Source organism: Streptomyces sp. NPDC006309, assembly GCF_040613095.1.
Classification (GTDB): domain Bacteria; phylum Actinomycetota; class Actinomycetes; order Streptomycetales; family Streptomycetaceae; genus Streptomyces.
The window spans coordinates 1-44,212 of record NZ_JBEXRO010000038.1; the positions used below are offsets into that span (position 1 = coordinate 1).

31 protein-coding genes are annotated in these 44,212 nt (G+C 72.9%); 13 read left to right on the forward strand and 18 right to left on the reverse strand.

Annotation, left to right across the window (positions count from 1 at the left end):
- Nucleotides 1–164: 164 nt before the first annotated feature.
- Genes ABZ117_RS31960 through ABZ117_RS31980 form a run of 5 tightly spaced genes read right to left on the reverse strand, consistent with a single transcriptional unit; the run spans nucleotide 165 to nucleotide 5,808 of the window.
- The gene (locus ABZ117_RS31960; protein ID WP_356825879.1) at nucleotides 165–1,469 is read right to left on the reverse strand and encodes a DUF58 domain-containing protein; all 1,305 of its coding nucleotides are present in this window, start codon (nucleotides 1,467–1,469) and stop codon (nucleotides 165–167) included.
- Nucleotides 1,469–2,458 (reverse strand): MoxR family ATPase, encoded by a 990-nt coding sequence (locus ABZ117_RS31965; protein WP_356825881.1) that lies wholly within the window; start codon nucleotides 2,456–2,458, stop codon nucleotides 1,469–1,471. The genes ABZ117_RS31960 and ABZ117_RS31965 overlap by 1 nt, the downstream gene beginning before the upstream one ends.
- A complete protein-coding gene (locus tag ABZ117_RS31970) occupies nucleotides 2,458–3,654 on the reverse strand; it encodes a DUF4350 domain-containing protein (protein WP_356825883.1) in 1,197 nt (398 codons plus the stop codon). Before ABZ117_RS31970 ends, ABZ117_RS31965 begins: the two co-directional genes overlap by 1 nt.
- A complete protein-coding gene (locus ABZ117_RS31975) occupies nucleotides 3,651–4,427 on the reverse strand; it encodes a DUF4129 domain-containing protein (RefSeq protein ID WP_356825885.1) in 777 nt (258 codons plus the stop codon). The genes ABZ117_RS31970 and ABZ117_RS31975 overlap by 4 nt, the downstream gene beginning before the upstream one ends.
- Nucleotides 4,428–4,431: 4 nt before the next feature.
- Nucleotides 4,432–5,808, reverse strand: coding sequence for a hypothetical protein (locus ABZ117_RS31980; protein ID WP_356825887.1), 1,377 nt, complete (start codon nucleotides 5,806–5,808; stop codon nucleotides 4,432–4,434).
- Between the two features lie 140 nt (nucleotides 5,809–5,948).
- On the opposite strand from ABZ117_RS31980, the gene mtnA reads away from it, so the two are divergent.
- From mtnA to ABZ117_RS32015, 7 genes are all read left to right on the forward strand, one after another.
- Nucleotides 5,949–7,091, forward strand: a complete 1,143-nt coding sequence (gene mtnA, locus ABZ117_RS31985) for an S-methyl-5-thioribose-1-phosphate isomerase (RefSeq protein ID WP_356825889.1) — start codon at nucleotides 5,949–5,951, stop codon at nucleotides 7,089–7,091.
- Nucleotides 7,092–7,293: 202 nt separating this feature from the next.
- Nucleotides 7,294–7,983: a two-component system response regulator MtrA gene (mtrA, locus tag ABZ117_RS31990; RefSeq protein ID WP_187279108.1), complete on the forward strand. Its 690-nt coding sequence runs from the start codon at nucleotides 7,294–7,296 to the stop codon at nucleotides 7,981–7,983.
- Nucleotide 7,984: 1 nt separating this feature from the next.
- Nucleotides 7,985–10,261 carry an MtrAB system histidine kinase MtrB gene (gene mtrB / locus ABZ117_RS31995; RefSeq protein WP_356825891.1) on the forward strand — a complete coding sequence of 759 codons (2,277 nt, stop codon included), beginning with the start codon at nucleotides 7,985–7,987 and terminating at the stop codon, nucleotides 10,259–10,261.
- Nucleotides 10,251–12,089 carry an LpqB family beta-propeller domain-containing protein gene (locus tag ABZ117_RS32000; RefSeq protein WP_356825893.1) on the forward strand — a complete coding sequence of 613 codons (1,839 nt, stop codon included), beginning with the start codon at nucleotides 10,251–10,253 and terminating at the stop codon, nucleotides 12,087–12,089. The genes mtrB and ABZ117_RS32000 overlap by 11 nt, the downstream gene beginning before the upstream one ends.
- A gap of 106 nt (nucleotides 12,090–12,195) precedes the next feature.
- Nucleotides 12,196–13,065 carry a ComF family protein gene (locus tag ABZ117_RS32005; protein ID WP_356825932.1) on the forward strand — a complete coding sequence of 290 codons (870 nt, stop codon included), beginning with the start codon at nucleotides 12,196–12,198 and terminating at the stop codon, nucleotides 13,063–13,065.
- Nucleotides 13,066–13,331: 266 nt separating this feature from the next.
- A complete protein-coding gene (gene raiA / locus ABZ117_RS32010) occupies nucleotides 13,332–14,084 on the forward strand; it encodes a ribosome-associated translation inhibitor RaiA (RefSeq protein ID WP_356825895.1) in 753 nt (250 codons plus the stop codon).
- Nucleotides 14,085–14,288: 204 nt separating this feature from the next.
- Nucleotides 14,289–15,035, forward strand: coding sequence for a response regulator transcription factor (locus ABZ117_RS32015; protein ID WP_356825897.1), 747 nt, complete (start codon nucleotides 14,289–14,291; stop codon nucleotides 15,033–15,035).
- On the opposite strand, the gene ABZ117_RS32020 is transcribed toward ABZ117_RS32015, so the two are convergent.
- The gene (locus ABZ117_RS32020; RefSeq protein WP_356825899.1) at nucleotides 15,032–16,213 is read right to left on the reverse strand and encodes a crosslink repair DNA glycosylase YcaQ family protein; all 1,182 of its coding nucleotides are present in this window, start codon (nucleotides 16,211–16,213) and stop codon (nucleotides 15,032–15,034) included. The two genes, ABZ117_RS32015 and ABZ117_RS32020, sit on opposite strands and share 4 nt — an antisense overlap.
- A 52-nt stretch (nucleotides 16,214–16,265) precedes the next feature.
- Nucleotides 16,266–16,835 carry a GNAT family N-acetyltransferase gene (locus ABZ117_RS32025; protein WP_356825901.1) on the reverse strand — a complete coding sequence of 190 codons (570 nt, stop codon included), beginning with the start codon at nucleotides 16,833–16,835 and terminating at the stop codon, nucleotides 16,266–16,268.
- A gap of 252 nt (nucleotides 16,836–17,087) precedes the next feature.
- Here ABZ117_RS32025 and secA point away from each other — a divergent pair, with 252 nt between their 5' ends.
- Nucleotides 17,088–19,898, forward strand: a complete 2,811-nt coding sequence (gene secA, locus ABZ117_RS32030; protein WP_356825903.1) for a preprotein translocase subunit SecA — start codon at nucleotides 17,088–17,090, stop codon at nucleotides 19,896–19,898.
- A gap of 360 nt (nucleotides 19,899–20,258) precedes the next feature.
- On the opposite strand, the gene ABZ117_RS32035 is transcribed toward secA, so the two are convergent.
- Nucleotides 20,259–20,747, reverse strand: a complete 489-nt coding sequence (locus ABZ117_RS32035; protein ID WP_356825905.1) for an Rv3235 family protein — start codon at nucleotides 20,745–20,747, stop codon at nucleotides 20,259–20,261.
- 331 nt (nucleotides 20,748–21,078) lie between these two features.
- On the opposite strand from ABZ117_RS32035, the gene ABZ117_RS32040 reads away from it, so the two are divergent.
- Nucleotides 21,079–21,591, forward strand: a complete 513-nt coding sequence (locus tag ABZ117_RS32040; protein ID WP_356825907.1) for a hypothetical protein — start codon at nucleotides 21,079–21,081, stop codon at nucleotides 21,589–21,591.
- 48 nt (nucleotides 21,592–21,639) lie between these two features.
- Nucleotides 21,640–22,308: an HAD family hydrolase gene (locus ABZ117_RS32045; protein WP_356825909.1), complete on the forward strand. Its 669-nt coding sequence runs from the start codon at nucleotides 21,640–21,642 to the stop codon at nucleotides 22,306–22,308.
- A 61-nt stretch (nucleotides 22,309–22,369) separates the two neighbouring features.
- Here ABZ117_RS32045 and ABZ117_RS32050 read toward each other — a convergent pair whose 3' ends face one another.
- Nucleotides 22,370–22,942 carry a DJ-1/PfpI family protein gene (locus ABZ117_RS32050; protein WP_356825911.1) on the reverse strand — a complete coding sequence of 191 codons (573 nt, stop codon included), beginning with the start codon at nucleotides 22,940–22,942 and terminating at the stop codon, nucleotides 22,370–22,372.
- A gap of 577 nt (nucleotides 22,943–23,519) precedes the next feature.
- Between ABZ117_RS32050 and ABZ117_RS32055 the strand changes: the two genes are divergently transcribed.
- Complete coding sequence (locus tag ABZ117_RS32055; protein ID WP_356825913.1) at nucleotides 23,520–28,463, forward strand: NAD-glutamate dehydrogenase; 4,944 nt, start codon at nucleotides 23,520–23,522, stop codon at nucleotides 28,461–28,463.
- A gap of 80 nt (nucleotides 28,464–28,543) precedes the next feature.
- Here ABZ117_RS32055 and ABZ117_RS32060 read toward each other — a convergent pair whose 3' ends face one another.
- The 6 genes from ABZ117_RS32060 to ABZ117_RS32085 form a co-directional block, all read right to left on the reverse strand.
- Nucleotides 28,544–29,806, reverse strand: coding sequence for a hypothetical protein (locus tag ABZ117_RS32060; RefSeq protein ID WP_356825915.1), 1,263 nt, complete (start codon nucleotides 29,804–29,806; stop codon nucleotides 28,544–28,546).
- Between the two features lie 94 nt (nucleotides 29,807–29,900).
- Nucleotides 29,901–31,130: a hypothetical protein gene (locus ABZ117_RS32065; RefSeq protein WP_356825917.1), complete on the reverse strand. Its 1,230-nt coding sequence runs from the start codon at nucleotides 31,128–31,130 to the stop codon at nucleotides 29,901–29,903.
- Between the two features lie 59 nt (nucleotides 31,131–31,189).
- On the reverse strand, nucleotides 31,190–32,854 hold the full coding sequence (locus ABZ117_RS32070; protein WP_356825919.1) for a glycosyltransferase family 2 protein: 1,665 nt from the start codon (nucleotides 32,852–32,854) through the stop codon (nucleotides 31,190–31,192).
- Nucleotides 32,851–35,085 carry a CDP-glycerol glycerophosphotransferase family protein gene (locus ABZ117_RS32075; protein ID WP_356825921.1) on the reverse strand — a complete coding sequence of 745 codons (2,235 nt, stop codon included), beginning with the start codon at nucleotides 35,083–35,085 and terminating at the stop codon, nucleotides 32,851–32,853. Before ABZ117_RS32075 ends, ABZ117_RS32070 begins: the two co-directional genes overlap by 4 nt.
- A gap of 111 nt (nucleotides 35,086–35,196) precedes the next feature.
- Nucleotides 35,197–36,057, reverse strand: coding sequence for an ABC transporter ATP-binding protein (locus tag ABZ117_RS32080; RefSeq protein WP_356825934.1), 861 nt, complete (start codon nucleotides 36,055–36,057; stop codon nucleotides 35,197–35,199).
- Nucleotides 36,058–36,082: 25 nt separating this feature from the next.
- Entirely contained in the window at nucleotides 36,083–36,997 is a 915-nt protein-coding gene (locus tag ABZ117_RS32085; RefSeq protein WP_356825923.1) for an ABC transporter permease, read from the reverse strand.
- Nucleotides 36,998–37,204: 207 nt separating this feature from the next.
- Here ABZ117_RS32085 and ABZ117_RS32090 point away from each other — a divergent pair, with 207 nt between their 5' ends.
- The gene (locus tag ABZ117_RS32090; RefSeq protein WP_356825925.1) at nucleotides 37,205–37,840 is read left to right on the forward strand and encodes a TetR/AcrR family transcriptional regulator; all 636 of its coding nucleotides are present in this window, start codon (nucleotides 37,205–37,207) and stop codon (nucleotides 37,838–37,840) included.
- Nucleotides 37,841–37,883: 43 nt separating this feature from the next.
- Here ABZ117_RS32090 and galE read toward each other — a convergent pair whose 3' ends face one another.
- From galE to ABZ117_RS32105, 3 genes are read right to left on the reverse strand one after another with little or no spacing between them, the layout of a single operon-like run.
- Nucleotides 37,884–38,864 (reverse strand): UDP-glucose 4-epimerase GalE, encoded by a 981-nt coding sequence (gene galE / locus ABZ117_RS32095; protein ID WP_356825926.1) that lies wholly within the window; start codon nucleotides 38,862–38,864, stop codon nucleotides 37,884–37,886.
- A gap of 17 nt (nucleotides 38,865–38,881) precedes the next feature.
- Nucleotides 38,882–40,519 carry a glycosyltransferase family 2 protein gene (locus ABZ117_RS32100; RefSeq protein ID WP_356825928.1) on the reverse strand — a complete coding sequence of 546 codons (1,638 nt, stop codon included), beginning with the start codon at nucleotides 40,517–40,519 and terminating at the stop codon, nucleotides 38,882–38,884.
- 43 nt (nucleotides 40,520–40,562) lie between these two features.
- Nucleotides 40,563–41,834: a glycosyltransferase 87 family protein gene (locus tag ABZ117_RS32105; RefSeq protein WP_356825930.1), complete on the reverse strand. Its 1,272-nt coding sequence runs from the start codon at nucleotides 41,832–41,834 to the stop codon at nucleotides 40,563–40,565.
- A gap of 253 nt (nucleotides 41,835–42,087) precedes the next feature.
- On the opposite strand from ABZ117_RS32105, the gene ABZ117_RS32110 reads away from it, so the two are divergent.
- On the forward strand, nucleotides 42,088–43,941 hold the full coding sequence (locus tag ABZ117_RS32110; protein WP_356825936.1) for a glycosyltransferase family 39 protein: 1,854 nt from the start codon (nucleotides 42,088–42,090) through the stop codon (nucleotides 43,939–43,941).
- The last annotated feature ends 271 nt before the right edge of the window (nucleotides 43,942–44,212 follow it).

Consider the following 44,212-nt stretch of genomic DNA (forward strand, 5'->3'; position numbering starts at 1 on the left):
ATGGTACTGCAGGGGGGACCCTGTGGGAGAGTAGGACACCGCCGAACAATCTTTGGGAAAACCCCCGCATCTTCGATGCGGGGGTTTTCTGCGTTCAGGGGTGGTGATATCCGCGGATATTCCGCAGCGTAATCCGCCGCAGCGAAGGTATGGGATCGCGCGGATCAGAGTCGTCCCGCAGCCTTGAGCGCCAGATACGCGTCCGCCAGAGCCGGCGCCAGATCCTCCGGCGTCGCGTCCACCACCGTCACCCCGTGACGACGAAGGTGTTCCGCAGTACGCCGACGCTCGCTCTGAGCCTGAGCGGCTGCCGCGGCCTCGTACACCGCCTCCACACTGCCACGGGCCTGAGCCATGCGGGCGATGTGCGGATCCGCCACCGAGGCGACCAGGACAGTGTGGCGTTGGACGAGCTGCGGCAGGACCGGGAACAACCCCTGTTCCACCGCAGCCGCGTCCAGTGTCGTCAGGAGCACGATCAGCGAACGTCGCGGTGCCGTACGCAGGATCGTCCCCGTCAGACCCCGCGCGTCCGTCTCGACCAGTTCAGGCTCCACTGTGGCCATCGCGTTGACCAGGGACGGCAGCACGTCACGCGCCGAACGGCCCTGTACGAGGGCGCGTACCCGGCGGTCGTAGGCCAGCAGGTCGACGCGGTCGCCGGCGCGGGCGGCGAGCGCCGCCAGGAGCAGTGCGGCGTCCATCGAGGCGTCCAGGCGCGGCGCGTCACCCACGCGGCCGGCCGAGGTGCGGCCGGTGTCCAGGACGAGAAGGATGTGCCGGTCGCGTTCGGGCCGCCAGGTGCGGACGGCCACGCTGGACTGTCGAGCGGTGGCCCGCCAGTCGATCGAGCGGGTGTCGTCTCCCGGGACGTACTCGCGAAGGCTGTCGAACTCCGTTCCCTCGCCACGGGTCAGCACGCTGGTGCGGCCGTCGAGTTCACGCAATCGAGCGAGTTTCGCCGGGAGGTGCTTGCGGCTCGTGAACGGGGGGAGGACTCGTACTGTCCAGGGCAGTCGGTGCGTGCCCTGGCGGGAGAACAGGCCGAGGGGGCCGTAGGAGCGGATGGTCACGCGGTCGGCCTGCCGGTCGCCGCGGCGGGTGGGACGCAGCCGGGTCGTCACGCTCCGGCGTTCGCCCGGTGGCACGGTCAGTCGGTGCCGAGAGGGCTCGGTGCCTGGCTGCCAGCTGCTGGGTGGCCAGGCGTCCCGGAGCCGGGCGCGCAGCAGACGGGGAGAGGGGTTGGTGACCGTGAGAGTGACGTCGGCGGTTTCACCGAGGCGGGCCGAGGTGTCGCCGGAGCGGGTCAGAGCGAGACGGCGTACGGGCGCGGCGAGCGCGTAGTCACAGGCGCAGGCCAGGGCCAGGGAGCCGTTGACCGCGAGGATTCCGGTCCAGCCCGGTTCCAGGACGCCGACAGGGATCGAGCCGAGGGCCGCGAGGAGCGCGGCGCGTCCGGTGAGTGCCATCAGCGGGGGACCGGGACGTGGGCGAGGACGGCGTTGATGACCGAGTCGGTGGTCACGCCCTCCATCTCCGCCTCGGGGCGCAACTGGATCCGGTGGCGGAGGGTGGGCAGGGCCAGGGCCTTCACGTCGTCGGGGATGACGTAGTCACGGCCCGTCAGCCACGCCCAGGCGCGTGATGTGGAGAGCAGGGCGGTGGCTCCGCGAGGGGAGACGCCGAGGGTGAGGGAGGGGGACTCGCGGGTGGCGCGGCAGATGTCGACGACGTAGGCGGTGATCTCGGGGGAGACGGTCGTCCCGGCGACGGCGGCACGGGCCGCCGCGAGGTCGGCGGGCCCGGCGACGGGGCGTACGCCGGCGGCGTGCAGGTCGCGGGGGTCGAAGCCCGAGGCGTGGCGGGTGAGGACGTCGATCTCGTCCTGCCGGGACGGCAGGGGGACCGTCAGTTTGAGCAGGAAACGGTCCAGCTGTGCCTCGGGGAGAGGGTAGGTGCCCTCGTACTCGACCGGGTTCTGGGTCGCGGCGACCAGGAACGGTTCGGGGAGCGGCCGGGGCGTGCCGTCGACCGTGACCTGGCGCTCCTCCATGGCTTCCAGCAGGGACGACTGGGTCTTGGGCGGGGTGCGGTTGATCTCGTCCGCGAGGAGGAGGTTGGTGAAGACCGGGCCGGGCTGGAAGGAGAACTCGGCGCTGCGGGTGTCGTAGACGAGGGAGCCGGTGATGTCGCTCGGCATCAGGTCGGGGGTGAACTGGACGCGCTTGGTGTCGAGTTCGAGAGCGGAGGCGAGGGCGCGGACGAGCAGCGTTTTCGCGACCCCGGGGACCCCTTCGAGCAGGACGTGACCACGGCAGAGGAGAGCGACGACGAGTCCGGTCACGGCGGGGTCCTGGCCGACCACGGCTTTGGCGATCTCGGTGCGCAGTGCCTCCAGGGCGGCCCGGGCGGTGCCCGCATCCCCGGTCTGCCCGGCGTTGTCAGTGGTCGGGGCCATCATGAGCGGCGTACCTCTCTTTCGAGGGCGTCGAGTCGGTCGGTGAGTGCGATGAGGGCCGCGTCGTCGCCGGGCGGCGGTCCGAAGAGGAGGGAGTGCAGGGCTCGTCCGTCGCCGGTGCGGTGGGCGGACAGGGCGGGGAGCAGGGCCTCGGGCGTGTGCGCCCGGGCGAGGGGGACGCCGACGAGGGGGGCGATGCGGGTGCGGGTGGTCGAGCGAAGAACGGTGGCCGCGCGGTCACGGGCGTCGGCCTTGCGGTAGAGGCGGGCGCGGCCTTCGGTGGTCTCCGAGGCACGGATCGCGACGGGGAGTCTCTCGGCGACGAGGGGGCCGAAGCGGCGTGCCCGCCAGAAGGCGGCGAGGGCCGTCGCGAGGAGGAGTTGCAGAGTGGCCCAGAGCCATCCCTCGGGGAGCAGGTCGAGGAAGTCCTTCCGCTCGCCGGTGCCGGTGGCGGAGGCGTCGGACAGCGAGGGGAGGTACCAGACCAGATGGGGGCGCGAGCCGAGGAGTTGGAGGGCGAGCGAGGCGTTGCCCTGCTTGTCGAGGCGGTTGTTGCGGAGGATGTCGGGCGCGCCGAGGACGACGGTGTCGCCGCTCCCGGAGGCCGCCGGGACGCGCAGCAGGGTGGCGAGGCGCTCGCTGGGGTAGCAGGAGTCGGCGCCGAGGTGGGTGGTGGTGTAGCGGATGCCGCCGGTGTCGGCGCTGCCCGCCCGCCGGGCCTCGGGCAGGCGGCAGTGGGGGGTGAGCGCGGAGTGGAGGCTGGTGGCCGGGTCGGCGGTGACTCCGGGGGCGAGCCGCTCGACGGACCAGCTGCCGGCTGCCACGAGGACGGTCCGCCCGCCGGAGGACGCCGTCGCCGCGTGCAGGTCGTCCTGCTGTCGGTGTGTCAGCCGGTCGGGTACGGCGACCAGGAGGGTGGTGTCCGGGCCGGTGGCGGCGCGGGCCGCGCCGAGGGTGGTGACCACACGGGTGGCCACGCCGCGGTCGGCGAGGAGCCGGGCGACGGCGCGGCTGCCGTAGGGGTCCGCGGAGCGCGGGTCCAGGTCGCCGTGCCGGCTGGTGGAGCGTACGGCGGCCATGGCGACCGCGGCGGCCAGGATCAGCACGGCGGCGAGCGCGATGCCCCGCGCTCGGGTCCACACCTGGCGTCCGGTGGGTGCGGTGGAGGTGGCCGGGGCCGGGGCCTCGGTGATCACTCGGCGGCCCCCTGGCGGGTGGTGTCGGCCGTGCCGGTGCTGCTGTCGGCGAGACTCGGCCGGGTGCGTTCTACGTCGCGGTCGAGTGCGGCGACGCGGTGGTACGACTGTGCGCCGGCCGCGCGCCCGCCGTATGTGATGTCGTCGAACTCCCGGGCGGCGGCGCGCAGTCGGTCCGTGTGCGCGGGAAGGACGCGGCCGGCCTCGGCGGCGGCCTCGTCGGCGGTGCGGCCGGGGCGTACGTCGAGCAGGGTGCGTTCCTCCAGGGAGCGGACGAGGGCGCGCACGCGTTCCTGGACTGCCTGGTTCCAGTGGCCCCGGGCGGCGTGTGCCTCGCTGGCCGCGCGGTGGTCGGCGGCGCTGCGGGGGCGGTCGCCGAACAGGGTGGCGGCGGAGGCGGGCCGACGGCGGGGGGTGCCGAGGCGCCACCAGAGGGCGGCCAGGACGGCGACGACGAAGAGGATCACGACGAGCAGGCCCACCGTGCCGCCGGGTGTCGCCGAGGCGGCCGAGCCGAACAGCCGGTCGAGCCAGTCCCAGAACGCGTTCAGGGCGCGCTGGAACGGGCTGGGGTCGTTCTCGTGGTACATCCGCCGGGACAGCTCGCGCCGGGCTGCTTCCCGCGCGGGATCGCGCGAGATGGTCACCGGTGGCTCGTCCCCCGAGCCGCCGGCTGCCAGGACGGCGGTGTCCGTGGCACGCAGCAGGCGCCGTACGGCCGTGGCGGCGGCGCCGGGTGGGGCCGCCGTGAGAATGCCCCCCGTGAGGCTCACCGCATCAGCTCCCGGGGACGGCGCCGGGGGCGCCGGTGCCGTGGTCCTGGACGCCGGCTGCGCGGGCCAGTTCGAGGTCGAGGGCCTCGCGGCGGATGCGCTGGTCGATGTAGAGGAGCACGGTGACGCCGGCGCTGATCGGGAGGGTGAGCGTGGTGCCGATCAGGGAACCGATCCCCCGGATGATCAGGAACGTCCAGCCGATGTGCCCGTTGCCCGTGGTGAGGAAGTCGTTCATGCCGTGGCCGCTGACGGCGGCGCCCATGGCGGCGAAGGGGATGGTGACGATCGCCGAGACGATGCTGGAGATGATCCAGGCGAGCGCCTGGATGCCGAGGACGCGCCACCAGGCGCCGCGTACCAGCTTGGCGGAGCGGCTCAGGGCCTTCACGACGCCCTGCCGTTCCAGTACCAGGGCGGGCGCGGCCAGGTTGTAGCGGATCGCCAGCCACAGCGCGACGGCCACGGCCCCGAGAAGTCCGAAGGCGAGCAGCGCGGATCCGCCGGCCTCGCTGCCGCCGGTCTGCTGGACCAGGAAACCGGGCAGTGCCCCGGCGACGAACACACCGACGATGATCAGGCCGAGCAGGAGCAGCAGACCGGCCAGCCTGGGAAGCTGCGGCCGGGCCTCGCGCCAGGCCTCGCCCATGCCGATCGTCCTGCCGAGCACGGCGCGGCTGGTGATGGTCGCGAGCAGGGCGGTGGCGACGATGATGGCGGCTACGGAGATCACCGTGACGATGCCCGAGCCGATCATGGTCTCGCGCAGGGCGCGGAACACCTCGTCGGGGGTGGCGGTGCGGCTGTCCAGGGATGTCCGGGCAAGGGCGTCGTCGAGGACGAGGCCTTGCAGGACGACCAGGCTGATGTCCGTGATCAGGGCGACCGCCAGGGCGATGCCGAGGACCGTGCGCCAGTGCGTGCGCATCGTGGACACGGCGCCGTCGAGGATCTCGCCGACGCCGAGCGGGCGCAGCGGGATGACACCGGGCTTGGCCGCGGGCGGGGGGCCGCCCCAGCCACCGCCCCAGGCGGGGTGGCCGCCGGGGGCGCCGTAACCGGCGTAGCCGCCGGGACCGGGGCCGGGGGTGCCCCAGCCGCCGGGGCCGCCGGGGTGTCGGCCGTCCCAGCCGGGGCCGGGCGGCGGGGGCGGCGGGGCCTGGTCCGGGCTGGGGGCGCCGGTGGGCGCGGGCCACTGGCCGGGTGGCGGCTGCTCCTCGGACCATTTCGCGCCCGGGCCCTGCGCCTTCGCGCCCGCCTGCGGTGCGGGGGCGGCGGGGCCGGGGCGGTCGGCGGGCTCGGCAGGGCCGGACGCACCGGGTTCCCGCCCCTCGGGCGACGGGGCGGATCCGGGCGAGGCCCAGCCCGGAGTGTCTGTCATCGAAGCTCCTTCTCGGTGCCCTTCCGCGGTCGCGGCGGCAGGTTGGCAGCCATCGTGCCATGGTCCGGTCATGGCACGACCGGCCGCGGTAGGGGGTGGCCACCTTCAATTGTCCGCCGTTTCCGGGGCAGACTGACGGCATGGCTGATCAGCAGGTGCGAACCGGTGAGGACAGGCGGCCGACCGAGATACCGGCGATCCGGTGGGAGGAACCACCCGAGGGACCCGTACTGGTCCTTCTCGATCAGACGAGGCTTCCGGCCGAAGAGGCCGAGCTGGTGTGCACGGACGCGTCGGCGCTGGTGGAGGCGATCCGTTCGCTCGCCGTGCGCGGGGCGCCGCTGCTCGGCATCGCGGGGGCGTACGGCGTCGCGCTCGCCGCCGCGCGCGGCTTCGACGTGGCCGACGCGGCGCGGGCGCTCGAAGAGGCCAGGCCCACGGCGGTGAACCTGTCCGTCGGCGTGCGCCGGGCCCGGGCCGCGCACCAGGCGGCGCTGGCCAGTACCGGCGACCCCACCGCCGCCGCGGTGGCGGCGCTCGCCGCGGCGCGGGCGCTGCATCGGGAGGACGCCGAGGGCAGCGTCCGGATGGCCGCCCACGGACTGGCGCTGCTCGATGAACTGCTGCCCGCCGGCGGGCACCGGGTTCTCACGCACTGCAACACCGGCTCACTGGTGTCGGGCGGGGAGGGCACGGCCCTCGCGGTGGTGCTCGCGGCGCACCGGGCGGGGCGGTTGCGGCGGCTGTGGGTGGACGAGACGCGTCCGCTGCTGCAAGGCGCCCGGCTGACGGCGTACGAAGCGGCCCGCAGCGGCATGGCGTACACCCTGCTCACCGACAACGCGGCGGGTTCCCTGTTCGCGGCGGGCGAGGTGGACGCGGTGCTGGTCGGGGCGGACCGGATCGCGGCCGACGGCTCCGTGGCGAACAAGGTGGGGAGTTATCCGCTCGCCGTGCTCGCCCGCTACCACCATGTGCCGTTCATCGTGGTGGCGCCGCTGACGACCGTCGACCCCGACACCCCGGACGGGGCGTCCATCGAGGTCGAGCAGCGTCCCGGCTACGAGGTGACCGAGATCGCGGCGCCGCAGGTGCCGGTGGCGGGAGCGGGGGGCGGGATACCGGTGGCGCCCCTGGGAACCCAGGCGTACAACCCGGCGTTCGATGTGACGCCGCCCGAGCTGGTGACGGCCATCGTCACCGAGGAGGGAGTCGTCTCGCCCGTGACGGCCGAGGCCCTCGCGGAGCTGTGCGCCAGGTCGCGCCAGGTGACGGCCGGCTGAGGGCGCGATACCGGCCGGGCCTTGCGGGAGCGGCTCTTTCCGGGGCCCTGGCCCGGCCGCCGCGGCGGACGTCCGGCCCTCCACGGGCCAGGGTCCGGCCGGGCGGCAGCGGACCGGGGCAGACAGTGACGGCTGAGTACGACTATCGTCACAGGCCAGTGAGCCTGCTCACCTGCGCCTCTGTCGTCGTTACGAGAATGGGATGATGTCGTTTATGAAGGGACGAGTCCTTGTCGTCGACGACGACACCGCACTGGCCGAGATGCTCGGCATCGTGTTGCGTGGTGAAGGTTTTGAGCCGTCTTTCGTAGCCGACGGCGACAAGGCGCTGGCTGCTTTCCGTGAGTCCAAGCCCGATCTCGTGCTGCTGGACCTGATGCTGCCCGGACGGGACGGCATCGAGGTGTGCCGGCTGATCCGGGCGGAGTCCGGGGTGCCGATCGTGATGCTCACGGCCAAGAGCGACACCGTCGATGTCGTCGTGGGCCTGGAGTCGGGTGCCGACGACTACATCGTCAAGCCGTTCAAGCCGAAGGAGCTGGTGGCGCGGATCCGGGCGCGGCTGCGCAGGTCCGAGGAGCCGGCGCCGGAGCAGCTGACCATCGGTGACCTGGTCATCGACGTGGCCGGGCACTCGGTGAAGCGGGACGGGCAGTCGATCGCGCTGACCCCGCTGGAGTTCGACCTGCTGGTCGCGCTCGCGCGCAAGCCGTGGCAGGTGTTCACCCGCGAGGTGCTGCTGGAGCAGGTGTGGGGCTACCGGCACGCCGCGGACACGCGCCTCGTCAACGTCCACGTCCAGCGGCTGCGCTCCAAGGTCGAGAAGGACCCGGAGCGGCCGGAGATCGTGGTGACCGTCCGTGGCGTCGGTTACAAGGCCGGACCGAGCTGACATGCCCGGGGACAGTGCCGCTTCGGCCCCCGGCAGGTCCGGGACCCGTCCGGGGCGGCCTGTCGGCCGGGCGGCGGTGGTCGCGCGTCTCAGGCGGCTGTTGCAGGGCGGACTGCCGCAGGCAGGTGTCCAGGGCAGCCCGGTGCTGCGGCTGTTCCTGCGCTGGGTGCGCCGACCGCTGCTGCAGGTGATGCGGCTGTGGCGGCGCAACATCCAGCTGAGGGTCGTCGCCACGACCTTGCTGATGTCGCTGGGTGTCGTCCTGCTGCTGGGTTTCGTCGTGATCGGGCAGGTGCGCAACGGCCTGCTCGACGCGAAGGTGAAGGCGTCGCAGAGCCAGGCCACGGGCGGGTTCGCGGTGGCCAAGCAGAAGGCGGACGAGGCGGCCGGCGGGACGGGTACGGGTACGGCCGCCGGGACCGGTGCCGGTGACGGCACGGTGACCCCGGACGGGCGGCAGTCGCAGAACGTCATCCCGTGGATGAGCGATCTCGTGGAGTCGCTGTCCAGCGGCGGCGCGGGCGCCTTCGACGTGGTGACGCTGCCCGTCGGCGACGACAGCGGCGGCGGACGCAGCCCGCGCGGCTCCGGCAATGTCAGCCCGACCTCCAGCGTGCCCGCGGACCTGCGCGAGCGGGTCAACAGCGGTACGACGGCCGCCCAGAGCTACACGCGGATCGTCTACTCCAACGGCAAGGAATCCCAGCCGGCGCTGGTCATCGGCAAGCAGGTCAACGACCCCAACGGACGGTCGTACGAGCTGTACTACCTCTTCCCGCTCACGCAGGAGGAGAAGTCCCTGAGCCTGGTCAAGGGCACTCTGGCGACCGCCGGGCTGTTCGTGGTCGTGCTGCTGGGCGCCATCGCCTGGCTGGTGGTGCGGCAGGTGGTCACGCCGGTGCGGATGGCGGCCGGGATCGCGGAGCGGCTGTCCGCCGGGCGGTTGCAGGAACGGATGAAGGTCACCGGCGAGGACGACATCGCGCGCCTGGGCGAGGCCTTCAACAAGATGGCGCAGAACCTCCAGGTGAAGATCCAGCAGCTGGAGGAACTGTCGCGGATGCAGCGCCGGTTCGTGTCGGACGTCTCGCACGAGCTGCGCACCCCGCTGACCACCGTCCGGATGGCCGCCGATGTCATCCACGAGGCGCGCGAGGACTTCGACCCGGTGACCGCGCGGTCGGCCGAACTGCTCGCCGACCAGCTGGACCGGTTCGAGTCGCTGCTCGCGGACCTGCTGGAGATCAGCAGGTTCGACGCCGGGGCGGCGGCGCTGGAGGCCGAGCCGATCGACCTCAGGGAGGTCGTCCGGCGGGTCGTGAGCGGCGCCGAGCCGCTCGCGGAGCGCAAGGGCACCCACATACGGGTGCGCGGTGACCAGCAGCCCGTCGTCGCCGAGGCGGATGCCCGGCGGGTGGAGCGCGTACTGCGCAATCTCGTCGTCAACGCCGTCGAGCACGGTGAGGGCAGGGACGTCGTCGTCAGACTCGCCGCCGCGGGCGGGGCGGTGGCCATCGCGGTGCGTGACTACGGCGTCGGACTGAAGCCCGGCGAGGCGACCCGCGTGTTCAGCCGTTTCTGGCGGGCCGACCCGGCACGCGCGCGTACCACCGGCGGTACGGGCCTGGGGCTGTCGATCGCCCTGGAGGACGCGCGGCTGCACGGCGGCTGGCTGCAAGCGTGGGGCGAGCCGGGCGGCGGTTCGCAGTTCCGGCTGACGCTGCCCAGGACGGCGGACGAACCGCTGCGGGGCTCCCCGATACCGCTGGAACCCAAGGACTCGCGCCGCAACCGCGGCCTCGACGACGCCGGCCAGCGCCGCGGGGACGAGGAGAAGCGGGCGACGGTCCCGGTGCAGCAGGGCGGCGCGCAGGCGCCCGCGCTGCCGCCGCGGGCATCGGTCGCGCCGCGGCTGGCCACCGACAGCCCCGCCGCCGACCCGACCGCCCTGCCCGGCAACGGGGCCCGCGTGGTGCCCCGGCCCGCCGGCGGCGCCCGGCGCCCGGACGACCGCCCGGACGACCGCTCGGCCGCCCGCCCGGACGACCGCTCGGCCGCCCGCCCGGCAGCCGCCGCGGACGGGCCGGACGTGGACCGGCCGGACACGGGCCGACTGAATGAGGATCGGCCGGACGTGGACCGAACGAACGTGAACCGGCCGGACGCGGACCGATCGAACGAGGACCGACTGATCGAGGACCAGCCGGCCGCGTCCGCGTCGGACGCGGCCATGCCGGAGGACTCGCACCAGCCAGGGGAGGCATTTCGTGGCCGCTGACCGCACGGGGGGCGCACGGCGGCGGCCGGGGCGCGCGGTGGCGTACGCCGCTCTGGGCATCGTGGTGCTCGCCGGGTGCGCCTCGATGCCCGACAGCGGGGACCTGCGGGATGTGGAGTCCACACCGCGACAGGACACCGGAGTGCGGGTGTTCGCCATGCCGCCCGCCGAGGGCGTCGGTCCCGGCGAGATCATGCAGGGCTTCCTCGAGGCGCTGACCAGCGACGACCCCGGCTATGACACGGCGCGCAAGTATCTGACCGCGGACGCGGCGCGCGTCTGGCGGCCGGAGCGCTCGACGACGGTCCTCGCCAACGGACCCAGCATCGCGACCAACTGCAACCCGGGAGGCCGGGAGGAGACCAACAGCGCGACCTGTGTGCTGACCGGTGCCCAGGTCGCCACGGTCGACGCGCAGCAGGCCTACCAGCCCGCCGAGGCCCCCTACCGCAAGAAACTGCACCTGACGAAGAACCCCAAGAGCGGGCAGTGGCGCATCGACGGGCTGCCCGACGGCGTCGTCATGGGCAAGTCGGACTTCCAGCGGAACTACACCTCCGTCGACAAGTACTACTTCGCCTCCAACACGGTGGTGGGGTCCGGGGGGCAGCCGGTGGCGGTCGCCGATCCGGTGTTCGTACGCAGCAAGGTGGACCCGATGACGCAGCTGGTCCGGTCGCTGCTGCACGGCCCCACCACCTGGCTCGGCCCGGTGGTCCGGTCGAGTTTCCCGACGGGTACGGCGCTGAAGAAGGGCGTTTCCGGGCTGGCACCGGACGACCAGAACAAGCTGACCGTGCCGCTCAACCTCAAGTCCTCCCAGGTCACGGCCAGCAAGTGCACCGAGATGGCGACGCAGGTGCTGTTCACCCTGCGCAACCTCGTGCCGACGCTGGAGTCCGTGGAGCTGCGGGGGGCGGACGCCGACCGGCTGTGCGAGGTGAGCGAGGAGCGCGCGGAGTCCGTTGCCTGGCACGGGTCGGCCAGGCGCCCCGAGTACCTGTACTTCCTCGACGGCAAGCACCGGCTGGTGCGGATGCCGACCGGCAGCACCGGCACCGGCGCCGGCGCCGACCGGGTGCCCGGGCCGCTGGGCGAGGGGGGCAACGGGCTGCTGTCGGTGGCCGTGTCGCGGGACGAGGACACCGCGGCCGTGGTCGGCGACCGGGGCGCGTCGCTGTACACGTCTTCGCTGGCGGCGGGCGGTTCGCTGGGCGACCCGCTGGTGTCCAGCGCCGGCGGTGCGCCGGCGGAGCGGCTGGCCACGCCGAGCTGGGACGCCCGCGGCGACCTGTGGGTGGCCGACCGGGACCCGCACCGGCCGCGGTTGTTCGTCGTGGAACAGGGCGGCGGCAAGCCGCAGCAGGTCGCGGTCCCGGATCTGCCGGGCCGCATCACGGACGCGCGGGTGGCCGCCGACGGGACGCGGATCGCGCTGGTCGTGGAGAAGGACGGCAAGCAGTCCCTGTCGATCGGCCGGATCCAGCGCGACGACGGCACCGGGCAGGGCATCTCCGTGGACGGACTGCACTCGCCGGCACCGGACCTGGAGGAGGTCAGCGCCATCTCCTGGGCCGGTGACAGCAGACTGCTCGTCGTCGGACAGGAGCACGGGGGTGTGCAGCAGATGCGGTACGTCCAGATCGACGGCTCCGCGCTCGACAGCCCGGCACCCGGCGCGCTCCCCGGCGTGAAGGCGATCGCCGCCTCCGAGAACGAGCGGGTGCCGCTGGTGGCCTACTCGGACGACGGGATCGTACGACTGCCGTCCGGCGCCCAGTGGCAGAAGATCGACAAGGACGGGACGGCGCCGGTCTATCCGGGCTGAGGACGCGGACCCGGCACCCGCCCCGCGGCGCGCGGTGCTCCGCGTTTTCCACAGGGGTTTTCCACAGGGGTGGCAGACCGGCGGCGGCATGGGCACAGTGGTGGGCATGCGGGGGTGGTGGCAGGACCTCACCGACCTGGTGCTGCCGGCCGACTGCGCGGGCTGCGGGGCACCTCGTACGGCGCTCTGCCCGCGCTGCCGGGCCGCGGTGGACGGAGGCGCGGCGCGGCGGGTGCGGCCGGTGCCGGAGCCGGCCGGGCTGCCGGTGGTGCACGCGGTGGCTCCGTACGCGGCGGAGGTGCGGACGCTGCTGCTCGCCCACAAGGAGCGCGGCGCGCTGGCGCTCGCCGGGACGCTCGGCACGGCGCTGGCGGGAGCCGTGCGTGCCGGGCTTCGCGGACCGGCGGCCGGTGGCGGGCCGGGCGGGCGTCCGTGGCGAGGGCCGGTGCTGCTGGTGCCGGTGCCCTCCGCCCGGTGGGCGGTGCGGGCGCGCGGGCACGATCCGGTACGGCGGATGGCGCTCGCGGCGGCCCGGGAGCTGCGGCGCACCGGGACACCGGCCCGGGTGGCGGCCGTACTGCGGCAGCGGCGGGCCGTGGCGGACCAGGCCGGTCTGGACGCGCGGCGGCGTCTGGAGAACCTCGCCGGCGCCCTGGAGGCCACCGCGGGGAGCGGCCGGCTGCTCGGCGCGGGCCGAGTCGTGCTCGTCGACGACCTGATGACGACGGGCGCCAGTCTCGCTGAGGCGGCGCGGGCCCTGCGGGCGGCGGGGGTGTCCCGTCGCGATGGCGGAACGGCCGTGTATGCGGCCGCAAGCCGGGAAGGTAGGGGAGAACAACGGAACGGTGCACGGGCGGAGGAGAGGAAGTGGGTGCTGGGTGCACCGGAAATGGTGGTACCGAACGCCTCCGGGCGGTTGCTCCACGCCGCGGTGGTCGCCGCGCCGTGGGATTCTTTCGAAATGAACAGGAACTGATCGTCGATCTGCGTCGTTGCAGGTAGTGAGGGGGGTACGACAGGGGTTATTCACCCCAACGGAGGTACCTCGTAGTAGAGGGTGACGCCATCCGTCCGGGCGAGATATGTTCGGTTGTGAGGAAAGGCGCAGGCCACACCTCGCATATCCGAATGCCGTGCTGCGGGTTTTTCGCAATCACCCGCACCGGTGGGGTGGAGATCTCGTCCATGGGGGAGGAGGAGGTGGAAGTCACCGAGTCCGAGGTCCGGTGATCACCGGACCTGGTGCGAAAGGGAGACGCTCCGCCCAGACAGCGGAGCGATCCGGGAACGGAGTTCTGCGTGGACATCGTCGTCAAAGGCCGCAAGACCGAGGTGCCCGAGCGGTTCCGCAAGCATGTGGCCGAGAAGCTGAAGCTGGAGAAGATCCAGAAGCTCGATGGCAAGGTGATCAGCCTCGACGTCGAGGTGTCCAAGGAGCCCAACCCCCGACAGGCCGACCGTTGTGACCGAGTGGAGATCACGCTCCGCTCCCGCGGTCCGGTGATCCGCGCGGAGGCAGCGGCCAGCGACCCGTACGCGGCACTCGACCTGGCGGCGGAGAAGCTGGACGCCCGGCTCCGGAAGGAGCACGACAAGCGGTTCTCACGCCGGGGCGCGCACCGGGCGTCGGTGGCGGAGATCGCCGACCAGGTGCCGGGTGTGGCCACGCTGAACGACAGCGGCCTCCTCGTCCCGGAGGAGGAGCAGCAGGACGCGGTGCCGACCAAGAAGATCGGCCCGCTGGAGGTCAAGGGCGAAGGCCCCCTCGTCGTCCGCGAGAAGACCCACGTCGCCTCCCCCATGAGCCTCGACCAGGCCCTGTACGAGATGGAACTGGTCGGCCACGACTTCTATCTGTTCGTCGACGCCGAGACGAAGGAACCGAGCGTCGTCTACCGGCGGCACGCCTACGACTACGGTGTGATCCACCTCAGCACGGACCCGATGGTCACCGAGACGGACCCGCACGCGGCGGGTGGCACGCTGGGCGGCTGACCCGCCCGGCATGAAGCTCGGCCGGTGCCCCTGGAGCGCCTGTGCGCCCCCAGGGGCACCGATGTGCGACCACTTCACGCCCCGCATGTCACCTCGGTGGTGCCCGGGCATGGAATCATGGCCGCATCGGCCCAACCGGTGGGCCGCTGCCTTGGGTTGGCGATGGCACAGGACCACAGGCCACAGCCTTCAGGGGGAGGAACGATGGCGGACACCTTCGGACCGATGCGGGACGGGGGCGCCGGTGACGATGTCATCGGCAGGGACCCGGACGCGGACTCCGCACGCAAGGAGCCGATCAGGGTCCTGGTCGTGGACGACCACGCCCTCTTCCGGCGCGGCCTGGAGATCGTCCTCGCGGCCGAGGAGGACATCCAGGTCGTCGGTGAGGCGGGCGACGGCGCCGAGGCCGTCGACAAGGCCGCCGACCTGCTCCCCGACATCGTGCTGATGGACGTCCGCATGCCCCGGCGCGGCGGCATCGAGGCCTGCACCTCCATCAAGGAGGTCGCGCCCAGCGCGAAGATCATCATGCTGACGATCAGCGACGAGGAGGCCGACCTCTACGACGCGATCAAGGCGGGCGCGACCGGATACCTGCTCAAGGAGATCTCGACCGACGAGGTGGCCACGGCCATTCGCGCGGTGGCCGACGGGCAGTCGCAGATCAGCCCCTCGATGGCGTCCAAACTCCTCACCGAGTTCAAGTCGATGATCCAGCGCACCGACGAGCGCCGGCTGGTGCCCGCGCCCCGGCTGACGGACCGGGAGCTGGAGGTCCTCAAGCTCGTGGCGACGGGGATGAACAACCGGGACATCGCCAAGGAGTTGTTCATCTCCGAGAACACCGTGAAGAACCACGTCCGCAACATCCTGGAGAAGTTGCAGCTGCATTCCAGGATGGAGGCCGTGGTCTACGCGATGCGGGAGAAGATCCTCGAGATCCGCTAGCGCTGTCCGAGCAGCCCGGACAGTTCTCGGGTGAGGGGCTCGCGCAGCTCGGGTGCGTCCACGCGTTCCACGCGCACGTCCGTGCAGTTCACCCAGCTCGCCGCCTCGACGAGGGCCTGGGCGACCGCCGGGGCCGCCTTCGGGCCGTCCAGGGTGACCTGCCTGGCCACCAGCGTGCGGCCCTCACGGGCCGGGTCGACGCGGCCGACCAGCCGGCCGCCGGCGAGCACCGGCATGGCGAAGTAGCCGTAGACCCGCTTGGGCCTGGGCACGTACGCCTCCAGGCGGTGGGTGAAGCCGAAGATCCGCTCCGTGCGTGCCCGCTCCCAGACCAGGGAGTCGAACGGCGACAGCAGCGTGGTGCGGTGCCGGCCGCGCGGCGGCGCCGCCAGGGCGGCCGGGTCGGCCCAGGCCGGTCTGCCCCAGCCCTCGACCTCCACCGGCACCAGGCCCGAGTCGGCGATCACCGCGTCGACCTGCTCGCCCTTGAGGCGGTGGTAGTCGGCGATGTCCGCGCGCGTGCCGACACCGAGGGACTCGCCCGCCAGCCGGACCAGGCGGCGCAGGCATGCGGTGTCGTCCAGCTCGTCGTGCAGCAGCTCGCCGGGGATCGCGCGCTCGGCGAGGTCGTACACCCGCTTCCAGCCGCGCCGTTCCACGCACACCACCTCGCCGTACATCAGCGCGCGCTCGACGGCGACCTTGGTGCCCGACCAGTCCCACCATTCGCTCGTCCGCTTCGCGCCGCCCAGTTCGGTGGCGGTCAGCGGGCCCTCCGTGCGCAGCTGCTTGACGACCTGGTCGTAGACACCGTCGGGGAGGTCGTGGTTCCAGTGCGGCCGGTTGCGGTAGGCGCGGCGGCGGAAGGCGAAGTGCGGCCATTCCTCGACGGGGAGGATGCAGGCCGCGTGCGACCAGTACTCGAAGGCGTGGGCGTCCGACCAGTAGGCGGCCTCCACGGCCTTGCGGCCGACCGCGCCCAGGCGGGCGTACGGCACGAGTTCGTGGGAGCGGGCGAGGACCGAGATGGTGTCGAGCTGCACCGCGCCGAGGTGGCGCAGCACCCCGCGGACCCCGGCACGCCGGTCGGGTGCGCCGAGAAGGCCCTGGGCCCGCAGCACGATCCGGCGGGCGTCGTCCGCGGTGAGGGTGGTGGTGGGGGACGGAAGGGTCGTCATGGGTCGGACGATAGAGGGTGCCACTGACAGTCCGCGCCGAGCTGTGCCTTCGTCACGAACGGGCGGGCAGGTAGGTGGCCGTGGAGGGCAGGCCGAGGTCCGAGGGGAGGAGGGAGCCGACCCAGCAGTCCCGGCGCACGCCCTTGTTGTTGAGGGCGGAGCGCAGGGTGCCCTCGATGGTGAATCCCGCGTGTTCGGCCACCGCGCGGGAGGCGTGGTTGCCCACCTCGGCGCGCCATTCGACCCGGTCGACGCCGACCTCGGTGAAGATCCACCGACAGGCGGTGAGGGTGGCCTCGGTCATGTACCCGTTGCCGCGGTGTTCCCGGGCCGCCCAGAAGCCGATCTCGGCCATGCCCAGGGAGCGCATCGTCAGGCCGAGCACGCCGGCCAGTGCGCCGCCGGTGAGGAACACCCCGAAACCGAACATCGACGCCTGCGCCCAGCCGTCGGGGACGATCTGCTCCGTGAAGGTGAGCGCGTGTTCCGGCAGATACGGCGAGGGGATCGTCGTCCAGCGCTGGATGTCGGGGTCCTGTACGGCCACGTACACCGCGTCGGTGTCGGCGGGGCCGACGGCGCGGAGCACGAGACGGTCCGTGGTGAGCGTGACGGGTCGCATCGCCCGATTCTGCTCGGCGCGCACCCGGGTGGCCATCCGGTTCCGCGTTGTGTGACCGGGTGATCACTTTCCGCGCAAATCCGGGTCCGGTGCGGCACTATCCGGCCGCCCCGTCCGTTGTCCCGGGTGAAGCAGCCGTCGCGCCGCCAGACCTCCCGGCGCAGCCGGGTCCTCGCATACGATGGCCGTTGCTCAGTACGTCACAAGGAAACCCGACCGTCCCAGGCCCGACCGGCAAGGAGACCAGCCCCCGTGTCCGTCCTCTCGAAGATCATGCGTGCAGGCGAAGGCAAGATCCTGCGCAGGCTGCACCGCATCGCGGACCAGGTCAACTCCATCGAAGAGGACTTCGTCGACCTCTCCGACGCCGAGCTGCGCGCCCTCACCGATGAGTACAAGCAGCGGTACGCCGACGGTGAGAGCCTGGACGATCTGCTCCCCGAGGCGTTCGCCACCGTGCGCGAGGCCGCCAAGCGTGTCCTCGGCCAGCGGCACTACGACGTCCAGATGATGGGCGGCGCCGCGCTCCACCTCGGCTATGTGGCGGAGATGAAGACCGGTGAGGGCAAGACCCTCGTCGGCACGCTGCCCGCTTATCTGAACGCCCTGTCCGGGAAGGGCGTCCACCTCATCACGGTCAACGACTACCTGGCCGAGCGTGACTCCGAGATGATGGGCCGCGTCCACAAGTTCCTGGGCCTGGAGGTCGGCTGCATCCTGGCCAACATGACGCCGGCTCAGCGTCGTGAGCAGTACGCGTGCGACATCACCTACGGCACGAACAACGAGTTCGGGTTCGACTACCTGCGCGACAACATGGCCTGGTCGCAGGACGAGCTGGTCCAGCGCGGCCACAACTTCGCCATCGTGGACGAGGTCGACTCCATCCTCATCGACGAGGCCCGTACGCCGCTGATCATCTCCGGCCCGGCCGACCAGGCCACCAAGTGGTACGGCGACTTCGCCAAGCTGGTCACGCGCCTCAAGCGCGGTGAGGCCGGCAACCCGCTCAAGGGCCTGGAGGAGACCGGCGACTACGACGTCGACGAGAAGAAGCGCACGGTCGCCATCCACGAGTCCGGGGTCAGCAAGGTCGAGGACTGGCTGGGCATCGACAACCTCTACGAGTCGGTGAACACCCCGCTCGTGGGTTACCTGAACAACGCCATCAAGGCCAAGGAACTGTTCAAGAAGGACAAGGACTACGTCGTCATCGACGGCGAGGTCATGATCGTCGACGAGCACACCGGACGTATCCTCGCCGGCCGCCGCTACAACGAGGGCATGCACCAGGCGATCGAGGCGAAGGAAGGGGTGGACATCAAGGACGAGAACCAGACGCTCGCCACGATCACCCTCCAGAACTTCTTCCGCCTGTACAAGAAGCTGTCCGGCATGACCGGTACGGCGATGACCGAGGCCGCCGAGTTCCACCAGATCTACAAGCTCGGCGTCGTCCCCATCCCGACCAACAAGCCGATGGTCCGCGCGGACCAGTCCGACCTCATCTACCGCACCGAGGTCGCCAAGTTCGAGGCGGTCGTCGACGACATCGCCGAGAAGCACGAGAAGGGGCAGCCGATCCTCGTCGGCACCACCTCCGTCGAGAAGTCGGAGTACCTCTCGCAGCAGCTCAGCAAGCGCGGCATCCAGCACGAGGTGCTCAACGCCAAGCAGCATGACCGCGAGGCGCAGATCGTCGCCCAGGCCGGCCGCAAGGGCGCGGTGACCGTGGCCACCAACATGGCCGGCCGCGGCACGGACATCAAGCTCGGCGGCAACCCCGAGGACCTCGCCGAGGCGGAGCTGCGCCAGCGGGGCCTCGACCCCGAGGAGCACATCGAGGAGTGGGCCGCGGCCCTGCCGGCCGCCCTGGAGCGGGCCGAGGCGGCGGTCAAGGCCGAGAAGGAAGAGGTCGAGGCCCTCGGCGGGCTGTACGTGCTGGGCACCGAGCGGCACGAGTCGCGCCGCATCGACAACCAGCTGCGCGGCCGTTCCGGCCGCCAGGGCGACCCCGGTGAGTCCCGCTTCTACCTCTCCCTCGGCGACGACCTCATGCGGCTGTTCAAGGCGCAGATGGTCGAGCGCGTGATGTCGATGGCCAACGTGCCGGACGACGTGCCGATCGAGAACAAGATGGTCACGCGCGCGATCGCGTCCGCGCAGGCGCAGGTGGAGACGCAGAACTTCGAGACGCGTAAGAACGTGCTGAAGTACGACGAGGTGCTCAACCGGCAGCGTGAGGTCATCTACGGCGAGCGCCGGCGCGTACTGGAGGGCGAGGACCTCCAGGAGCAGATCCAGCACTTCATGGATGACACGATCGACGCGTACGTCGCCGCCGAGACCGCCGAGGGCTTCCCCGAGGACTGGGACCTGGACCGGCTGTGGGGTGCCTTCCGGCAGCTGTACCCGGTGAAGATCACCGTCGACGAGCTGGAGGAGGCGGCCGGCGACCGCGCGGGCCTGACCGCCGAGTTCCTCTCGGAGTCCATCAAGGAGGACATCCACGAGCAGTACGCCTCCCGTGAGGCGCAGCTCGGCTCCGAGATCATGCGCGAGCTGGAGCGCCGGGTCGTGCTCTCGGTCCTGGACCGCAAGTGGCGCGAGCACCTCTACGAGATGGACTACCTCCAGGAGGGCATCGGCCTGCGCGCGATGGCGCAGAAGGACCCGCTGGTCGAGTACCAGCGCGAGGGCTTCGACATGTTCACCGCCATGATGGAGGGCATCAAGGAGGAGTCCGTCGGCTACCTGTTCAACCTGGAGGTCCAGGTCGAGCAGCAGGTCGAGGAGGTCCCGGTCGAGGAGGCCCTGCCGGTCGGCGAGGGCGTGCACGACACGGTGCCGGCGCAGGCGGGCGCGCGTCCCGAGATCCGCGCGAAGGGGCTGGACGTTCCGCAGCGGCGGGAGCTGCACTTCTCCGCGCCGACCGTGGACGGTGAGGGCGGCATCGTCGAGCGTGACCTGGAGGACGAGGAGCCGGTACGGAGCGAGTCGGACGGGCTCACCCGCGCCGAGCGCCGCCGGCAGGCCAAGGGCGGACGCCGCCGCAAGAAGTAACGCCGATCGCTCGAAGCGGGCCGGATCCCTCCGGGGGTCCGGCCCTTCGCGTTGCGGTGGGAGTGACGGGGCGGTTGGGTGCGGGTGGGTGTGCGGGTGCGGGTGTCTGGGGGCTGAGCGCGCAGTTCCCGCGCCCTTGGGGTGTTGCGGCTGGTCCCGGCTGTGTGGGTGCCGTCGGTTGTGGGGGTGGGTGTGCGGATGCGGGTGTGTGGGGGCTGAGTGCGCAGTTCCCCGCGCCCCTGGGTGCTGAGGGTGGTCCTCGCTCCATGGGCTCCGCCCGCGCGGCGCGGGGAACTGCGCGACCCGTTCACCCGCACCCGCACAACGCCCCCGCACAACGGCCCCCGCCCCCCGGCAGGGCTATCGCGGGCCCGTTTCGACGGCTGTGCAGCGCCAGCGGAGGTCCTTGCCCCGTTCCAGGCGGAAGGCGAGGGCGCGGAGCCGGTCCCCGGTGCTGACGCGGGCGAAGACCTCGAGCGCGCCTTCGCTGGGGACGTAGTAGCCGATGTCGTGGACGACCGGGCGGGGGGTGAGGGTGCGCAGGGGGCTGTGTTCGGCGAGGCGGGCGAGGTCGTCGTAGGCGCGGCCCGCTGTGTGGCGGAGCATCCAGTGGACGGGCCGCTGACCGCTCAGGACGGCCAGCAGACGGTCGGCGAAGAGGTCCGTCGGGCGAGGGGGCCGTACGGTCGGCACAGGCCCGGCCGGAGGCCTCTGCGGGGCGGTGAGGGCGGCTGCCGGCCGGCTGGGCGTGCGGGGCGGCGCGCCTCCGGGGCGGCGGGAGTCGCGGCGGGTGGGCGGGCGGTGACGCGGCCGGGGCTGGGCGGCGGCGCGGCTCATGACCTTGTTCATGGGGTCCCCGTTCGGCGGGCCCGGTTGATACCGGGCGGTAACTAGCTGGTGGGGATCTTGTACGGGCCGCGGCGGGCGCGGGCAAGGAGGTGGCGGCGGGCGGGGCGGGGGCCGCGAGGTTCACCTATCCGAGGGAGACGAGGGGCCGCGCACCGCGCCGGGACGCGGCGGGGGAGGGTGAACCGGCGGACGGGAGTGGACGCTCCGGCGGTGTCGGGCAGGGGCCCGAAAGGGGACGGGCGCACGTATCCTGAAGGCCCGCCGGGAGGCGCGCCGGTCCGCTGCCTCCCGGGGGCCCAGCGGAGCCTTTGACCAGGAAAGAGCGGCCAGCATGCGCGTCTACGTCCCCCTGACCCTCACCGCTCTCGCCGAGGCGCACAAGACGGGTGAGCTGGGCAGCGGGCCCTTCGTGGCGTACGCCGTCACCCCCGCGCTGCGCGAGTGGTACCTCTCCGACGACATCGAGGAGCTGGAGTACGCGGCGCTCGGCCGGGCCGCCGCCGCCTCGCTGCGGCTGCTGGCGGCGGACCCGGGCGCGGTACGGCGCCGGGTCGTCGTCGCCGTGGACGTGCCCGACGGCGCCGCGAGCGCCGACCCCGACCGCGGACTCGACCCGGCCGCCCTGGGCGAGGTGACGGTGCGGACGGCGGTGCCGCTGGCCAAGGCCGCCGCCGTGCACGTCGACGCGGACGACGCGGAGCGGGACGTGCGCGCGGCGGCGGACGCGCTCGCGGCGGCGGACGGCGGTGACGACGACGCGCGGTTCGTGGTGGACGGCGCGGACGACCACGAGCTGCTGTGGTACGCCACGCAGGAGATCCCCAACCTGGTCGGACGGGCCTGACCTGGGCGGGAGCCGTGATTGTCAGTGGCGGCGGGTACGGTTCTCGGCATGGGGACGCAGGGAAACGCGCACATCGTCTGGGACTGGAACGGAACGCTGTTCCACGACAACGACGCGATCATCGGGGCGACGAACGCGGCCTTCGCCGAGCTGGGCCTCGCGCCGATCACGCTGGAGCAGTACCGCTCGCTGTACTGCGTGCCGGTGCCGAAGTTCTACGAGCGGCTGCTCGGCCGGCTGCCGACGGGCGCCGAGTGGGAGCTGATGGACGCGGTCTTCCACCGGCACTACGCCGAGCACCGGGTGCGGTGCGCGCTCACCGAGGGCGCGGCGGAGCTGCTCGCCGGGTGGCGGTCGGCGGGACACAGCCAGTCGCTGCTGAGCATGTACGGGCACGAGGACCTGGTGCCGCTGGTGCGGGGCTTCGGGATAGAGGCGCACTTCCTGCGGGTCGACGGGCGTACGGGTCCGTCCGGTGGCAGCAAGGCCGAGCACATGGTGCGGCATCTGGAGGCGCTGGCGGGGCGGGTGGCGCCGGAGCGGACCGTGGTGATCGGGGACGCGGCGGACGACGCGGTCGCCGCGCTGCATGTGGGAGCGCGGGCCGTGCTGTACACCGGGGGCTCGCACAGCCGGGCCGGTCTGGAGGCCGTCGGGGTGCCGGTGGTGGACACCCTGGCCGAGGCCGTGGCGGAGGCGCGGAGGATAGCGGCGTAGCCGGGCATGGCACCGGTGGCCCGGCGATGCCGGGCCGCTCCGGGCCGTATGCGGTGCCGGGTCACGCCGGCGTGACCGGTGCCTTCGTGCGCAGGATCTTCAGGAACTCCCGCATCCACGCCGGGTGGTCCGGCCAGGCGCGGGCGGAGACCAGCGTGCCGTCCACGACCACCTCGGTGTCCTGGAAGCCCGCGCCGGCGGCCTGCATGTCGGGTTCCAGCGCGGGGTAGGCCGTGACCCGGCGGCCCTGGAGGGAGTCGATCGCGGCGGTGAGCAGCGGGCCGTGGCAGATCTGGGCGACCGGTTTGTCCGCGTCGAAGAATGCCTTGAGGATCTTGCGGAGCTCGGGGTCGTTGCGCAGGTACTCCGGGGCCCGGCCGCCGGGGATGACCAGGGCCGCGTACCGGCCGGGGTCGACCTCGGCGAAGGCCAGGTCGGCGGGCCAGGTGTACCCGGGCTTCTCGGTGTAGGTGTCGTAGCCGGGTTCGAAGTCGTGGACGACGAAGCGGAGGGTCTTGCGGGTGGGGGCCGCGATGTGGACGTCGTAGCCTTCCTCGCGCAGCCGCTGGTAGGGGTAGAGGACCTCCAGGGACTCCGCCGCGTCGCCGGTGACGATCAGGATCTGGGTGGGCATGGTCGGCTCCTCCGGGCAGACTCCGGGCACACTGGGCAGCGTGCCCCCGCCGGAGGCGCTTGCCAAGGGGGCCCGGTGTTTCTCAGGGTGCGTCCGCGGGCGCGGGGGCGCGACCGGATCGCCGGTTACGCCACCCGAACGCGTACCGCCGCTGTGCAGAACGTCAAACTTCACCCCCCGGTTTTGTACACATACGGCTCATGACGGGCCCCGGGTAGGTGGCGATAGCCTTGTGGCGTGATCAGCGCGATATCCCGCGGGGGCGATGCCGCTCCTGCCCCGCGCCCGGGCCGCACGGAGTACCTCCGTGACCGGGCGGCGATCGCCGATCTTCGCGGGCGGGACGGGGGCACCGGTGCCCCCGGGACGCCGAGGACGCTCCGGGACACGGCGGTGCCGAGAGCAGCGTCACAGTCGACGGGTGTGCCGGAAATGGCCGAATACCCCCCACGAATCTCATCTCGCGGCATAGCGTCGGAACGGACGGGAGACCCCGGGCCGTGGCGTCGAGCCGGGGGGAAAGAGACCGTACTTCCTTCTACGTCACGCAACGGCGCGCGACAGGAGTCAGAGGACAATGCAGACCAAGCTGGACGAAGCCAAGGCCGAGCTGCTCGAACGGGCCGCCCGGGTAGCTGAGAACAGCCCGGTCGGGGGGCACCTACCGACCGGGACGACGAGCGAGGGCGGCTCCGGCACCCCGGACGGCGAATCCCTGCTCACGTTCCTCCAGCGCTACTACCTGCACACCGCGCCGGAAGACCTCACCGACCGCGACCCGGTCGACGCCTTCGGCGCCGCGGTCTCGCACCACCGTCTCGCCGAGACCCGCCCGCAGGGCACCGCGAACGTCCGGGTGCACACCCCGTCCGTGGAGGAGAACGGGTGGACCTGTAGCCACACCGTCGTGGAGGTCGTGACCGACGACATGCCCTTCCTCGTCGACTCGGTCACCAACGAGCTGACCCGGCAGGGACGCGGCATCCACGTCGTCATCCACCCGCAGTTCGTGGTCCGCCGGGATGTGACCGGCAAGCTGATCGAGGTGCTGGCGACCCCGCCCGCCGGCGACCTCCCGCACGACGCGCACGTCGAGTCCTGGATCCACGTCGAGATCGACCGGGAGACCGACCGCGCCGACCTCAAGCAGATCACCGCCGATCTGCTGCGCGTCCTGTCCGACGTCCGTGAGGCCGTCGAGGACTGGGAGAAGATGCGGGACACCTCGATCCGCATCGCCGACGGCCTGGTGGGCGAGCCCGCCCCCGCCGACCTGGCGAAGCCCGAGATCGAGGAGGCCCGCGAGCTGCTGCGCTGGCTGGCCGACGACCACTTCACCTTCCTCGGCTACCGCGAGTACCAGCTGCGCGACGACGACACGCTCGCCGCCGTGCCCGGCACCGGTCTGGGCATACTGCGTTCCGACCCGCACCACGCCGAGGAGGACCGGCACCCGGTCAGCCCCTCCTTCGAGCGGCTCCCGGCCGACGCCCGGGCCAAGGCCCGCGAGCACAAGCTGCTGGTGCTGACCAAGGCCAACAGCCGGGCCACGGTGCACCGGCCGTCGTACCTGGACTACATCGGCGTCAAGAAGTTCGACGCGGACGGCAACGTCGTCGGCGAGCGCCGCTTCCTCGGCCTGTTCTCCTCCGCCGCCTACACCGAGTCCGTGCGCCGCGTCCCGGTGATCCGCCGCAAGGTCGAGGAGGTGCTGGCGCGCGCGGGATTCTCGCCGCACAGCCACGACGGCCGCGACCTGCTCCAGATCCTGGAGACCTACCCGCGCGACGAGCTGTTCCAGACGCCGGTCACCGAACTCCAGGCCATCGTGACCAGCGTGCTCTACCTCCAGGAGCGCCGCCGGCTGCGGCTCTACCTGCGCCAGGACGAGTACGGCCGCTACTACTCGGCCCTCGTCTACCTCCCGCGCGACCGCTACACCACCGGCGTCCGCCTCAGGATCATCGACATCCTGAAGGAGGAGCTGGGCGGCATCAGCGTCGACTTCACCGCCTGGAACACCGAGTCGATCCTGTCCCGGCTGCACTTCGTGGTCCGGGTCCCGCAGGGCACCGAGCTGTCCGAGCTGTCGGACGCCGACAAGGAGCGCATCGAGTCCCGGCTGGTCGCGGCGGCCCGTTCCTGGGTCGACGCGTTCGCGGAGGCGCTGACCGCCGAGTGCGGCGAGGAGAGCGCGGCCGAGGTGCTGCGCCGCTACAACAACGCCTTCCCCGAGGGGTACAAGGCCGACCACCCGCCGCGCGCGGCGGTCGCCGACCTGGTGCACCTGGAGCAGCTGGGCGAGGACAAGGTCTTCTCGCTGAGCCTGTACGAGCCGGTGGGCGCCGCGCCCGAGGAGCGCCGCTTCAAGATCTACCAGAAGGGCGGTTCGGTCTCCCTGTCCCACGTGCTGCCCGTGCTCAGCCGCCTGGGCGTCGAGGTCACGGACGAGCGGCCGTACGAGCTGCGCTGCGCCGACCGCACCACCGCCTGGATCTACGACTTCGGTCTGCGCATGCCGAAGTCGCTCGGCGGCCCCGCCGGCGACTACCTGGGCGGCGACGCACGTGAGCGGTTCCAGGACGCGTTCGCCGCGACCTGGACCGGCAAGGCCGAGAACGACGGCTTCAACGCCCTCGTGCTGAGCGCCGGGCTCACCTGGCGCCAGGCGATGGTGCTGCGCGCCTACGCCAAGTACCTGCGGCAGGCCGGTTCGACCTTCTCGCAGGACTACATGGAGGACACCCTCCGCAACAACGTCCACACCACCCGGCTGCTCGTCTCCCTGTTCGAGGCGCGGATGTCGCCGGAGCGGCAGCAGGCCGGGCTGGAGATCACGGACGCCCTGCTGGAGGAGCTGGACGCGGCCCTGGAGCAGGTGGCCAGCCTGGACGAGGACCGCATCCTGCGGTCGTTCCTGACCGTCATCAAGGCGACCCTGCGCACGAACTTCTTCCAGGAGGCGCTCGGCGGCGAGCCGCACGCGTACGTGTCCATGAAGTTCGACCCGCAGGCCATCCCGGACCTGCCCGCGCCGCGCCCGGCGTACGAGATCTGGGTGTACTCGCCGCGTGTGGAGGGCGTGCACCTGCGGTTCGGCAAGGTCGCGCGCGGTGGTCTGCGCTGGTCCGACCGGCGCGAGGACTTCCGTACGGAGATCCTCGGCCTGGTCAAGGCGCAGATGGTGAAGAACACCGTCATCGTGCCGGTGGGCGCCAAGGGCGGCTTCGTCGCCAAGCAGCTGCCCGACCCGGCCGAGGACCGGGACGCGTGGCTCGCCGAGGGCATCGCCAGCTACAAGACGTTCATCTCGGCGCTGCTCGACATCACCGACAACATGGTCGCCGGTGAGGTCGTGCCGCCGCAGGACGTGGTCCGGCACGACGGGGACGACACCTATCTGGTGGTCGCGGCCGACAAGGGCACCGCGACGTTCTCGGACATCGCCAACCAGGTCGCCGAGACGTACAACTTCTGGCTCGGTGACGCCTTCGCCTCCGGCGGTTCGGCCGGGTACGACCACAAGGGCATGGGCATCACCGCGCGCGGCGCCTGGGAGTCCGTGAAGCGGCACTTCCGCGAGCTGGGCGTGGACACGCAGTCCGAGGACTTCACGGTCGTCGGCATCGGTGACATGTCCGGTGACGTGTTCGGCAACGGCATGCTGCTGAGCGAGCACATCCGCCTGGTCGCCGCCTTCGACCACCGGCACATCTTCATCGACCCCACCCCGGACGCGGCCGTCTCCTACGCCGAGCGCCGCCGCCTGTTCGAGCTGACCCGCTCCAGCTGGGCCGACTACGACACCAAGCTGCTGTCGGCGGGCGGCGGGATCTTCCCGCGCAGCGCCAAGTCGATCACGCTCAACAGCCACATCCGGCAGGCCCTGGGCATCGAGGAGAAGATTTCCAAGATGACCCCGGCCGACCTGATGAAGACGATCCTGCGGGCACCGGTGGACCTGCTGTGGAACGGCGGCATCGGCACGTACGTGAAGTCGTCGGCGGAGTCCAACGCCGATGTCGGCGACAAGGCCAACGACGCCATCCGCGTCGACGGCGCCGACCTGCGCGTCAAGGTCGTCGGCGAGGGCGGCAACCTGGGCCTGACCCAGCTCGGCCGCATCGAGTTCGCCCTGCACGGCGGCCGGATCAACACCGACGCGATCGACAACAGCGCCGGTGTGGACACCTCCGACCACGAGGTGAACATCAAGATCCTGCTGAACAGCCTGGTCACGGACGGCGACATGACCGTCAAGCAGCGCAACAAGCTGCTCGCCGAGATGACCGACGAGGTCGGCGTCCTGGTGCTGCGCAACAACTACGCGCAGAACACCGCCCTCGCCAACGCCCTGTCCCAGGCCAAGGACATGCTCCACGCCCAGCAGCGGTTCATCCGCCACCTGGTGCGCGAGGGCCACCTGGACCGGGCGCTGGAGTTCCTGCCCACCGACCGCCAGATCCGCGAGCGCCTCGGCCAGGGCCAGGGCCTGACCGGCCCGGAGACGGCCGTGGTGCTGGCGTACACGAAGATCACGGTCGCCGAGGAGCTGCTGCACACCTCGCTGCCGGACGACCCGTACCTGCGCGGCCTGCTGCACGCGTACTTCCCGACGGCTCTGCGCGAGCGCTTCGCCGACGCGATCGACAACCACCCGCTGCGCCGTGAGATCACCACGACCGTGCTGGTCAACGACACGGTCAACACGGGCGGTACGACGTATCTGCACCGTCTGCGCGAGGAGACCGGCGCCTCGCTCGAGGAGATCGTGCGCGCCCAGACCGCGGCCCGCAGGATCTTCAGCTCGGCGGCGGTGTGGGACGAGGTGGAGGCCCTGGACAACCGGGTCGAGGCCGGCGTCCAGACCCGCATCCGGCTGCACTCGCGGCGCCTGATCGAGCGCGGCACCCGCTGGCTGCTCAACAACCGGCCGCAGCCGCTCCAGCTCGCCGAGACGGTGGAGTTCTTCGCCGAGCGGGTCGAGCGGGTCTGGCAGGAGCTGCCGAAGCTGCTGCGCGGCGCGGACCTGGAGTGGTACCAGCACGTGTACGACGAGCTGTCCGAGGCCGGTGTCCCGGACGAGCTCGCCACCCGGGTGGCCGGTTTCTCCTCCGCCTTCCCGGCGCTGGACATCGTCTCGGTGGCCGACCGCATGGGCAAGGAGCCGCTGGACGTCGCCGAGATCTACTACGACCTCGCCGACCGGCTCGGCATCACGCAGCTGATGGACCGCATCATCGAGCTGCCCCGCGCCGACCGCTGGCAGTCCATGGCCCGCGCCTCCATCCGCGAGGACCTGTACGCGGCCCACGCGGCGCTCACCGCGGACGTGTTCGCGGCGGGCGACGGCACCTCGACGCCGGAGCAGCGGTTCACGGCGTGGGAGCAGAAGAACACCGCGATCCTGGGCCGTGCCCGCACCACCCTGGAGGAGATCCGCGGCTCGGACTCCTTCGACCTCGCCAACCTGTCGGTGGCGATGCGCACGATGCGGACGCTGCTGCGGACGCACTCGTAGCCGTACGGCGGTGAGGGCGCCCCGGGCCGGTGACGGCCCGGGGCGCCCTCCCGTTTCCCGCCGGGCCCCGGGCGCAGGAATCAGGTGGCGCAGCCGGCCGGTTCCCCGGCGGTCCGGTCGCCGCCGGGGGCGGCCGGTGCCGTGCCTCCTCGCCGCCACAGCCGTTCCAGGGCGAGGGGCACGCCGATCACGGGGATGAGCCAGACCTGGACGTAGAGCCGGTCCTGTTCCACGGCCAGCGGGTGCGCGGCCATGGTCGCGAATCCGGTCAGGCCCGTCGCGAGGACGCACAGGGCCACCGGCACCGAGCGTTTCCACAGCCCCCACGCGCCGGCCGTGAGGAGGGTGAGCAGCAGTGGGGCGAGGGCCTCCTGCTGGAGCCACTGCCACCAGTAGTGGGCGTTCAGCCGGAGCAGGGACCGCCAGGGACCGGCGATCTCGGGATAGGTCCAGTGCAGGGTGAACATGTCCTGCAACGAGTCGGTCATGCCCGGCAGCCCGAAGACCCTGCTGACGGCGAGCACGGCCACCGTGCCGGCCGTCGCGAGTCCGGCCAGCACCCAGGTGCCGCGCTGCCGTGCGCGCGGGACCAGCGCCAGGACCGCGTACGCGGCCGCCGCCAGGAACAGCCCCACGATCAGGAAGCTGGAGTACTTGACGGCGGACCCGAGGGCGAAGGCGCCGGCGAAGAGCAGCGCGCCCCGCGTGACCCGGCCGCGCAGCAGCCAGACCGCGGCGAGCAGCAGGGCCGTCATGAGGGCGATCACCGGCCCTTCGGACAGGGGGCGCCCGCCCCACTGGGCGAGCGGCGTGACGTAGTACAGGACCTGGCCGAGGACGGCGGCCGGCGGCGGGGAGCGCAGCGCGCGCAGCAGCAGGTGCACGAGCCATCCGGCGGCCGTGGTGAAGGCGAGCGCCACCGCGGTCAGGCCCGCCTTGGCGCCGAGCAGCGCCACGAACGGCGCGGCCATCAGCGGGTAACCGGGCCGGGTGCGGAAGATGCGCTCGTACTTCGGGCTGGTGGGGGCCAGGCCGTCGCGGTACTTCGTCTCGCAGGTGTGCCGGTACGCCGCCTCCCGTCCCGGCTCGCGGAACTTCCGCTGGTCCAGCTGCCGGTTGCGGTGGACGAGCCGGGCGGTGTCGGCGCAGTAGGCGGCGACCGCCTTCTGCTGTGCCTGCCGGGGGGAGTCGCCGAGGAACCGGTAGGCCTCGCGGGCGTAGCGGTAGGAGTCGTTGGAGAACCGGGTCGCCGGATAGGCGAAGACGTGCAGGACGAGGAAGACCACGGCGGCGAGCACGGGCAGCGCCCGCAGGCGGGCGAGGTGAGCCGTTCCGCCGTCCAAGGGTCTCTCCAGTCCGGTGGGTGCGGGAACAGGATTCGGCAGGGCCGAGCATGACGATCCAGAATATAGCGGGACTTTCCCGGCGTACCGGACGTCAGGGGGCGGGCCGGAACAGCGCGAGCAGCCCGGCCCCGTACCAGCCGGCGAACACCGCGCCGCTCCCGTACACCAGCCAGCGCACTTCCCGCCGGACCCTGGCCAGGGCGGGTGCCGGGAGCAGCAGCAGGACGGGCAGGAACGGCAGCATGAAGCGGGGCTTGGAGTACGGCGCGCCGTTCACGCCGACCATCAGCAGCCAGGCGCCCGCCGCGAGGAACACCAGGGGCCAGGGCACCCGCCGGTCCAGCGCCAGGGCGACGGTCCCGACGGCGACGGCGGCGATCGTCGTGAGCACGGCCACGTACCGCATGTCGGACGAGTGCTCCCCGGCCGCGTGGCGCAGGAAGTGGAGGGTGCCCCGGCCGAGGTCGAAGGTCTGGCCCCAGGCCCGCTGCGCCTCGAACCAGCCCGTGACCGAGCCGATCCGGCTGCCGAGGTACAGCCAGCTGCCGACCAGGCCGAGCGGAGCCAGCACCGTCGCGGCCAGGGGCCGCAGGCCGTCACGGCGGCCGGCCAGCGCCGCCAGCCCGGTCAGGGCGGTGACCGCGACCAGCACCGACGCGGTGGGACGGACCGTCCCGGCCAGCGCGCAAAGGAGCCCCGCCGTCACCCACCTGCGGGCGATCAGGGCCACGAGCGCCCACATCAGCACGGCGGTGAACACGGCCTCGGAGTACGGGATCCAGAGCACGAAAGCGTACGGCGAACACGCCCACAGTCCCACGCAGACGAGGGCGGCGCGGTGGCCGACGACGGCCCGCGCCAGGGTGTGCGCCCCGCTCGCCGCGACCGCGCCGGCCACCCAGGAGACCAGCACACCGGCGTGGGCGAACGTCAGCCCGGTCACCGCGTGCACGGCGCGGATCAGCCCGGGGACCAGGGGGAAGAACGCGAGCGTGCTGTACCCGGGCACCCCGTTGGCCCGGAAGGGGAGCCGGTCGGGGTAGCCGTGCGCGGCCACGGACAGGTAGTTGGCGGCGTCCCAGCGGCTGAGGACACCCGTCACCCCGTGGCCGAGATGCCGGTTCAGCACCAGCAGCACGGCGAATCCGAGGAGGGACAGCGTCAGCTGGAGGGCGACGGCACGGCGGGTCTCGCGCGGGACGAACGTGACGTGTACGGGCTGCCGGCGCAGCGCCTTGCGCAGCCGGGCCCGCGGGCCGCCGGGCGCGCTGCCGGGCGGCCGGCCGGTGGTGGCGGCAGACGGGGGGACCAGTTGGGCCACGGTGACTCCACGGGGGTGCGGTGCGGTTACGGCTCGGCGGAACGGTCCCTGTGCCCGTCTCACCTCAGCAGGCTCGCCACCAGCCGGGCGGCGCTGCGGATCGGCGGTCGGGCCACGTGCCGTACCACCGGCCCGACGACCCGCGCCGTCACCCCCACCGGATGCCAGCGCAGCTGGAGGCGGCCGGGGTTGCGGCCCTCCGGTTCGAGGACGATCTCGTGCGGGGTGGCGCCGGAGCGGTAGGGCACGCGGATCCGGTGCGCGGGGAAGTCCAGCGGAGCCAGCAGCATGCCGGTGTGGGACAGGCCCTGCTGGTCCAGGCGGACCAGCGGGTGCCGTACGCCCTCGAAGCCCTGGAGGGGCAGCCGAGCGGCGGCCAGGTCGAGGCGGACGGTGCCTTCGAACACGCCGGGCCGGACCGGGTTCAGCCGGAAGGGGACCGTCATGCGGTGCCCGCCGGGGGAGAGCGCCAGGCAGGCGCGCTGCGGGCCGACCGGGAGGCGCAGTCCGGGGTCGTAGGTGCGCACGGCGAGGGTCAGGGACGCCCCGGGGCCGGGAGTCAGTGCCGTGATCTCGTGGCGGAACTGGGCCGTGGGGAAGGGCCGGGTGTCCAGCTCCAGCTCGGAGAGGTCCAGTTCGCGGCGGGCACGGTCGGTGGCGGGGACGGTGCCGCCCCAGTACGGGCCGCCCGCCGCGTCGGCCGTGACCCGCCTCGGCGCCACCCCGTGCCCCAGTCCGCGCGCCGCCAGCCGCACCTCGGGCAGCCGGCCCTCCCGGAGCAGCTCCAGCACCACCCGCTCGGCGCGGGGCAGCCGGGTGTACGCCTCGGGGGCCAGGGTGTCCAGGTAGGGGTTGACGAGGCCGGCGAAGGACGTCAGCCACTCCTCGTCCCGGTAGGGCAGGTCGCCGGCGTACATCCGGAAGTCGTGCTTGAGGAACTTGTAGTCCTTGTCCGCCCGCAGCCCGGCGTGCCCGCTGCTCACCAGGAAGTCGTCGATGAGGTGCTGGACGTGGACGCGGTCGCGGACGTTGGAGATCCGGTGCCGCTGGTTGGAGATGGAGGCGGAGGCCGCGTCGGCGAACGGCTCGATGTACCAGACGTACACCGGGTCGGGGATGATCGTGAACGCCTTCGCCAGGCAGTACGCCTGCGCCGAGAACAGCTGGTCCTCGTAGTGGATGCCCTCGGGGAAGCGGAGCCGGTGGCGGTCCAGGAAGGAGCGGGCGTACATCTTGCTGGTCGACAGGTGCTCGAAGAACAGCCGCGGGTCCGCCGCGATGCCCTCCACCGTGCGGCGCTCGGCGACCAGGTGCGCCATCCACGTCGACTCCTGGCCGGTGTCCACCCGGATCCGGCGGACCGCGCCCATGGTGAAGTCGACCTCCCGTTCGCGGTGGGCCGCCAGCAGCGACTCGACCGACCGCGGCGGCAGCTCGTCGTCGCTGTCCAGGAACATCAGGTACGGCGCCCGGGCGATCTCCACGGCCCGGTTGCGCGGGGCGCTGCACCCGCCGCTGTTGCGGGGCAGGCGGAGGTAGCGGATGCGGTGGTCGCGGGCCGCGAGCTGACGGGCCACGGCCGGGGTGTCGTCCTCGGAGTGGTCGTCGCTGATGACGATCTCGATGCCGGGGTGGGTCTGCGCGCGCACCGACTCGACCGCGCGGGGGAGGCGGGCGGCGTCGTTGTGGACGATGACCGTGACCGTGACGTCGGGGCGGGTCATGCCGTGGCCTCCTCGGGAGTCGGGGCGGGGGTGCGGTCCTCGAGCGGGAGCACCGGCGGCAGCGACTCCTCCGGTTCGCCCAGGAACACCCGCCGTACGACCCGTTCGGCGGCGCGTCCGTCGTCGTACTCGCAGAACCGGCGCCGGAACGCCGCCCGTGCCTTCGCCGCGCTCTCGTCGCGCCAGGCACCGGAGGCGAAGATCTCGGCCAGTTCCTCCTGGGTGCGGGCGACCTGGCCGGGGTGTTCGGCCATCAGGTCGAAGTAGACGCCCCGGGTGGTCCGGTACGTCTCCCAGTCGTCGGCGTGGATCACGATGGGGCGGTCCAGGTTGGCGTAGTCGAACATGATCGAGGAGTAGTCCGTGACCAGCGCGTCGGCGGCCAGGCACAGTTCCTCGACGGGGTCGTAGGAGGAGACGTCGATGATCCGGCCGGAGCGGCGCAGGCCGGTCAGCGGGGAGGCCGTGCCGCCGTAGAAGTAGTGTGCGCGCACGAGGAGGACCGTGTCGTCGCCGAGGCGGTCGGCGAGGGCGGCGAGGTCCAGGCGGGGGGTGAAACCGGCCTCGTAGTCGCGGTGGGTGGGGGCGTACAGGACGGCCGTGGTGCCGGGCGCGATGCCGAGGCGGGCGCGGGCCGCGCGGACGTCGGCCGCCGTGGCCGCGTAGTAGACGTCGTTGCGCGGATAGCCGTGGTCCAGGGACGTGTAGCGGGCCGGGTAGGCGCGCTCCCACATGCGGGTGGAGTGGCTGTTGGCGCTGACGCTGTAGTCCCACCTGTCGATCCGGGCCAGCAGGGCGGCGAAGTCCAGGCCCTTCGCGGCGGCGGGATGGTCCATCTGGTCCAGGCCCATGCGCTTGAGCGGGGTGCCGTGGTGGGTCTGGAGGTGGATCTGGCCGGGGTGTTTGACGACCGCGTCGGGGAAGTTGACGTTGTTCGTCAGATACGTGGCGGTGGCCAGGGTCTCCCAGTAGCGGCGGGTGCCGGGCACGACGTGGTCGGTGCCGGGCGGCAGCAGGGCCGCGTTCTGGCCGGTCACCACCCACACCGGGTGGATGTGCGGGGCGAGTTCGGCGAGTTTCGCGGCGATCGCGGCCGGGTTGCAGGCGACCCCGCGGTCCCAGTACGCGGCGAACACGGCGAGGTCGGGGCGCAGCGGGCGGTTCAGGGCGCGGCGGTACTGGTGGTCGCGGACCTTCGCGCCCAGCCGCCGCTTGTGCGTCCGTACCGCCCTGCGGGCCGCGCGGCGGGTGCGGTTGGCGGCCTGGAACGCCCGGTACCGGTGGTACGCGCCCTCCTCCAGCAGCGCGTGCCGTACGCCCTCCAGGCCCGCCGGCCGCTGATGGCCCTCGGGGCGCCAGCGGAGCGCCGCCAGGGAGGCGCGCCGGAAGAACTCGCGGGCCACGGGGTCGGGCAGGTCCTCGCGTGCGAAGGTGCGCAGCAGGTCACGCACCATCAGGTCGTACAGCACCGTGCGGACGGCGTGGCGCTCGCCGGTGAGCGGGAGCAGCGACTCGTAGCGGTCGATGAGCGCGAGCCGGTACTCGGGTGCGCGCGGCGGCAGGCTCTCGGGGCGCAGCACCCGGTTCTCGTACGCCGCCTGGTTCAGGCAGGCGACACGGCCGGCGTACAGCAGGGCCGCGTGGGCGGCGCGCGGTTCGTCGTCGGTGGTGAGCCGCTCCTCGTGCGCCCGCCAGAACGCGGTGCGCAGCGCGCGGTCGCCGAGCAGCGGGGTGAGGCGCAGCAGATCAGGGGCTGCGGCCAGGGGCAGGGGGCCCCGGCCGACGGCGGCGAGGTGGCGGCCGTCCCGGGAGGGGGTGGCGGCGGTCTGCCAGGTGGTGGTGACGTGGTCGAAGAGCAGCACGTCGACGGGTGTGTCCGGGTCACCGGGAGCACCGGGGACGGCACCGGTGGCGTCCAGTTCGGCGGTCCGTTCGGCGATCAGGCGGGGCGCGCCGGCGGGCAGGCCGTCCTTGGCGTGCACGAAATGCAGCCAGCGGCCGGACGCGCGGGCGGCGCCGGCCGCCCGGGCCGCCGCGTCACCGGTGCCCTCCGGCAGGGCGACGGTGACCGTGTCCGGGGCGTGGCGCTCGGCCGTCTCCCGCGCCCACGCGCCGACCGCGACGACGATCACCTCGGCGTCGGTGAGCGGGTGGGCCTCCAGCGAGTCGAGGAGTTCGGTCAGATGCCCCTGGGTGTTCGGCCCGTAGACGATCACGCTCAGCTGGGGCATCGCAGTGGACTCCTTCGGCTCGATGTCTCCGGGCACACCCCCCATAACATACTGTCATTAAACGGATGAAAGGGATAAGCGTGCCCGGTGAAGGAGCCCGTCCGGGGCCGGTCAGCTCTTGGCGGCCGGCTTGGCAACCGGCTTGGCGGCCGGCTTCTTCTCGCCGGTGAACGCCTCGTACTCCTTCATGACCTCTTCCGTCGGCCCGTCCATGCGCAGTTCGCCGCGCTCCAGCCACAGGACCCGTTCGCAGGTGTCACGGATCGACTTGTTGTTGTGGCTGACCAGGAACACCGTGCCCGCGTGCTGCCGCAGCTCGCGGATCCGCTGCTCGGAACGCTTCTGGAAGGAGCGGTCGCCGGTGGCCAGCGCCTCGTCGATCAGCAGGACGTCGTGGTCCTTGGCGGCGGCGATGGAGAACCGCAGCCGGGCGGCCATGCCGGAGGAGTACGTGCGCATCGGCAGGGTGATGAAGTCGCCCTTGTCGTTGATCCCGGAGAAGTCGACGATGTCCTGGTAGCGCTCCTTGACCTGCTCCCGGGACATGCCCATGGCGAGGCCGCCGAGGTGGACGTTGCGCTCGCCGGTGAGGTCGTTCATCAGGGCCGCGTTGACGCCGAGGAGGGAGGGCTGGCCGTCGGTGAAGATCTGGCCGTTCTCCACCGGCAGCAGCCCGGCGACCGCCTTGAGCAGGGTGGACTTGCCCGAACCGTTGGTGCCGATGAGCCCGATCGCCTCGCCCTTGTACGCGACGAACGACACCTTGCGCACCGCGTGCACCCGGCGCACACCGGCCGCCTGCTCGGTCTGCCGGCGGCGCAGGATGCGGTTGAGGGCGGCGGTGGCGGAGCCGCGCCCCGCGCCGGTGCCGTTGACCCGGTAGACGATGTCGACACGGTCGGCGACGACGGTGGGAACCTTCCCGGCCGCCCCGCCGGTGCCGGTGGTGCCGGTGGTGCCGGCGGTCTCGATGGTCCCGGTCGTCCCGGGGGTCTGCTCAGCCACGGCCGTACGTCTCCTCAGCCTTCCAGAAGTAGATGAAGCCGCCGATGCCGGCGAGCAGGGCCCAGCCGGTGGCCGCCGCCCACACGTGCGGGGGCAGGGACCTGGCGTGGAAGCTGTCGATCAGCGCGAACCGCATCAGGTCGATGTAGACGGCGGCCGGGTTGATCTGGAGCAGGACGGTCACGATGTGCGGCAGGTGGTCGTGCTTGGTGATCTTGTCGATGCTCCACATCACGCCGGACACGTACATCCACGTACGCAGCAGGAAGGGCATCAGCTGGGCGATGTCCGGCGTCTTGGCGCCCATCCGGGCCACGATCATCGACACGCCGGCGTTGAACGTGAACTGGAGCACGAGCGCCGGGACCGCCAGCAGCCAGGAAGCGGAGACCGGTACGCCGAAGCAGAGCAGGATGACGACCAGCGCGGCCATCGAGAACAGCAGCTGCTGGAGCTGCTGGAGCGCGAAGGAGATCGGCAGCGCGGCGCGCGGGAAGTGCAGGGCGCGGACCAGGCCCAGGTTGCCGGAGATCGCCCGGGTGCCCGCCATGATCGAACTCTGCGTGAAGGTCCAGATGAACACGCCCGTGACCAGGAAGGGCACGTAGTCGGGCACGTGCTGCTTGGTGTTCAGCAGGACACCGAAGATGAAGTAGTAGACCGCCGCGTTCAGCAGCGGGTTCATGACCTGCCACACCTGGCCGAGCTTCGCCTGGCTGTACTGCGCGGTGAGCTTGGCGGTGGCGAACGCGCCGATGAAGTGGCGCCGCGCCCACAGCTGGCGGATGTACTCCGGCAGGGTGGGGCGGGCGCCGCTGACCGACAGGCCGTGCCGGGCGGCCAGGGCCGCGAGGTCGTCGTCGGTCCGGGCCCGGGTGGGGGGCGGTGTGTGGAGGACCTGGCTCACATCCGCTGCTTTCGCTCGGGGGAGGGGGCTGCTGCGTCCGGCTGCCGCCGGGTCGCCGCGTCCGTGTCGTTCCCGTCGCCCGGCGTTTCCCCGCGTTTCTCTTTACGTTCTTTACGTCGGGACGGGACCGTATCGTCGCAACGCGAGCGTAGGGGCAATCCACGTCGGAACGCAACCGTTTCGTCGCTACGGCCTATGCTGTGCGGCATGACGACGAACGCCGTGCCCGCCGACGAGCCGCCGGCCCGTCCGCGCCGCCGGGCCCCCGCCGGGGCCGCCGTCCTCCGCGAGGACGTGACCGAGGCCATCCGCGCGGCCGTCTTCGAGGAACTGGCGGCGGCCGGGTACGCACGCATGTCCATCGAGGGCATCGCGCGGCGGGCGGGCGTGGGCAAGACGGCGGTGTACCGGCGCTGGCGTTCCAAGCTCCACCTGGTCCTGGACGTCGTCTCGGCCATGGCGGTGACCGGCTTCCCGGTCCCCGACACCGGCTCCCTGGAGGGCGACCTCCACCTGCTGTACGAGGTCACCTCCCGCGCCCTGCGCCACCCCGTCGCCTCCCAGGTCATCCCCGACCTCCAGGCCGAGGCCGCCCGCAACCCCGACCTCGCCGAGGCCTTCCAGAAGGCGCTGCGGGACGGCCAGGAGGGCGTGGCCAGCAGGATCGTGGCGGCGGCGGCGCAACGCGGCGAACTCCGCGCCGGCGTCGATCCCGACCTCGCCCTCGACCTGATCTCCGGCCCCCTGTACTGGCGCTCGGTCGTCATCCGCTCCCCGAAGCCCCCCAAGGGCTATCTGGCGAAGCTGGCACGGGCCACAGCGGCGGCGCTCAGGGCGCTGTGACCCCGCGCCCCGCCCCGGCGCGCCCGGCCGGGGGCCGTGTTCCCTACGAGCGCGCGGCCTCCGGATGGCTGCGGACCCAGCCCTCCCACGCGGAGGTGATCATGTCCTGGACGTCGTACTTGGCCTGCCAGCCCAGCTCCGTGGCGATGCGGGCGGCGGAGGCGACCACGCGGGCGGGGTCGCCGGGGCGGCGGGCGGTGACGGTCGGGGGGCGGTCGTAGCCGGTGACCGCGTTGACGCGGTCGATCATCTCCCGGACGGAGACCCCCTCGCCGCGGCCGATGTTGAGCGTCAGGCCGGTGCCCGGCGCGGAGGCGAGGGTGCGCGCGACGGTCACGTGGGCCTCGGCCAGGTCGACCACGTGGATGTAGTCGCGGACGCAGGTGCCGTCGGGGGTCGGGTAGTCGTCGCCGAAGATACGGGGCCGTGCGCCCTCGGTGAGCCGCTCGAAGACCATCGGGACCAGGTTGGACACGCTCGTGTCGGCCAGTTCGGGCGTGGCCGCGCCCGCCACGTTGAAGTAGCGCAGCGAGGCGGTGGCGAGGCCGGCCGCCCGGCCCGTGGCGCGCACCAGCCACTCGCCGGCCAGTTTGGTCTCGCCGTAGGGGGAGAGGGGGCGGCAGGGGGTCTCCTCCGTGACCAGGTCGACGTCGGGCATGCCGTAGACGGCCGCCGAGGAGGAGAAGAGGAAGGAGGGGATACCCGCCGCCGTCACCGCCGCCAGGAGGACGCGCAGGCCCTCGACGTTCTCCCGGTAGTACTCCAGCGGCCGGTCCACCGACTCGCCCACCTGCTTCTTCGCCGCCAGATGGACGACGCCCGTGATCCCGTGCCCGGCGAGCGTGCGGGCCAGCAGCTCCCCGTCCAGGGTGGAGCCGCGCACCAGCGGCACCTCGTCCGGTACCCGCTCGGCCAGCCCCGTGGACAGGTCGTCGTAGACGACCGCGCGCTCGCCCGCCTCGGTCATCGCCCGGACGACGTGCGCCCCGATGTATCCGGCACCGCCGGTGATCAGCCAGGTCATGTGCGGCCGTCCCCTCGTCAGCTCGTCGGTCGGTCCGGGTCCCAGTGAAGCAGGCGGCGGCGGAGCCGGCCGCGGGCCACGTCGAGCACGCCGCGCGCACCGCTCGCCACGCGCAGTGCCAGCGCGCCGGAGTGCGTGGCGTACGGGTGCGCCAGGAGTACGCCGTGTGCGGCGCTCGGCAGGGCGCGTCGGCGCAGTCGGCCGGCGCCCGTCCGGGCGTGCGCCGTGACCGTCCGCCGCCCGCCGTCCGCGAAACGGAGGGTCAGGCCGAGGTCCCAGACGCCGGAGCCGAGCCCGGCCAGGTCCACGGGCACCTCGGCCGACCAGACGGCGGGCCCGGAGGGCGTGAGGGTGGCCGTCGTGCGCCCGCGCGTGCGGCCGTCCTCGCGCCCGTGCCACGCCACGTCCACCTCGACCGGCGCCGCCCCGGCCACCCTGCCGTACAGCTCGTGCAGCCGCAGACGCAGCGGCGAGGCACGCGCGCGCGGGCGCAGCTCCGCGTCCACCGCGAGGGGGAGGACGGGGACGGGGCGGGTCAGGAGCGGGCCCAGGGAGACCTGGGGGAGGTCGGGGGACCAGACCGGGACGCCGTCGGCGGTGCGGGCGTAGGGCGGGAGCAGGCGCGCCGGGCGGGCGGCGAGTTCACGCAGACGGGGCAGGTCGCGGGGCTCGGGGGACGCCAGCAGGACTCGCGCGAGCAGCCGGCCGGGGGCGATGGGGTCCGGCTCCCAGTCGGCGTCGTCGTAGCACGCCAGGTACTGCCGGGTGAGCGTCCACCACGCGCGCCGGTGGTCCGCGTCGCGCAGGCCCAGCTCGCGCGCGTACATGCGCAGCTCGTGGTCGAGGAACTTGGCGCGCGCCGCCCGGGCCAGCTCCTTCTGCCCGGCGCCCAGCAGGATGTCGTACGCCAGCGCGCACGCCTCGACGCGCGCCGCCCAGTTCTCGACGCGCTCCCGGTCCAGCGAGAGGGACAGCCGCCCGGCCGACCGGCGCACCTGCCACACGTACACCCGGTCCGGTACGAGCACGATGCGCGGGCTCGCGGCCAGCACGCGCGCGGTGAAGACGAAGTCCTCGTAGCGGAAGCGGCCCTCGGGGAAGCGGATGCCGTGGTCGCGCAGGAAGCCGGTGCGGTACAGCTTGTTGACGCACAGGGTGTCGTGGACCAGCCGGGGGAGCCGGTCGGGGCGGTCGAGGACGCGGTGCGCCGGGTAGAGGAACGCCTGCCACGGCTGTTCGCGCCCCGACGGCTGTTCCCGGCGCACACACAGCCCGCCCGCGACCTCGGCGTGCGCCTCGGTCGCCGCCGTGAGCAGCGCGTCCACCGCACCGGGCGGCAGTACGTCGTCGCTGTCCAGGAACATCACGTACGGCGCCGTCACCGCGTCGATCCCGGCGTTGCGCGGGCTGCCGCAGCCGCCGCTGTTCACCTCCCGGCGCACCACCCGCAGCCGCGGCTCCCGGCCGGCCAGCCGGGCGAGCAGCCCGGCGCTGCCGTCGGTGGAGCCGTCGTCCACGGCGACGACCTCGGCGACGGCGGGACCCTGGGCCAGGGCCGAGCGCACGGCCTCGGCCACATGGGCGCGGTCGTCGTAGCCGATGACGACGACGGCGGCCTGGGGTGCCGGGTGCGGGTCTCGCGGTTCCTGAGGCATGGGGTCCACGGCCGGGCGTGCGGGAATGCCCCCCATTATCCCGTTACGAGGCGCTGAACGCCCGCTCGGGAAGGCGGCCGGAACCGGGCCGGGGCTCCGCCGGCAGCACGGACTCCCCGGCCGGTGGCCGCGCGTCCCGCCACAACCGCACGAAGGACAGCACGGCGGCGACGGCCAGCAGCCCGTTGCGGGCCAGCATCAGCAGACACCCGGCCCAGGTGCCGTCGATCACCTCGCGGTAGTACATGGGGAACACGACGGTGCTCAGCGCGGACGCCGCAAGGATCAGCACCGCCACCGGGCGCTGCCCGGTGCGGCGCGAGGTCAGGCACACGGCGGCGAGCCCGATCAGCCAGATCATGTACTGCGGGCTGATGACCCGGCTGGTGACCGTGAACAGCAGCACCGCGCTCAGCGCCGCGTCGTACGGCGTGGCCTCGCTCCAGTGCCGCGCCCGCAGCCGCCACAGCAGCAGCAGGGCGAACGCGAGCGCGGTGAGCGCGAGCGAGGCCGTGGCGACGGCGTGCACGTGCGGACCGACGAGTTCGATGGCGCCGTACTGGTAGCGGCTGCGGCCCGGCCAGCCGGCGTGCCGGGCCAGGTTCAGCGCCGTGCCGCCGAGCGACTCGATCTGCACGCCCCGGCCGCTCTGCTCCCGCAGGAAGGACAGCGGATGGGCGAGGAAGGCCGCCAGCAGCCCGAAGCACACGGCCCCGGTCGCCGCCGCCCACGTCCACGTCGTACGGGTGCGCCGCCCACGGGGCGTGCCCAGCAGCACCAGCGCCGGCCACACCTTCACCAGCGCGCCCACGGCCCCGAACACCCCTCCCGCGCGCGGGGAGCGTGCCGACGCCAGCAGGGACAGCACGGCCAGGGCGGTGACCGCGGCGTCGTACCGGGCGAGCGGCAGGTGCAGCAGCAGCGGCAGGCCGCCGGTCCACACGGCCGCGCCGAGCAGGCTGCGCCCGGGCCGGGTGCCCGCGCGGACCAGCGCCGCCGCGGTCACCGCGTCCACGGCCAGCGTCAGCAGCACGAACGCCTGGAAGTACGTCAGCCCCGGCAGCAGACCCGGTGCCAGCAGCACCGCACCCGCACCGGGCGGGTACTGCCACAGCGTGTCGTGCACGGGGAAGGAGCCGTGCGCGAGGACGCCGTACCAGTGGTGGTACAGCCGCCACACCTCCCTGGCCACCGAGCCACCGCCCAGCAGCGGGGAGGTGCTGTGCGTGAGCAGCCACAGCATGAGGGCACGGGTGGCGAGCCACAGGACGGTGAGGGCGAGGACCGGGCCGGGGGTGACACGGAGACGGTTCATCACATGGGAGCCTAAGCCGAGCGGATGGGGTATCCATGCCGATACGCCGTCAATGACCTAGAAAGGTTGGCTAATCGCAAAAGATCGGGCCATGGTGAACGTCGGGCTTCCTGTGCAACCGCAGTCACGTCGGGCGGCTGGAGCGGCCGGCGCCGCGCCGGCCGGTGCGAGGGGCCACGCACCCCGCGGGGTGTCCGGGTGTTCCCGGGAGCGGCTGGGCCGCGCCGCCGCGGTGGGCGTGCCCGCGCTGGTGATGGCGGTGCTCGGACTGTGGGGGCTCGACCGGGGCGGCATGTGGCGCGACGAGGCCGTCAGCTTCCAGGTCGGGCGCCGCACGGTACCGCAGATCTGGCGGCTGCTGCACGGCGTGGACGCGGTGCACGGCCTGTACTACCTGTGCGTGCACACGGTCCTCGCCGTGCACCCCGGCGAGGTCGTCCTGCGGCTGCCGTCGGTGTGCGCGGCGGCCGTCACGGCGGGCCTGGTGGCCGCGCTCGGCTGCCGGCTGGCCCGGCCGCGGGTCGGTCTGTGGGCCGGCCTGCTCTACGCGGTCTCCCCGATGGCCGGCCACTACGCCCAGGAGGGCCGCTCCTACGCGCTCGTCGCGGCCGGGGCCACCTGCGCGACGCTGCTGTTCGTCCGGGCCGTGCAGGGCGGCTCGTGGTGGCCGTACGGCGTCGTCCTCGGACTGACCTGCTGGCTGCACGAGTTCGCGGTCCTGCTGACACTCGCGCACGCGGTGTCGCTGGCGCTCGCCCGGGCCGGAGCGCGGACGTGGCGGCGGTTCGGGGGCGCGGCCGGTGCGGTGGGCCTCGCGCTGCTGCCGATGGTGGTGGTGTCGCGGGGGCAGGCGGCGCAGCTGGCGTGGCTGCGGCCGCCCACGGCGGAAACGGCGGGAGGGCTGCTGCGCGGGTTCCTCGGGCCGGCCGACGAGGTGTACTGGGTGTGTCTCGGGCTGGCCCTGCTCGGACTGGCCGGGCTGGCGGGGCGGCGGGGCGAACTGACGTGCGCGGGCGTGGGGTTGCCGGTGGCGGTGGTGCCGCCGGCCCTGCTGATGCTGGCCTCGCAGGTCTCACCGCTGTACGTCGACCGGTACGTGCTGTACGCGCTGTCGGGGGCGCCGCTGGTGGTGGCTGCCGGGGCCGAGCGGCTGGCGGGTGCGCTGGAACGCCCGCGGCCGGGCCGGCGCGGGGCTGCCCTGCCCGGGGTCCCGGCCGCGCGGCCCCGGCTGCTCACCCTCGCCGGTTTCCTGGCCGTCGGCCTCTCCCTGCTCCACCAGTTCCCCCTCCTCCAACAGGACCGTGATCCCGCTCGCCGGCCCGACGACCTCGCCGCCGTCTCCCGGGTGGCCGCGCGGGAGGTGGGCCCCGGCGAGCCGGTGCTGTTCCTGCCGGCGCAGACGCGGAACGCGGCGCTCACCTATCCCCGGGCGTTCCGGGGGACGCGTGACCTGGCACTCGTGGCGGGGGCCGCCGGGTCCGGCACCCTGTACGGGCGGGAGGCCGGGCCCGGTGAGCTGCGCCGCAGACTGGCGCGGCTGGACCGGGTGTGGGTGGTGGCCGACCGGCGGCTGCTCGCCGGCCGCTGGATCCCGCGCGACCCCACGGAGCGGACCAAACTGACCGTGCTGTGGCAGGAGTTCACCGGAAACCGGGAGTCCGTACGGGGCCTGCTGACCGTCCGGCTCTACGTCCGCCCGACCGGCGCGCGCCCCGAGAGCCGGGCCGGTGCGGGCTTTGGGCGCCGGGCCGGTGCGAGTTCTGAGGCTGCGGCCGGTGCCGGTTCCGGAACTCCGGCCGGCGCGCGCCCCGGGACTGCGCTCGGCGTGCGGCCCCGGAGCCGGGCCGGCGCGGGTTTTCGGGCTGCGGCCGGTGCGGGTTCCAGGACTCCGGCCGACGCGTCCCTCGGGAGCCCGACCGGCGCGCGCCCTGGAACCCTGGCTGGCGCGCGCCCCGCCACCCCGGTTGGCGCGGGCCCCGGGACGGCGCCCGGTGCGCGCTCCGGGGCTGCGCTCGGCATGCCCCCCGGGGGCCTGGCCGGCGTGCGTCCCGGGCTTGTGTTCGGCGTGCGCGCCGTCACCCGTGCTGGCGTGCGCTGCGGCGCCTAGGCTGGCGCGGGTTCTGGGACCCTGGCTGGCGCGGGCCCCGGGACTGGGCTCAGTGCGCGCTCCGGGGCTGTGCTCGGCGTGCGCCCCGCTAACCCGGCTGGTGCGGACCCCGCGGGACGGCGCTCGGTGTGCGCTCGCGGGGCTCCGCTCGGCGTGCCCCTAGGGGCCTGGGCTGGCTCGGGCTCTGGGACCCTGGCCGGCGCGCGCCCCGCCACCCCGGTTGGCGCGGGCCCCGGGACGGCGCCCGGTGCGCGCTCCGGGGTGGCGGGGC

Coding starts and splice junctions, on each gene's coding strand:
- ABZ117_RS31960 (WP_356825879.1), bottom strand. CDS start 1,469: ATGGCACTCACCGGACGCGCCGCGCTCCTCGCGGCCCTCGGCTCGATC.
- ABZ117_RS31965 (WP_356825881.1), bottom strand. CDS start 2,458: ATGGCCCCGACCACTGACAACGCCGGGCAGACCGGGGATGCGGGCACC.
- ABZ117_RS31980 (WP_356825887.1), bottom strand. CDS start 5,808: ATGACAGACACTCCGGGCTGGGCCTCGCCCGGATCCGCCCCGTCGCCC.
- mtnA (WP_356825889.1), top strand. CDS start 5,949: ATGGCTGATCAGCAGGTGCGAACCGGTGAGGACAGGCGGCCGACCGAG.
- mtrA (WP_187279108.1), top strand. CDS start 7,294: ATGATGTCGTTTATGAAGGGACGAGTCCTTGTCGTCGACGACGACACC.
- mtrB (WP_356825891.1), top strand. CDS start 7,985: ATGCCCGGGGACAGTGCCGCTTCGGCCCCCGGCAGGTCCGGGACCCGT.
- ABZ117_RS32005 (WP_356825932.1), top strand. CDS start 12,196: ATGCGGGGGTGGTGGCAGGACCTCACCGACCTGGTGCTGCCGGCCGAC.
- ABZ117_RS32015 (WP_356825897.1), top strand. CDS start 14,289: ATGGCGGACACCTTCGGACCGATGCGGGACGGGGGCGCCGGTGACGAT.
- ABZ117_RS32020 (WP_356825899.1), bottom strand. CDS start 16,213: ATGACGACCCTTCCGTCCCCCACCACCACCCTCACCGCGGACGACGCC.
- ABZ117_RS32025 (WP_356825901.1), bottom strand. CDS start 16,835: ATGCGACCCGTCACGCTCACCACGGACCGTCTCGTGCTCCGCGCCGTC.
- ABZ117_RS32035 (WP_356825905.1), bottom strand. CDS start 20,747: ATGAACAAGGTCATGAGCCGCGCCGCCGCCCAGCCCCGGCCGCGTCAC.
- ABZ117_RS32040 (WP_356825907.1), top strand. CDS start 21,079: ATGCGCGTCTACGTCCCCCTGACCCTCACCGCTCTCGCCGAGGCGCAC.
- ABZ117_RS32045 (WP_356825909.1), top strand. CDS start 21,640: ATGGGGACGCAGGGAAACGCGCACATCGTCTGGGACTGGAACGGAACG.
- ABZ117_RS32050 (WP_356825911.1), bottom strand. CDS start 22,942: ATGCCCACCCAGATCCTGATCGTCACCGGCGACGCGGCGGAGTCCCTG.
- ABZ117_RS32055 (WP_356825913.1), top strand. CDS start 23,520: ATGCAGACCAAGCTGGACGAAGCCAAGGCCGAGCTGCTCGAACGGGCC.
- ABZ117_RS32070 (WP_356825919.1), bottom strand. CDS start 32,854: ATGACCCGCCCCGACGTCACGGTCACGGTCATCGTCCACAACGACGCC.
- ABZ117_RS32075 (WP_356825921.1), bottom strand. CDS start 35,085: ATGCCCCAGCTGAGCGTGATCGTCTACGGGCCGAACACCCAGGGGCAT.
- ABZ117_RS32090 (WP_356825925.1), top strand. CDS start 37,205: ATGACGACGAACGCCGTGCCCGCCGACGAGCCGCCGGCCCGTCCGCGC.
- galE (WP_356825926.1), bottom strand. CDS start 38,864: ATGACCTGGCTGATCACCGGCGGTGCCGGATACATCGGGGCGCACGTC.
- ABZ117_RS32100 (WP_356825928.1), bottom strand. CDS start 40,519: ATGCCTCAGGAACCGCGAGACCCGCACCCGGCACCCCAGGCCGCCGTC.
- ABZ117_RS32105 (WP_356825930.1), bottom strand. CDS start 41,834: ATGAACCGTCTCCGTGTCACCCCCGGCCCGGTCCTCGCCCTCACCGTC.
- ABZ117_RS32110 (WP_356825936.1), top strand. CDS start 42,088: ATGGCGGTGCTCGGACTGTGGGGGCTCGACCGGGGCGGCATGTGGCGC.